Source organism: Micromonospora sp. NPDC050187 (assembly GCF_044459745.1).
GTDB lineage: Bacteria > Actinomycetota > Actinomycetes > Mycobacteriales > Micromonosporaceae > Micromonospora.
In genome coordinates, this window is record NZ_JBITJH010000007.1 from 172,332 (window position 1) to 230,002 (window position 57,671).

Annotated in this window: 39 protein-coding genes (2 of these 39 cut by a window edge); 28 read left to right on the top strand and 11 right to left on the bottom strand. The window is 71.7% G+C overall.

The window, feature by feature from the left end:
• Positions 1-831 carry the 3' portion of a chitinase gene (locus ACIBJE_RS14125; RefSeq protein WP_396748031.1) on the top strand. Its footprint begins 546 nt before the window's first position, so 831 of the gene's 1,377 nt are visible here — the last part of the coding sequence; its start codon lies beyond the left edge, outside the window; it ends in the stop codon at positions 829-831.
• 96 nt (positions 832-927) lie between these two features.
• Here ACIBJE_RS14125 and ACIBJE_RS14130 read toward each other — a convergent pair whose 3' ends face one another.
• Together ACIBJE_RS14130 and ACIBJE_RS14135 are read right to left on the bottom strand one after the other, a co-directional pair.
• Positions 928-1,599, bottom strand: coding sequence for a DedA family protein (locus tag ACIBJE_RS14130; protein ID WP_396748033.1), 672 nt, complete (start codon positions 1,597-1,599; stop codon positions 928-930).
• Between the two features lie 113 nt (positions 1,600-1,712).
• Positions 1,713-2,315 (bottom strand): DUF1349 domain-containing protein, encoded by a 603-nt coding sequence (locus tag ACIBJE_RS14135; protein ID WP_396748036.1) that lies wholly within the window; start codon positions 2,313-2,315, stop codon positions 1,713-1,715.
• 92 nt (positions 2,316-2,407) lie between these two features.
• Between ACIBJE_RS14135 and ACIBJE_RS14140 the strand changes: the two genes are divergently transcribed.
• Both ACIBJE_RS14140 and fabG read left to right on the top strand, forming a co-directional pair.
• The gene (locus tag ACIBJE_RS14140) at positions 2,408-4,060 is read left to right on the top strand and encodes an alpha-amylase family protein (RefSeq protein WP_396748039.1); all 1,653 of its coding nucleotides are present in this window, start codon (positions 2,408-2,410) and stop codon (positions 4,058-4,060) included.
• 92 nt (positions 4,061-4,152) lie between these two features.
• Entirely contained in the window at positions 4,153-4,911 is a 759-nt protein-coding gene (gene fabG, locus ACIBJE_RS14145) for a 3-oxoacyl-ACP reductase FabG (RefSeq protein ID WP_396748042.1), read from the top strand.
• A 103-nt stretch (positions 4,912-5,014) separates the two neighbouring features.
• Here the strand turns inward: fabG and ACIBJE_RS14150 are convergent, their stop codons facing one another.
• A complete protein-coding gene (locus tag ACIBJE_RS14150) occupies positions 5,015-5,431 on the bottom strand; it encodes a hypothetical protein (protein WP_396748186.1) in 417 nt (138 codons plus the stop codon).
• A gap of 148 nt (positions 5,432-5,579) precedes the next feature.
• Positions 5,580-5,975, bottom strand: a complete 396-nt coding sequence (locus tag ACIBJE_RS14155; RefSeq protein ID WP_396748045.1) for a hypothetical protein — start codon at positions 5,973-5,975, stop codon at positions 5,580-5,582.
• 163 nt (positions 5,976-6,138) lie between these two features.
• Here ACIBJE_RS14155 and ACIBJE_RS14160 point away from each other — a divergent pair, with 163 nt between their 5' ends.
• Entirely contained in the window at positions 6,139-7,038 is a 900-nt protein-coding gene (locus tag ACIBJE_RS14160; protein ID WP_396748188.1) for a Gfo/Idh/MocA family protein, read from the top strand.
• A gap of 48 nt (positions 7,039-7,086) precedes the next feature.
• Here ACIBJE_RS14160 and ACIBJE_RS14165 read toward each other — a convergent pair whose 3' ends face one another.
• The gene (locus ACIBJE_RS14165; protein ID WP_396748048.1) at positions 7,087-7,278 is read right to left on the bottom strand and encodes a DUF2795 domain-containing protein; all 192 of its coding nucleotides are present in this window, start codon (positions 7,276-7,278) and stop codon (positions 7,087-7,089) included.
• A 72-nt stretch (positions 7,279-7,350) separates the two neighbouring features.
• Between ACIBJE_RS14165 and ACIBJE_RS14170 the strand changes: the two genes are divergently transcribed.
• Positions 7,351-8,607 (top strand): erythromycin esterase family protein, encoded by a 1,257-nt coding sequence (locus tag ACIBJE_RS14170; protein WP_396748051.1) that lies wholly within the window; start codon positions 7,351-7,353, stop codon positions 8,605-8,607.
• A 171-nt stretch (positions 8,608-8,778) separates the two neighbouring features.
• Here ACIBJE_RS14170 and ACIBJE_RS14175 read toward each other — a convergent pair whose 3' ends face one another.
• Together ACIBJE_RS14175 and ACIBJE_RS14180 are read right to left on the bottom strand one after the other, a co-directional pair.
• The gene (locus ACIBJE_RS14175) at positions 8,779-10,956 is read right to left on the bottom strand and encodes an MMPL family transporter (protein WP_396748053.1); all 2,178 of its coding nucleotides are present in this window, start codon (positions 10,954-10,956) and stop codon (positions 8,779-8,781) included.
• A gap of 63 nt (positions 10,957-11,019) precedes the next feature.
• Positions 11,020-11,565: a TetR/AcrR family transcriptional regulator gene (locus ACIBJE_RS14180; RefSeq protein WP_396748055.1), complete on the bottom strand. Its 546-nt coding sequence runs from the start codon at positions 11,563-11,565 to the stop codon at positions 11,020-11,022.
• 220 nt (positions 11,566-11,785) lie between these two features.
• On the opposite strand from ACIBJE_RS14180, the gene ACIBJE_RS14185 reads away from it, so the two are divergent.
• Positions 11,786-12,796 (top strand): DNA polymerase domain-containing protein, encoded by a 1,011-nt coding sequence (locus ACIBJE_RS14185; RefSeq protein WP_396748057.1) that lies wholly within the window; start codon positions 11,786-11,788, stop codon positions 12,794-12,796.
• A complete protein-coding gene (locus tag ACIBJE_RS14190) occupies positions 12,793-13,209 on the top strand; it encodes a hypothetical protein (RefSeq protein ID WP_396748059.1) in 417 nt (138 codons plus the stop codon). Before ACIBJE_RS14185 ends, ACIBJE_RS14190 begins: the two co-directional genes overlap by 4 nt.
• 53 nt (positions 13,210-13,262) lie before the next feature.
• On the opposite strand, the gene ACIBJE_RS14195 is transcribed toward ACIBJE_RS14190, so the two are convergent.
• Both ACIBJE_RS14195 and ACIBJE_RS14200 read right to left on the bottom strand, forming a co-directional pair.
• Complete coding sequence (locus ACIBJE_RS14195; protein WP_396748061.1) at positions 13,263-14,984, bottom strand: FG-GAP-like repeat-containing protein; 1,722 nt, start codon at positions 14,982-14,984, stop codon at positions 13,263-13,265.
• Between the two features lie 181 nt (positions 14,985-15,165).
• Positions 15,166-15,573 carry a RidA family protein gene (locus ACIBJE_RS14200; protein WP_396748063.1) on the bottom strand — a complete coding sequence of 136 codons (408 nt, stop codon included), beginning with the start codon at positions 15,571-15,573 and terminating at the stop codon, positions 15,166-15,168.
• Positions 15,574-15,681: 108 nt separating this feature from the next.
• On the opposite strand from ACIBJE_RS14200, the gene ACIBJE_RS14205 reads away from it, so the two are divergent.
• From ACIBJE_RS14205 to ACIBJE_RS14220, 4 genes are all read left to right on the top strand, one after another.
• Positions 15,682-16,296, top strand: a complete 615-nt coding sequence (locus tag ACIBJE_RS14205) for a TetR/AcrR family transcriptional regulator (RefSeq protein WP_396748065.1) — start codon at positions 15,682-15,684, stop codon at positions 16,294-16,296.
• A 365-nt stretch (positions 16,297-16,661) separates the two neighbouring features.
• Positions 16,662-17,546, top strand: coding sequence for a hypothetical protein (locus ACIBJE_RS14210; protein WP_396748067.1), 885 nt, complete (start codon positions 16,662-16,664; stop codon positions 17,544-17,546).
• Between the two features lie 145 nt (positions 17,547-17,691).
• On the top strand, positions 17,692-18,357 hold the full coding sequence (locus ACIBJE_RS14215) for a response regulator transcription factor (protein ID WP_088982321.1): 666 nt from the start codon (positions 17,692-17,694) through the stop codon (positions 18,355-18,357).
• A gap of 4 nt (positions 18,358-18,361) precedes the next feature.
• Positions 18,362-20,707, top strand: a complete 2,346-nt coding sequence (locus tag ACIBJE_RS14220; protein ID WP_396748069.1) for a hypothetical protein — start codon at positions 18,362-18,364, stop codon at positions 20,705-20,707.
• 81 nt (positions 20,708-20,788) lie between these two features.
• On the opposite strand, the gene ACIBJE_RS14225 is transcribed toward ACIBJE_RS14220, so the two are convergent.
• Complete coding sequence (locus tag ACIBJE_RS14225; protein ID WP_396748071.1) at positions 20,789-21,886, bottom strand: sensor histidine kinase; 1,098 nt, start codon at positions 21,884-21,886, stop codon at positions 20,789-20,791.
• Positions 21,887-21,972: 86 nt separating this feature from the next.
• The gene (locus ACIBJE_RS14230) at positions 21,973-22,521 is read right to left on the bottom strand and encodes a sigma-70 family RNA polymerase sigma factor (RefSeq protein ID WP_197701761.1); all 549 of its coding nucleotides are present in this window, start codon (positions 22,519-22,521) and stop codon (positions 21,973-21,975) included.
• 316 nt (positions 22,522-22,837) lie between these two features.
• Between ACIBJE_RS14230 and ACIBJE_RS14235 the strand changes: the two genes are divergently transcribed.
• From ACIBJE_RS14235 to ACIBJE_RS14315, 17 genes are all read left to right on the top strand, one after another.
• Entirely contained in the window at positions 22,838-24,253 is a 1,416-nt protein-coding gene (locus tag ACIBJE_RS14235; protein ID WP_396748074.1) for a glycosyltransferase family 2 protein, read from the top strand.
• An 85-nt stretch (positions 24,254-24,338) separates the two neighbouring features.
• Entirely contained in the window at positions 24,339-25,622 is a 1,284-nt protein-coding gene (locus ACIBJE_RS14240; protein WP_396748076.1) for a hypothetical protein, read from the top strand.
• The gene (locus ACIBJE_RS14245; RefSeq protein WP_396748078.1) at positions 25,619-27,520 is read left to right on the top strand and encodes a hypothetical protein; all 1,902 of its coding nucleotides are present in this window, start codon (positions 25,619-25,621) and stop codon (positions 27,518-27,520) included. Before ACIBJE_RS14240 ends, ACIBJE_RS14245 begins: the two co-directional genes overlap by 4 nt.
• A 115-nt stretch (positions 27,521-27,635) precedes the next feature.
• Complete coding sequence (locus ACIBJE_RS14250) at positions 27,636-31,097, top strand: right-handed parallel beta-helix repeat-containing protein (RefSeq protein WP_396748080.1); 3,462 nt, start codon at positions 27,636-27,638, stop codon at positions 31,095-31,097.
• A gap of 36 nt (positions 31,098-31,133) precedes the next feature.
• Positions 31,134-31,643: a hypothetical protein gene (locus tag ACIBJE_RS14255; protein WP_396748082.1), complete on the top strand. Its 510-nt coding sequence runs from the start codon at positions 31,134-31,136 to the stop codon at positions 31,641-31,643.
• A gap of 118 nt (positions 31,644-31,761) precedes the next feature.
• Complete coding sequence (gene eccCa, locus ACIBJE_RS14260) at positions 31,762-35,733, top strand: type VII secretion protein EccCa (protein ID WP_396748084.1); 3,972 nt, start codon at positions 31,762-31,764, stop codon at positions 35,731-35,733.
• Positions 35,730-37,796, top strand: coding sequence for a hypothetical protein (locus ACIBJE_RS14265; RefSeq protein ID WP_396748086.1), 2,067 nt, complete (start codon positions 35,730-35,732; stop codon positions 37,794-37,796). Before eccCa ends, ACIBJE_RS14265 begins: the two co-directional genes overlap by 4 nt.
• Before the next feature lie 119 nt (positions 37,797-37,915).
• Positions 37,916-38,350, top strand: coding sequence for a WXG100 family type VII secretion target (locus tag ACIBJE_RS14270; RefSeq protein WP_396748088.1), 435 nt, complete (start codon positions 37,916-37,918; stop codon positions 38,348-38,350).
• 136 nt (positions 38,351-38,486) lie between these two features.
• Positions 38,487-39,866 carry a type VII secretion integral membrane protein EccD gene (gene eccD / locus ACIBJE_RS14275; protein WP_396748090.1) on the top strand — a complete coding sequence of 460 codons (1,380 nt, stop codon included), beginning with the start codon at positions 38,487-38,489 and terminating at the stop codon, positions 39,864-39,866.
• Between the two features lies 1 nt (position 39,867).
• Entirely contained in the window at positions 39,868-41,199 is a 1,332-nt protein-coding gene (gene eccB, locus ACIBJE_RS14280; RefSeq protein WP_396748092.1) for a type VII secretion protein EccB, read from the top strand.
• Positions 41,200-41,322: 123 nt separating this feature from the next.
• Positions 41,323-41,640, top strand: a complete 318-nt coding sequence (locus tag ACIBJE_RS14285; RefSeq protein WP_094977945.1) for a hypothetical protein — start codon at positions 41,323-41,325, stop codon at positions 41,638-41,640.
• Between the two features lie 69 nt (positions 41,641-41,709).
• Positions 41,710-41,997: a WXG100 family type VII secretion target gene (locus tag ACIBJE_RS14290; RefSeq protein WP_088982335.1), complete on the top strand. Its 288-nt coding sequence runs from the start codon at positions 41,710-41,712 to the stop codon at positions 41,995-41,997.
• Positions 41,998-42,201: 204 nt separating this feature from the next.
• Positions 42,202-42,573 (top strand): hypothetical protein, encoded by a 372-nt coding sequence (locus ACIBJE_RS14295; protein WP_358048190.1) that lies wholly within the window; start codon positions 42,202-42,204, stop codon positions 42,571-42,573.
• Between the two features lie 2 nt (positions 42,574-42,575).
• Positions 42,576-45,863: a hypothetical protein gene (locus ACIBJE_RS14300; RefSeq protein WP_396748095.1), complete on the top strand. Its 3,288-nt coding sequence runs from the start codon at positions 42,576-42,578 to the stop codon at positions 45,861-45,863.
• A 67-nt stretch (positions 45,864-45,930) separates the two neighbouring features.
• Positions 45,931-46,353 carry a YbaB/EbfC family nucleoid-associated protein gene (locus ACIBJE_RS14305; RefSeq protein ID WP_396748097.1) on the top strand — a complete coding sequence of 141 codons (423 nt, stop codon included), beginning with the start codon at positions 45,931-45,933 and terminating at the stop codon, positions 46,351-46,353.
• Entirely contained in the window at positions 46,350-46,691 is a 342-nt protein-coding gene (locus ACIBJE_RS14310) for a hypothetical protein (RefSeq protein ID WP_377654559.1), read from the top strand. Before ACIBJE_RS14305 ends, ACIBJE_RS14310 begins: the two co-directional genes overlap by 4 nt.
• 100 nt (positions 46,692-46,791) lie before the next feature.
• Positions 46,792-57,671, top strand: partial view of a toxin glutamine deamidase domain-containing protein gene (locus ACIBJE_RS14315; RefSeq protein ID WP_396748100.1) — the start only. 33,565 nt of this gene lie beyond the right edge of the window; the window shows 10,880 of its 44,445 coding nt (coding positions 1-10,880); the start codon lies at positions 46,792-46,794; its stop codon lies beyond the right edge, outside the window.

A 57,671-nucleotide genomic window follows, 5' to 3' on the forward strand; every position in this document is an offset into this window, starting at 1 on the left:
CGGGACGTGCCGAGCGAGTACGACGTGATCGCGGTCGCCTTCGCCGACGCCACCGCCACGCCCGGCGCGGTGTCCTTCGCCGTCGACCCGGGTCTGTCGGCGTCCCTCGGCGGCTACACCGACGCCGACTTCCGGGCGGACGTGCAGACCCTCCGCTCCCGGGGCAAGAAGGTGATCATCTCGGTCGGCGGCGAGACCGGACGGGTGGCGGTCAACGACGCGGCCAGCGCGGTCGCCTTCGCCGACAGCGTGCACGCGCTCATCGGGCGGTACGGCTTCGACGGGGTCGACATCGACCTGGAGAACGGCCTGAACCCGACGTACATGGGCCAGGCGCTGCGGTCGCTGCGGGCGAAGGTCGGGGCGAACCTGATCATCACGATGGCCCCGCAGACCATCGACATGCAGTCTCCCCAGGGCAGCTACTTCAAGCTCGCCCTGGACATCCGGGACATCCTCACCGTCGTACACACCCAGTTCTACAACTCCGGGGCGATGCTCGGCTGCGACCGTAACGCCGCGTACCCGCAGGGCACGGTGAACTTCATCGTGGCGCTCACCTGCATCCAGTTGGAGGCCGGGCTCCGCCCCGACCAGGTGGCGCTCGGTCTGCCCGCCGGTCCGGGCGCGGCCGGTGGCGGCATCGTCCCGCCCAGCGTGGTCAACGCCGCGCTGGACTGCCTGACGAAGGGCACCAACTGCGGCAGCTTCCGGCCGCCGCGCACCTACCCGGGCCTGCGTGGCGCGATGACCTGGTCGGTCAACTGGGACGTCAGCAACGGCAACGGCTTCGCCCGTACCGTGAAGCCGCACCTGGCGACGCTGCCCTGACCCGGTCGGCCCGGACGTCGTCCGTACCGGCCGGGGTCGGTCGGTGCGTCGGCGTCCGGGCCGTGACGGGCCCGATCCGGCTGTTCGCCGCCCGGCTCAGCGACCGGTGGTCACCGACTGCCGGTCGCGCCGGGCCCGGCGGCGGCGCACCTTCTTCACCGCCCAACTGGCGATCATGAGTACGAAGATGGCGAGGATGCCGTAGTCGAACCAGCTGCTGTACTTGTCGATCTCCTTCCAGCGCGACCCGAGGGCGTACCCGAGGCCGACGAAGATCGCGTTCCAGACGCCGCTGCCCAGCGTGGTCAGCAGGCTGAACTCCACCAACGGCATCCGGTTCGCCCCGGCCGGGATCGACACCAGGCTGCGCACCACCGGTGCCATCCGGCCGAACAGCACCGCCCAGCGGCCGTGCCGCTCGAACCAGCGGTCGGCGCGTTCCAGGTCGTCCCGGTCGACCAGGGGGAGCCGGTCCAGCCAGCGCTTGAGCCGGTCCTCGCCGAGCCCCGCGCCGACCCAGTAGAGGGCGAGGGCGCCGACCAGGGAACCGACGGTGGCGGCCAGCCAGACCACGACCACGTTGAACCGGTCCTCGCCGGCCAGGTAGCCGGCCATCGCCAGGACGATCTCGCTGGGGATCGGGGGGATGATGCTCTCCAGGGCGACCAGGAAGGCCACCCCGGGCGCACCCATCGCCTCGATGACCCCGGCCACCCAGCCGGTCAGCCCGCCGAGTTGTGCCGGGTCGACGTTGTCGGCGAGTGCCATGCGTGTCCTTCCGCCGGGAGCCCATCGATCAGATGGTGCTACCCGATTCCGCGGCGGTCACACCTTCCCGTGGCACCTGCCACCGGAGTGACACGGCTGGCCGGTCGCCCGGCTCAGTCGTGCAGGGCGGCGTCGGCCGGGCCGCGACGCCAGCCGGTGAAGCGTACGGTCAGCCCGCCGCGCGTCGGTGAACAGCAGAACGGGCCGGCGGTGGCGACCGCCGTCGGGGCCAGTGGGGCGAGGCGGATCAGTCGCCACGGCTCACCGTCGACCCGGGCGCGGACGGTCAGCGCGTCGCCGGCCCGGCTGGCCCGCACCGTCACCTCCCGGCCGACCCACTCCGGCACCGGCGCGACCGACCAGTCCGAGACGCCCCGGGTGACCACCGCGCCGACCTGCGGCTGGCCGTCGGAGACCTCGACGCCGGCCTTGATCCACTGCTCCTCGTCCACCCGGACCAGCACGCCGGCCTGGTCGAACTGCTCCGTGTAGTCGAGCCGGAAGCTCACCTCGACCGCGCTCCCGGCGGCGAACGGGGCGAGCAGGGCCGGGGCGTCGTCGTGCACGAACCCGTAGCTGGTGTGCCGCCAGAGGTCGCTGGTCGCGGCGGGTTCGACCAGGAGATCACCGGTCGGGGTCGCCTCGACGCGTACCGGCTGGCGCAGCCAGCTCCCCTCGGACCAGTCGACCGGCTGCGGGCCGTGCTCACGTTCCATGTCCGGCAGGCTACCGGCTCGGCGGGTCTCCGTCCCGCCGCCGAGGCGTGCTCGTGTTTGCCGAGATGATCGACGGGAGAAGGTATGGCGGCATGGGTGACAGGTGGTACTCCGAGGCCGTCGTCTACTGCCTCGACATCGACACGTACGCGGACTCCGACGGCGATGGGGTCGGTGACATCCGGGGCCTCCTCGGCCGGCTCGACTACCTGGCCCGACTCGGGGTCACCTGCCTCTGGCTGCACCCGATCCATCCGTCGCCGAACAAGGACGACGGCTACGACGTGACCGACTTCTACAACGTGGACCCGCGCTTCGGCACGCTCGGCGACTTCGCCGAACTGCTGCACCAGGCGGCGAACCGGGGCATCCGGGTGATCATCGACCTGGTGGTGAACCACACCTCGGACGAGCACCCCTGGTTCCAGTCGGCCCGGTCCTCGCCGGACTCGCCGTACCGCGACTGGTACGTCTGGTCCGAGCACGAGCCGGCGGACCGCTTCCAGGGCATGGTCTTCCCGGGGGAGCAGCACGAGACCTGGACCTACGACCGGACCGCGAAGTCCTGGTACTACCACCGGTTCTACAAGTACCAACCGGACCTGAACATGACCAACCCCGAGGTCCGGAACGAGATCAAGAAGATCATGTCGTTCTGGCTCCAGCTCGGCGTCTCCGGCTTCCGGATGGACGCCGTGCCGTTCATCATCGAGCTGACCGAGGCCGGCAACGCCAACTCGCCCAAGGACTTCGAGTTCCTCACCGAACTGCGTCAGCACGTGCAGTGGCGGCGGGGCGACGCGGTCCTGCTCGCCGAGGCCAACGTGGAGCCGGACGACCTGCCGCAGTTCTTCGGCGACGCCGCCGGCTCGGCCAACCGGCTGCACATGCTCTTCGACTTCATGCTCAACGGGCGGCTGATGCTCGCCCTGGCCCGGCAGGACCCGGAGCCGGTCATCGAGGCGCTGCGGGACACCCCGGCCCTGCCACACGGTGCCCAGTGGGCGACCTTCCTGCGCAACCACGACGAGATCGACCTGTCCCGGCTCACCGCCGAGCAGCGCGAGCAGGTGTACGCGCAGTTCGGCCCGGAGAAGGACATGCGCATCTACGACCGGGGCATCCGCCGCCGGTTCGCCCCGATGCTCGGCAACGACCGCCGCCGCATCGAGCTGGCGTACGCCCTCCAGTTCTCCCTGCGCGGCACGCCGGTGCTCCGCTACGGCGAGGAGATCGGGATGGGGGAGGACCTCTCCCTGCCCGGCCGGCACGCGATCCGTACCCCGATGCAGTGGTCGTACCAGCCGAACGCCGGCTTCTCCACGGCGGACCCGGAGAAGCTGGTCCGCCCGGTGATCGACAAGGGGGAGTTCGGGTACGAGAAGGTCAACGTCACCGACCAGCGTCGGGACCGCAACTCCCTGCTGGCCTGGTTCGAGCGCATGATCCGGACACTGCGCGAGGCCCCCGAGATCGGCTCCGGCTCCACCACCCACATCGACGTGCCGATGCCGCCGGGCGTGCTCGCCCACCGGGCCGACGGTGCCACCGGCACGATGCTCTTCCTGCACAACCTCGGTACGCGGGACGCGGTGGTGGACCTCAGCATGCTCCAGGAGGAGGCCGACCTGCCGATCGACGTCCTCACCGACCGGGACTACGGCGGTGTCGGCAAGCTCGACGAGCTAAGGATCGCCGGCTACGGCTACCGCTGGATCCGCCTGCGCCGCGCCTGGTCCTCCTGACCCGTACCGCCCGAACCGCGCTCCGCGCGGGTCCGCGTGGTGCGGACCCGAGGGGTAGGGTGCGGGGGTCGCCTTGTTACTGGGAGGTAGGTATGGCCGGAGGGCAGCGGGTCGCGATCGTCACGGGAGGCGCGCGGGGGATCGGCGCGGCCACCGCCCGCCGGTTGGCCGCCGACGGTCTGGCGGTCGCCGTGGTCGACATCGAGGAGTCGGCGACGGAGGAGGCCGTCGCGGAGATCGGCGCGGCCGGCGGCCGGGCGCTCGGCGTCGGCGCGGACGTGTCCGACCGGAGTCAGGTGGAGGCGGCGGTGGAGCGGGTCGCCGCCGAACTGGGCGCGCCGACCGTGCTGGTCAACAACGCCGGGGTGCTCCGCGACAACCTGCTGTTCAAGATGACCGACACCGACTGGGACACGGTCATGGGGGTGCACCTACGCGGGGCGTTCCTGTTCAGCCAGGCCGCCCAGAAGCACATGGTGGACCAGAAGTGGGGGCGGATCGTCAACCTCTCCAGCACCTCCGCGCTGGGTAACCGGGGGCAGGCGAACTACGCCGCCGCCAAGGCCGGTCTCCAGGGCTTCACCAAGACGCTGGCGATCGAGCTCGGCCCGTTCGGGGTGACCGTCAACGCGGTCGCGCCCGGATTCATCGTCACCGACATGACCGCGGCGACCGCCGCCCGGATGAAGGTCGACTTCGAGGACCTCCAGAAGCACGCCACCGCCGAGATCCCGGTCCGCCGGGTCGGTCGACCGGAGGACGTGGCGCACACCATCTCGTTCCTGGCCAGCGAGGGAGCCGGCTTCGTCTCCGGTCAGGTCGTCTACGTCGCCGGTGGCCCCCGCGACTGACCCCTGCCCGTCGACTCCTGGTCCATGGCCCGGTGGCTGGTCCGCCGGGCCACGGTGCCGGCGTACGCCGCGCGCACCCGGCCAGGTCCGCCCGTGTCGGGGGTCAGGCCCGCTCGTGCCGGGTCCGGTAGAGCCAGACCAGGCCGAGCACCGGGAGCACCAGCGGGACGTAGCCGTAACCGCTGCCGAACCCGGACCAGACCGTGTCGTCCGGGAAGAGCGCCGGGTCGACCAGGCTGAGCGCACCCACCCCGAGCACCCCGACCAGCTCGATCGTGCAACAGGTCAGGGCGATGCGACGACCGGAGCGTCCGCCCCGGGCCAGTCCGACGGTCGCCACGATGTAGATCACTGCGGCCAGCCCGGAGAGCAGGTACGCCAGCGGGGCCTCGTCGAACCTGGTGACGATCTGGAGTCCGGCCCGCGAGGTCGCCGCGATGGCGAACAGCAGGTAGACGGCGATCAGCAGCCGTCCCGGTCCCTGGCCGGTGGCGCGTCCAGACGTCCCGGGCGGGCTCACCGCCGCCGAGGCCCCGGGCCGGTCGGCCGACGACGCCCGCTCCGGCTGCCCGGTCGCCGAGGTCCCCGGTCGGTCGGTCGCCGAGATCCCCGGCTGTCCGGTCGCCGAGGCCCTCGGTCGGTCGGGAGCCGACGGCGTCTCCGGTCGGTCAGCCACCGACGACCTCCCAGGTCTGCTGGAGTCGGACCACGACCACCGGGAGGACCAGGCACACCACGCCGATGATCGCCGCGCCCCAGCGGGTGGGCTCCATCCTCGCCAGCACCGCCGCCAGCGGCGGCAGGAAGACCAGCGTCACCAGGTAGCCGGCGAACGCGCCCGGCTCGCCCGGCCGGTCGCCTCCGCCGAGCGCCAGAAGGGCGACCACGGTGAGCGCCAGCAGCGCGACCTCCAACACGGCGAGGCCCAGCAGATGGGTGCGGTCCGGGGGCCGGTTGCGCGCCGCCGTCACCAGGCTCCACGCCGCGAGTACGAGCGACAGCACGATCGTGACGGTCGCGAGGATCCCGTCCACCGGTGAGCCGGCTGCGGCGGCACTGGTCATCGGGGCCACCCCGTCCCTACCTCGGTCACCCGGACAGCGTACTCAGCGTCCCGGCAGCCTCCGGGACGGCCTGCTGCCGGCTGCGTCCGTGCCTCCGGCGCACTAGCGTGGAGCGCGGACCGGGCAGCTGGCCGGGGCCGATGGACGATGGGGGTGCGGGTTGCTGAGGTTCGGACTGTTCGGCACCGGTCACTGGGCGGCGGAGACACACGCGGCGGCGCTGTCCGCGCATCCGCGCGCCGAACTGGCCGGGGTCTGGGGACGCAACCCGGAGAAGGCCGCCGCGCTGGCGCGGCGACACGGCGTGCCCACGTACGACGAGGCGGACGCGCTGATCGAGGCGGTGGACGCGATCGCCGTGGCGCTGCCGCCGGACGTGCAGGCGGAGATCGCGGTACGAGCCGCCACCGCCGGCCGGCACCTGCTGCTGGACAAGCCGTTGGCGCTGGACCTGGCCGACGCCGACCGGGTGGTCGCCGCCGCCGAACAGTCCGGCGTCGCCTCGATCGTCTTCTTCACCCAACGCTTCCACCCGAACGTGGTGGGTTTCCTCGGGGCGGCCGCCGCGGCGGGCGGCTGGCACCACGCCCGGGTCACCCTGTTCTCCTCGATCTTCCAGCCGGCGATGCCGTACGCGGACTCGACCTGGCGGCGGGAGCACGGCGCGCTCTGGGACATCGGTCCGCACGCGCTCTCGATGGTCCTGCCGGTGCTCGGTCCGGTGAGCCGGGTGTCCGCCACCGACGGACCGCGCGGACTGGTGCACCTGCTGCTCACCCACGAGGGAGGGGCCACCAGCTCGCTGTCGCTCACCCTCGACACGCCGCCCGAGGCGGTGACCCGCGACGTCGTCTTCTTCGGCGAGAACGGCCTCGCGACCGTGCCGCCAGGCGACGGCAGCCCGGTCACCGCCTTCACCCTCGCCGTCGACCAGCTGCTGGAGGAGATCGACGCGGGTACCCGGGACCACCACTGTGACGTCCGCTTCGGCCGGGAGGTGGTCGCCGTCCTCGCCGCCGCCGAGCAGTCCCGCACCGACTCCCGCTCCCACTCCGTCCCCTGACCCGCCGTCCCACTCCGTCCCCCGGCTCTCTTCCCCGCCTTCGGGTGGTCAGGCGAGGGTGGCCAGGGCGTCGGTCAACTCGTCGGCGGAGGCGAACTCCTCGACCGGCAGCGACCGGAGGGCCTGGAGCACCTCGGTGCCCGCGCCGATCTCCTGGGCCCGGCGCACCAGGTCCTCCCGGGACACCGGGTAGTCCAGTCCGGCCAGGTACTCCCACCACTGTCCGTCGGTGACCGTCATGGACGCCGGCTACCCGCTGGCGGTCGACGCACACCTGTGGTTTGCCCCGACCCGCCCCGGGTAGCCGCGGACATGCTGGTCCAGCGGCTCGGCGCACCGAGCGACTTCGACCCGTTGCTGGCCCGTGTCGCCGATGCCCGGATCGTCATGCTCGGCGAGGCGACGCACGGCACCTACGACTACTACCGGCTACGGGAACAGCTCACCCGCCGGCTGATCGCCGAGTGCGGTTTCTCCTTCGTGGCGGTGGAGGGGGACTGGCCGGACTGCGACCGGGTGAACCGATCCGTCACCGCTGTCCCGCGCGGTGCCCCCGACCCGCTGGCCGCGCTCGAACGTTTCGAGCGCTGGCCGACCTGGATGTGGGCGAACGCCGAGGTGGCCCGCTTCTGCCGCTGGCTGCGCGCGTGGAACCTGGACCGGCCGCAGGCGGCGCGTGCCGGCTTCCACGGTCTGGACGTCTACAGCCTCTGGGAGTCGATGCAGGCCATCTTCGACTACCTGGGCGAGGAGGACCCGGGGTCGCTGGAGGCCGCGCAGGAGGCGTACCGCTGCTTCGAGCCGTACGGCAAACGACCCGAGGAGTACGGCCTGGCCAGCCGGTTCGTCTCGGCACGGTGCGAGGAGGAGGTGGTGCGCCTGTTGGCACGTACCCGGGAACAGGCCGCCGCCGACGGCGCGGACCGCTTCTCGGCCTGGCAGAACGCGGAGGTGGTGGCCGGCGCGGAGCGGTACTACCGGACCATGGTCAACGGCGGGGACGACTCCTGGAACGTGCGGGACACCCACATGGCCGACACCCTGGACCGCCTTCTGGACCGGTACGGCCCGGACGCCCGGGGGGTGGTGTGGGCGCACAACACCCATGTCGGTGACGCCCGGGCCACCGACATGGCCGGGGCCGGCCTGGTCAACGTCGGCCAGCTCGCCCGGGAACGGCACGGCGACCCGGCGGTGGTGCTGGTGGGGTTCGGCAGCTACCGGGGCGGTGTGGTGGCCGCGCCGCGCTGGGGGTCGGCGGCCGAGGCGATGACCACCCCGCCGGCCCGTCCGGGCTCGCTGGAGCACCGGCTGCACGAACTGCTGCCGGAACGGGCGGTGCTGGTCTTCGACGGCGCGGACCAGCCGGACTGGGTCACCGGCACGGTCGACCACCGGGCGATCGGCGTGGTCTACGACCCGTCCCGGGAGGCGCGGTCCAACTACGTGCCGACCCGACTGGGTGAGCGCTACGACGCCTTCGTCTGGTGCGACGAGACCACCGCCCTGCACCCGCTGCCCGCCCTGACCACCCCGGGCGAGCTGGAGACGTACCCGGCCGGCATGTGAGCCGCAGGTGGCCGGGGTGTGTGCGGTATCCGGCGCGGGTGTGCCGTGTCCGGCCGGGGTGTTTGCAGGGTCCCCCTGCTACCGCTTTTTGCGGTGCAGGGGGCCCCTGCTACCACCCCACCCCGGGCGCGCAGTCCGGCGAGGACCGGCGTCGGGGCGGGGTGGGGCAGGTCAGCGGACGCCGGCTGCGGCCTTCTCGTCGAGGTGGGCGCGCAGCCCCTCGCCCTCGATGTCGACGTTCGGCAGGGTCCGCTGCAACCAGCGGGGCAGCCACCACGCCTTGTCGCCGAGGAGCGACATCACCGCCGGGACGATGGTCATCCGCACCACGAAGGCGTCGATGGCGACGCCGATCGCGAGCGCGAAGCCCATCGACTTGATGATCGGGTCGTCGAGGAAGACGAAGCCGCCGAAGACCGACATCATGATCAGCGCGGCGGCGGTGACCACCCGGGCGCCGTGGCCCATGCCGTTGATGGTGGCCTGGGCGGCGGTGTCCCCGTGCACGAAGTCCTCCCGCATTCGGGAGACCAGGAAGACCTCGTAGTCCATGGCCAGCCCGAACAGGATGCCGATGAGCAGGATCGGCAGGAAGCTGACCAACGGGCCGGGGGTGTCCAGCCCGACCAGGTCGGCCAGCGTGCCCTGTTGGAAGATCGCGACGGTGATGCCGAAGGTCGCCGCGACGGTCAGCAGGAAGCCCAGGGCCGCCTTGACCGGCACCAGGATCGACCGGAACACCAGCATCAGCAGCAGGACGGAGAGTCCGACGACGAGCAGCAGGTAGATCGGGAGCGCGTCGGCGAGCTTCTCCGACACGTCGATGCCGATCGCGGTTACGCCGGTCAGTAGCACGTCGGCCCCGTCGATCCCGCCGACCGCGCCCCGGATGTCGTGGACCATCGTCTCGGTCGCCTGGTCGGTCGGCCCGGTCTCCGGAATGACCGCCAGGAGGGCGGTCCGACCGTCCGGGGAGAGCTGCGGCGGAGCGACCGCGAGCACGCCCTCGGTGCCCTGGATCTCCTGGCTGACCCGGGGCAGCGCGGCGGTGGTCTGCTCGGCGGAGTCACCGGAGACCACCACCACCAGCCGGCCGGTGAAGCCCGGCCCGAAGCCCTCGGTGATCAGGTCGTTGGAGGTCCGGGCCGGCGAACCGACCGGGGCGGTGCCGGCGTCCGGCAGGGCCAGCCGCATGTCGGTGGCGGGGACGGCGAGCAGCCCCAGCCCGAGCAGCCCGGCCAGGATGACCGGGATCCGCAGCCGGGTGACCCAGCGGGCCCAGCGGAAACCGAAGCCGGAGCGGTCCTCGGCGACGTCCACGTCGGCCGGGGCGGTGCCGCGCAGCTTGCGGGGCAGCACCCGTTGACCGGCGAAGCCGAGCAGCGCCGGCTGGAGCGTGATCGCCACCAGGACCGCCACGGTCACCGTGCCGGCGGCGGCGAGACCCATCACGGTGAGGAACGGAATGTTGACCACGGCGAGCCCGGCGAGCGCGATGACCACGGTCGCCCCGGCGAAGACCACTGCCGATCCGGCGGTCCCCACCGCGCGCCCCACCGCCTCCTCCGGAGTGAGCCCGGAGAGCAGGTTCTGCCGGTACCGGGAGGTGATGAAGAGCGAGTAGTCGATGCCGACCGCCAGGCCGAGCATCAGCGCCAGGATCGGGGCGGTGCTGGTCAGGTCGATGACGGCGCTGAGCGCGAAGAGCCCGGCCATGCCCGCGCCGACGCCGATCAGCGCGTTGAGCATGGTCATTCCCGCCGCGACCAGCGAACCGAAGGTCACCACCAGGACGATCAGGGCCACCAGTACGCCGATCGCCTCGGTCGAGCCGACCTCCGGCTCGGCGTTGAGCACCTCACCGCCGGGGGCGACCTGGTAACCCTGGCTCTCGGCCCGCGCGCCGATGTCCTCGTACGCCTCGCGCTGCTCGTCGGTGATTTCGTCCGCGCCACCGGAGAACTGCACCTGGATCAGGGCGTACCGGGCGGTCGGCGAGACCGCGCCGGCCTGGAACGGGTCGACCGCGCCGACCGCGCCGGGCAGGCTGCTGGCCTCCTGCACCAGTTCCCGGATGACGGCCTGCCCCTGCGGGGTGCCGAGCTGCCCGTCGGCGGGTGCCTTGACCGCGATGGTGCCGGTGGCGCCGCTGGCCGCCGGGAACTCCTTCGCCAGCAGGTCGAGAGCCTCCTGCGACTCGGTGCCCCGCATGGTGAAGTCGCTCGACGTCGGGCCGCGGAACAGCGCCGCGGCCCCGCCGAGCCCGATGAGTGCGACGAGCCAGAGGGTGACGACGAGTCGCCGCCGTCGTAGCGCGCCCCGGCCGAGCCGGTACAAGAGGGTCGCCATGATGGTTTTCTAGTCCTGTCCTCAGGGTCGTGGATGGAAAACGGACGCAGCGGTAGAGGTCAGTCAGTCCATTGGCCCGAGCGCCCGGCGGGCGACGGCCAGCAGCGCGGCACGCAGCTCGTCGTCGTCCAGGTCGGGGAACTGCGCGCAGGCGGCGGCGATCCCGGCGAGCACCATCAGCGCGCCCACCCGTGCCTCGGCCCCGGTGGATCCGCCGGCCAGGGCGTCGCGGAGCCGGTCGGAGCAGCGCTGGATGTGTGCGAAGGCGGGGTGCTGGAGCAGTTCGGGAAACTCGCCTTGCAACAGGGCGATCTCCCGGCGGAAGCGCAGCGACAGCCCGACGATGCCCTCGAGGGCGTCGCGTTGCGCGGCCTGCCCGGTCGCGCCGAGCAGCCGCTCGTCGAGAGCGAGCAGCATGCCGATCGCCGGGGCCATCAGCTCGGTGAAAATGGTCTCCTTGTTGGCGAAGTGGTAGAGCACCGCCGCCTTGGAGCACCCCACGTCACGGGCGATGTCCTGCAACGACGTGCCCTTGAAACCGGTCACCGCGAACCGCTTCGCGGCTGCGGCGAGAATCTCGTCCCGAGTCTCCGGTACCGACCGTGCCAACCTGGCCACCTCCCACCATTGAGCATGCCTGACCGATCGGTCAGGAGCTGACCGATCGGTCAGAAGAAGATCGTGGCGTTCGTCACAATCCGCCCGGATCGGAGAAGGCGGGGTGAAGGCGTCACGCCCACCCGGTCACCGGCCGGATCACCCCGGCCCGGCATGCGGCAGGTCGGCGGTTCCGGTTGCGCGCCGGCCGGGCGACCGGAAGGGTGGGCTGATGGCGGCTGCGGACGAGATGCGGGACGGCGTCCCCCTGACCAACCTGGACCAGCCGCTCGTCGCCGGCTCCGACCTCACCAAGCGGGACCTGGTCGACTACCTCGACGCCGTCCGGGACCGACTCCTTCCGGCACTGCGGAACCGGCCGCTCTCGGTGGTCCGGGCACTCCGTGGCCAGGCCCCCTTCATGCAGAAGAACCTGCCCCGCTACACCCCGGACTGGGTACGCCGGGTGGCGCTGTGGGCAGAGGCGTCCCACCGCGAGGTGTCGTACGCGCTCTGCGACGACCGCCGCACCCTGCTCTGGTTCGCCAACCAGCGCTCGGTGGAGTACCACCCGACCCTCGCGACCGCCGACGACCCGCAGCGCCCCACCCACCTCGTGCTCGACCTCGACCCGCCCGATCCGGACGCCTTCGGGCTGGCCGTGGCCGCCGCCGGGCTGGTCCGGCAGGCACTCGCCGACGCCGGTCTCGCCGGTGCCGTCAAGACCAGCGGGGCCAAGGGGGTGCACGTCTTCGTACCGGTGGAGCCGGGAACCGATCCGGCGGACACCGCCGCCGCCACCCGGGCCCTCGCCGCCCGCGCCGCCCGGATCGACCCGGCGCTGGCGACCACCGCGTTCATCCGCGAGGACCGGGGTGGCCGCGTCTTCGTCGACTCCACCCGGGCCGGCGGGGCGACGGTGGTCGCCGCGTACAGCCCCCGGCTCCGTCCCGGCGTGCCGGTCTCCTTCCCGGTGGACTGGGCCGACCTCGCCGACGTCACGCCGGCCGACTTCACCCTCCGGACCGTGCCGGCGCTGGTCGCCGCGCACGACCCGTGGTCGGCGCGGATGCCCGCGCCGCAGCGGCTCCCGGCGGACCTGGTGGCCGAGGGGCACACCATCCCGGTGGCCCGGGTCCAGGCCATGCACGAGGGGAAGCGGCGGGCCCGGGCCCGCCGGGCCGCCGGAGCGGACGCCGACGGGCCGGGCCGGTCCCGGACGGCGGACGACGCCGCCCGATGAGAACGCCGTCAGACGACGCCGGACGCGCGGCTCGCGACGAGGCCGCCCGAGCCGAACACCGACGGCTCCGGGACCGCGGGGAGGCGTGGCGCCTGCTCCGCGCCGTCGACGGGGAACTGACCCTGTACCGGCCGGAGGAGGTCGGCTTCGTCCCGGGCGGATCAGGCGTCATGGTGCGTACCGTGGGCGGGCTGCGGGTCCTCGCCGGCGTGTTCACCGCGTTCACCATCGCCCTGGCGCTGGCGTTGTCCGTCTCGTGGGCGCAGGGCCGGCCCTTCTGGGGAGCCATCCCGCTGGCGCTGATGTCCGTTGCGTTCACCTGGTACACCGTGGCCATCATCCGGAAGGAGAAGCGGGCGGTCGAGCTGCGGCGCCAGCGCGGCGTGGCGGCCCCGGCCCGCTATCCGTACTGAGGCGGTCGACCACGGGCCGAACTCAGCACGTGATCACGAGCGTCCCTGCTGTCCTAGTTGCCGCCACGGTTCAGCCAGGCGCGGACCGCGCCGCCCTGGTAGACCACCAGGTAGTCGGCCTTGCCGTCGCCGCTGATGTCGGCGAACTGGATGTACGGGCGGGGATAGCCCGATTCGTGGGCCCAGTCGTAGCGGGCCTGGAAGCCGCCGTTGCCCCCGCCACCACGGTTGAGGAAGGCGTGTACCGCGCCCTCGACGCTGACCTGGAGGTAGTCGGCCCGCCCGTCACCGTCGGCGTCGGCGAACCGGACCGCTTCCAGCGACGAGCCCCGGGTGCCGCCGGCCCAGTCGAGCCACAGCCGCCAGGCCGGCGGCTGGGGTTCACCGGCTCGGCGTTCGGTGGCGGGGTCCCACATGTTCCGGTACACGTGCACCGCGCCCTCCGCGCCGACCCGCAGCAGGTCGTCACGCCCGTCTCCGGTGACGTCCGCGAAGCGCAGGTTGTTCCGGTTGAACGAGTCGACGCGGAAGACGATCCCCCAGGGGACGAACGCGAGCGTGTCACCCGAACCCCTGACGTTGAGGTACGCCCGCACCTCGCTGGTGGAACCGACCACGAGGTAGTCGTCGCGCCCGTCCCCGTTGAGGTCGGCGAACCGCACCTCGTCGCCGTGGACCGCCGTCTGTGCCGCAGGGGCGTACCTGCCGACGTCCACCCAGTCGGGCTGCCCGGGCGTGCCGACCGTGTTCGCCGAGGCGCGGAAACTGCCGTCCGGATAGACCTGGAGGTAGTCGGCCCGCTTGTCGCCGTTCAGCTCGGCGATGATCGTACGGCCGGGGGTGCCGCCGTATCCGGGGGCGATCACGCCCAGGTTGCGCCACCCCGTACCGAGTGCCGTGTCGTCGGAGTCCCCCGGGGTGCAGCCGGTGGGGGCGTTCTCCGGCAGCGGCGCCTGGATCCAGCCCCTGGCGGTCGCCTCGAGCACGCTTTCGTACCAGGCGGCGGCCATCTTGGCGTAGCCCTCGTCGTTCGGGTGGGCGTCGTTCTGCAGACCGTCGGTGACCAGCACCCTGCTCATGTCCACCAGCAGCACGCGCTTGCCCTCGTTCTGCAGGTCCCGCACCACGGCGGGCAGCGCCGCGTTGTACGCGTCGACGCGCGACTGCAACCCGGCTCTGCCGATGGGGATGAGCTGGGCGACCAGCACCGTGGCCCGTGGCGAGTCGGCCAGCGTCTGGTCGACCAGGTTCCTGAGCCGGGTGGGCGCGGACGACAGCGCGAAGTTCTGGCCGATGTCGTTGGTGCCGACGTGCAGCGTGATGACGTTGGGCTGATAGCGCGGCACGCTGCAGTCGGCGGTTGCCGCGATCTCGTCGATCCGGTCGCCGGGATGGCCCTCGTGGTCGTTGTCGCTCATCGACCCGGTCTTCACCGATCCGACGAAGTTGACGTGCCGCGCGTTGCCCTTGAGGTGGTCGTACAACTCGTCGCGGTAGCCGTTCCGGTCGGAACTCTCCACGCCGTAGGTGATCGAGTCGCCGAGCGGCATCAGGCGGATGTCCAGGTCGCTCAGCGCAAGGTCGCGCTCGGTGCCCACCGCTGCGGTGAGCGGCTTCTCCATGGCAGAGCAGTCCGGCCCCCCGTCGACGTCGGGTTGGCACGGAGCCGGCACGGCGACCGCGTCCGGGATCGCCGCGACACCGACCGCGGCCAGCGACAGCGCCGCGACGACCGGGGTCAGCCATGCGACGAGCGTTCTGCGCCGAGGGGACATGGACACCTCTTTCGTAGCGAGGTTCGACGACGTGTCCGAAAGATGGTAGAGCGCTAATACGCATTAGCGATAGCAGTGCGGGACGAGAACGAATCCGCGCTCGCCGATAGGGCCCGCGAGGACCGGGGCGGACGCGTTCTCGTCGACTCCACCCGCTCCGAGGTGACGCGGGCGGGACCGGCTAGTCCAGGACGGCGACGGCCTCGACCTCGACGAGGAGGTCGGGCTCGCCGAGGCTGACGACGCCGATCAGGGTGATCGGCTTGACCAGGTCGACGCCGAGCTGTGCGGCGGCACGCTGGACGCCGGCGCCGAGGTCGGCCAGCTTCCCGCCGTCCCACTCCACGACGTACACGGTCAGCTTGGCCACGTCGTCGAAGCTGCCGCCCACCGCCGCCAACGCCGTGGCGACGTTGAGGTACGCCTGCTCGACCTGGGCGGCGAGATCCCCGGCGCCGATCGGTCGGCCCTCGGCGTCGCGGGCCACCTGACCGGCCAGGAAGACCATCCGTGCTCCGGACGCGACCGCCACCTGCCGGTACATGTCGGGCTTCGGCAGGCCATCGGGGTTCAACAGTTGCACGGGCATGGGGTCCTCCTCCGCCGGAACGCGGCCCCGGATGGGCCGTGCCGTGGAGCCGAAGCATAACGCCGTTATGCTTCGAGTGCCATAGCAGTGCTATGTATCATTCTTCGCGTGCCGAGAACTGCCTCAGCGGCTGTCCGCCTGGTCCTCGTGGAGCGCGCGGCGCAGATGCTCGCCCGCCGTGAGCCGGTCACGCTACGCGCGCTCGTCGAAGGGACCGGCGCCTCGACGATGGCGGTGTACACGCACTTCGGAGGCATGCCCGGGCTGTGGCGGGCGGTGCGCCAGGAGGGGTTCACCCGCCTGGCCGCGCGTCTGGACCAGGTGCGGCCCACCTCCGACCCGGTACGCGATCTGGCGGCGCTCGGTGCCGCCTACGTCGACAACGCGCTGTCCAACCCGGCCCTGTACCGGACGATGTACGACGCGGTGGCCGATCTCGACGATCCGCAGGCCGTGGCGGGGGCCTTCGGTGTCCTCGTCTCCGGTGTCGCTCGGGCTCGCGAGCGGGGTCGCTTCGTCGACGCCGGTGACCCGGAGGCCGTCGCCACGCAGATGTGGGCCGCCGGTCACGGCCTGACCATGCTGGTGATCACCGGGGTCCTGCCCCGTGAGGCGCTCATGGTGCACGCGCCCGTCATCCTGACCGCGCTGTTCGTGAGCGCCGGCGACGACGAGGAGCGCTGCCGCCGATCCGTGCGGGCCGGGTGGTCGGCCCTCGGGTGACCACCCTCGGATCGACCGTCCCGCACCGTCCGCCCCCGGCACCTCCGGACCGCCCGGGTGGACGACCGCACCAGGACCCGCTCGCCGGAGGCCGCCGCGCGGGCCAGCAGGACGGGCGCACCGAGCCTTGCGGCTCGCACAGCCGGCTGCGTAGGGCGGTGATGCTCTGACTTCTGAACCCGGTGCGCGCGCCGTGAACCGGGGCCCGCTTATGGCACGTGCAGGGAGCGTGACCCACGACGACGACACGGGCATGTGCTCGTGAGGCGGGAGCTGACGTGATGTTCGCGCTTTTCGGCCGTACCCTCTGGTCTCCCATCCGACAGCAGGCCTCGCGGCGCGGCGTCGCGAGGGTGGCAGCGGTCGTGGTGCTGGTCGTGGCCGCTGCCGTCACGTTCTCGGCGAGCAACGCCGGTGGAATCCGGACGGCGGAGCCGCTCGACGCGCCCCCCGTCCTGGTGCTGGCGAACGCGAGCTCGTCCCGCACGGCGTCCCCCGAGCGGACCAGAGCCGCGCCGACGCCACCACGGGCGGTCGACCGGACACGGCCACCGACGGTTCAGGCACCGATGAGCAAGGTCGCGCCCGTGTTCGCGTTCCAGGGTTTCCGCGACACCACCGACCTGCGGCTCAACGGGTCGGCGACCGTCGCGGACGGGCGGCTGGTGCTGGCGTCCGGGCGGGACAGGGCGGGCAGTGCGTGGTCGACCACCACGATCGACCCGTCCCGCTCCTTCAGCACGGGGTTCTCCTTCGAGATCACGAAGATCAGCGACGGGATCGCGTTCGTGGTCCAGGGCCGGTCCGGCACCGCGCGCGGGAGCAGTGGCGAGGGGCTCGGGTACGGGGCCCGGCCGGGCACCGGCCGGCCGCGGATCCGGCCGAGCCTGGCGGTCGAGTTCGACGCCTGGCCCAACGCCTTCGACCCCGTCGACCGCCAGCACGTCGCGGTGACCAGGAACGGCGACGTCACCCGGCATCTCGTGTGGACCGAACCGGGCTTCAGCCTGTACGGCAGGGGCGTCGTCAACGTGTGGATCGACTACGACGCCCGGATGCACCGACTGCGGGTCTACGCGAGCGGGAAGTCCGGCTTCCGCCCGGCCGAGCCGCTGGTGACGACCTCGGTCGACCTGCGCCGGATCGTCGGCACCGGCCAGGCCCACGTCGGGCTCACCGGCGGCACCGGCATCACGACGGTGGCCGACCCGGTGGCGGCGGTGACGGCCTGGAATCTGAAGCTGCGGTAGCCGGGTCCGTGGACCGGCTGCGGGCGTCGCCGAGCCCGGCCGTCGCCGCCACGCGACGTCGTGGTCGACCGTGACAACGCCGTGCCGATACGCCACTGTATTGGGGGATCACAAGATCGTCGGTGTCGAGGTCGGGAGGCGGGCCATGGACGTTGCGGTGGCTGACGACGGCGCGCTGTTCCGGGAGGGCCTGCAACTGCTGCTGTCCGCTGCCGGGCACACGGTGGTCGGCTGCGTGGAGGACGGCGACCGGTTGCTGGAGTTGATGGCCCGTACCCCGGTCGACGTGGCCATCATGGACATCCGGATGCCGCCGGGCGCGGACGGCGGACTGGACACCGCCCAGCGCGTACGGGCGAGGTTCCCCGACGTCGGGTTGCTGCTGCTGTCCCAGCACGCCGAGGCGCACTACCTGTTCCGGCTGCTGGAGATCGGCACCGAACGGATCGGGTACCGGCTCAAGGACCAGGTGGCCGGGGTGGCCGTGCTCGCCGACACGCTGGTGCGCATCGCGGCCGGTGAGATCGTGATCGAGCCGGTGCTGGCCGCCAACCTGGTGGACCGGCCGAGCCCTCCGGTGCGGAGCCTGCTGGCCGACCTCACCGAGCAGGAACGCGCCGTGCTGCGGCTGATGGCGGAGGGACGGTCGAACTCCGGGATCGCGGCCGAGCTGTTCCTGTCCGTCAAGACGGTCGAGAAGCGGATCGCCAGCATCTTCACCAAGCTGAACCTGCCGGCCGAGTCCGCAGCGCACCACCGGCGGGTCCTGGCGGTGCTCGCGTACATGCGCTCGAACCAGATGGCGGACTAGGGCCGTGCTCCGGGCCACCGGCGGCGAGCGGACGCATCCGTCCCGTCCAGGCGGGTCGTTCACCGCCCTGGTCCAGCTGGCGTCCGCAGACGCGCTGCCCGCGCCGGGCGGGCCTGGGGACCCGCTGGGCGGGTACCGACCGATCCTGCGCACGCTGCTGCGGGATCTCGCCCAGGCGCACACGGTGCGCTACGCGGCACTGTGGCTGCCGGGGGAGACGGCACCCGGCACCAGCGCCCCACCCTGGGCACCCGCCGTCGCATGGCAGTCCCGGCGCTGGGGGCGGGGCGCGCTGCCGAACCCGGTAGCCGACCCGGACCTGCTGCTGCACGCGGCCGGGGTGGTCGCGACCGCGGACGTCACCGACGGCGGGACCCGGTCCGGGGTGCTGGTGCTGGCCCGCCCGGAGGATCCCCGGTATTCGCTGGCCGGGACGGCGTCGCTGGGCGAGGCGGCGGTCTGCGTCGGCCTGCTGCTGCGCCAGGCCCGCCACCGCGCGGCGTGCACCGCCGTGCGGGCCCGGGTCGACCAGGCGGCACAGCGGGTCGGCGCGACCCGGCTGGAGCTGCTCACGGTGCAGGCGGTGGAGCGCGACCGGCTCGCCACCGCGGTCACCGCGACACCCGGCCGGCAGCTACAGGCGATCCTGGACCGCACCACGGACCTGGAGCGGGCGCTGCGCGCCGGCTCCCCGGAGGCCACGGCGATCGTCGGTGGCATCCGGGCCGGGCTGGGCGAGATGATCGAGCAGTTCCGGTCCGTCGTCCGCGGGGTGTACCCGCAGGTGCTGCGCAGTACCGGCGTGCGCGCGGCGCTGGAGGAGGTCACCGCGACGCTGCCGGTGCCGGTGGTGTTCAGCGGGGAACTGGGCCGGCGGCAGGGCTGGGAGGTCGAGTCCGGGCTGTACCAGGCGGGCGCGTCCGCGGCGGCGGCGCTGGGCGCCAGCGGCGGCGATCAGCCGGTGACCCTGGAACTGGGCCGGTCCGGCGGGGTGCTGAAGATCCGCGCGCAGCGGGCCGGCATTGAGCCGGCGGAGGTCGCCGCGGCGCTGCGGGACGACTCCCAGCGGCTGGCCGCGCTGGGCGGCCGGCTGCGGGTGGAGCGGGCCGGTCGGGACGAGCCGACCGTGGTGGACATCCTGCTGCCGGAGCGGCTCGGCGGCGACTGGCCGGAGCCCGCGCGGGTCGCCGAGCCGACGCCGGCCGAGGCCGACGCCGCCGCACCCGAGCTGCTGGCCGGTGTTCCCGTGCGTCGCCTGCTGACCCTGCTCGTGACCAGCCGGGCGGCGTCCGCGGACAGCCCACCGTTACGGGTCGCGGTCGACCGGCAGGACGGTCGGGCCCGGGTGGTGGTGGTCGGTGCCTCGGCGTCCGAGCTGGTGTCGGCGTTGTTCGAGCCGGCCGGCACGCCACGAGGGGAGCCACCGGCCGGGTTGTCCCCGCCGACCGGCTACCAGCACCAGCCGTACCCACGGATCACGCTGGACCCGGCTCGCGGGGCACCGCCGTGGCGGCCGGTCCGGCTGCCCGACTGGTCCGGCGCCGCGTGGCCGGGCGCGGCGGCCGGGGTGGACCGGATCCTGGTCGAGGGACCCGTGGACGCGCTGCGCGGGCTGCGGCTGCTGCACCACCGCGACCACGTCGACGCCGACCTCGCGGCCCGGCTGCGCCGCTGGACGGGAACTGCCGACGGGCCCCCCGACGCGGTCGTGCTGGTGCTGTCCGGGCCGGCCAGCGCGGCGGAGTCGGAGTTCCTGACCGCCCTGCGGTCGCCGTACGGGGAAGGGTTCTCCCCGGTGGTGGTCTGCGCGCTGCCCGAGGGCACCGCCGCGACGGCCGGAACGCCCCAGCAACTGGGGTCGATGTGCGACGCGGTCGTGAACTGGCGTGCGGCCCCGGACGGCGGTGCCGAGATCGAGGCGGCGCTGCGCACCCGGCTACGCGCTCGGGTGGGGTTACTGGCCGCCCGGTGGGCGTTGCGCGCGCTGGTGGCCTGCCTGGCCGCCGGGCAGCTGGACGAGCAGTTCGCCCGTGCGGTGGAGGCGGCCGTCGCGGGCGCGCACGAGATACCCGAGCTGGACCTGTTGCAGGCGTTGCAGGGCGGGCGGATCCGGCTGCCGCGCGGACACGACGAGGCGGTGCGCCTGCTCGGCGCGCACGGCCCGGACGTACGGTCCCGGCTCGGCCTGGCCGACGACGCCGACCCGGGGGAGGTGACCCGGGCCGTGACCCGGGCGCTGGCGTTCTGGCGGGCCCAGACCATGGTGCCGGACTCGGGACCGGCCGGACGCAGTGCGTGCGCGCTGCTGGTCCGGACGTGCGAGCGGCTGCTCACCGACGGCGTCGACTGACCGGCGACTTCCCCGAGCAGGTCTTCTGCACGTGGGCCGGCACGGCCCGGACGGGCGGCCCGGTGGCACCGGCGGGACGGCTCAGAGCGCCACGAACCCGCTGACCCGGGTGCCGGTGGTCGGGCTCGACCGCACCGTCAGCGTGCCGTCGACCGAGGCCAGGCGGGCGGCAAGCTGGCGCAGCGGCATCCGCCCTCCGGTGTCGAAGCCCGGCCCGGTGTCGGCGACCTCGAAGCTCAGGCCCCGGCGGGAGGTGGCCAGCGTCAGCGTGACCGCAGCGCCCGGGGCGTGCTTGTGGGCGTTGCTGACCGCCTCCAGGCAAGCCAGGTAGACGGCAGCCTCCACCTCGGGCAGGTACCGGTAACCGACCAGTTCCGGGTCGATGTCCAGGGTGACCGTGTCGAGCGCCTCCAGCCGGGCCGTCAACGCGGCCACCAGACCGTGGTCGGTCAACGGCGCCAGCAGACCGGTCGCGGTGGTGTGCAGCACCTCCTCGGTGCTGGCCAGCAGCTCCCGCAGCCGGTCGAGGTGCTGGCCCGCCTCGGCGGCGTTGCCGGCGTCGAGCTGGTGCTCCACCATGGCCAGCGACATCTGCAACGCGACCATGTGGTGCTGGGCGCCGTCGTGCAGGTCGCGCTCCAGTTGGTACCGCTGGTGCTCCATCTCGCCCGCGGCCCGCAGGCGGGTGTCGGCCAGCAGGAGGACGCTCTGACCGATCAGCCGCTCGGCGGCGGCGGTGACCGACTGGGCCTGGATGTCGCTGACCAGCAGGCGGGTCACCGCGTGCAGCTCGGGCCACCGGTGCAGCCGTTCGGCCGCGGTCGGAGGCTCGATCATGAGGTCGGCCAGGACCTGCTCGCCGTCGCGCAGCCGCACCGGTGTCGCGCCGGTCACGGGTGCCGTCGCCTCGGTGTCGGTGGCGGGCCAGCGGTACTCCTCCACGATGTGGTCGACCGTGGCGTCGTCGGCCTCGTGGCCCGCCGGCAGGGGCAGCCACAGCGCGATGGTGACCGTGGTGGCCTCCAGGCACCCGCCCAGCGCCCGGGCCAGGGCCTCGGCCTGCACTCCCGGCAGCGGCCGACCCGGCAGTCCGTGCACCGCATCGACCACCCGGGCCACGTCGTCCGGCGGGCCCGGCACCGGGGACGGCCGGTCGGCGTCTTGCGTCGAGCGGCGCATGCCCCCCACTGTAGGCGGCTCCGGTCGGGTCGGCTGACCCGGCTCGGGGGCCCCGACGGCCTTCCGCCACGGTGGCGTCCAGCGGCTCACGCGGCGCAGAGCAGGTGGCCCGCCGTCGCCTTGCGGGCCGCCCGCAGCGCGTAGTGCAACCGGCTCTTGACCGTGCCGACCGGCACCCCGAGCGTCGCGCTGATCTCGGCTGCGGTCCGGCCGTTCAGGTACGTCTCCACCAGCGCGGCCCGGTGCTCCGGCCACAGCCCGCCGAGCACCTGCTCGACCAGCAGGGAGTCCACCACGCCGGCCATCGGGTCCGAGGTGGCCACCTCGGCGGCGTTCTCGATGTCCACCTCGGTCGGCCGGGCCTTCTTCATCCGGTACCCGTCCATCACCAGGTTGTGCACCACCCGGCGCAGCCAGCCGAGTACCGACCCACGGTCGGCGGTGAGCTGGTCCAGGTGCCGCCACGCCCGCAGGAACGCCTCCTGCACCACGTCCTCGGCGCGTCCGGTGTCGCCGTCGGTCAGCCGCTGCGCGTACCTCAACAGCGGCTGCTGGTAGGTGTCCATCAGTTCGCGGAGGCGGGAGTCGCTCTCCAGCGCGCTGCCGTGTCGCCTGCTCTGTGCCCGTTCGCCCATGCAGTTGACAGTGCCGCCGCAGGCCGGTCGCTCGACATGGTGCGACCCCTGCTCCTGCGGGGGCGAACCCGCGAGTTGGAGAGGGTTGTCCCTACGCCCCGCCCGGGACCTGCGGCCACGCCGCGCCGGGCGCTGGCTCGCGGAACGACCGGTGAACCCGACGGTGCCCCGGCGCCGTGACCCACGTGGACGCCCTCGCACCCGGCGGCGGTACGGGCCGCGGCGACGGTCGTCCGGCACCGCCCCGACGACCGGTACCCCGGCCGGGCGGCGGCCCGAGTGACGGCGCCGTGGCGCCCCGACCGAAGAGGTGGGCATGGAGACGGACTTCCCGACGGTGGGCATCGGGGTCACCACGCACAACCGGGGCACGGTGCTCCGTACCGCGCTGGAGGCGATCCGCAAGTACGCGCCGAGCGGCGCCGCGATCGTCGTGGTCGACGACGCCAGCGACGAGCCGGTGGAGGAGGCGACGTTCCGCTTCGACCGCAACGTCGGTATCGCCCGCGCCAAGAACAAGTGCCTGGAACTGCTGGTCGAGCAGGGCTGTACGCACCTTTTCCTGTTCGACGACGACTGCTGGCCGATCGTGGACGGCTGGGAGCGGCCGTACATCGAGAGTGCCGAGCCGCATCTGATGTACATGTTCACCGACACCCCGCAGGGCCGGCTGACCGACGCGGTGGAGCTCTACCGGGACGCGGAGCTGCGGGCGTACACCCATCCGCGCGGCTGCATGCTCTACCTGGAGCGGCGGGTGCTGGACCGGGTGGGCGGGTACGACACCCGGTACGGCCGGTGGGGGTACGAGCACCTGGATTTCTCCAACCGGATCTACAACGCCGGCCTGACCTCGTTCCGGTTCGCCGACGTGGTCGGCAGCGGGGACCTCATCTTCAGCTGCGACGAACGCACCAGGGTCGGCTCCAGCGTGTCCGACATCGAGCGCTTCACCCTGGTGCGCAATCTCAAGACCCGGTCGGAGGCCAGCTACACCTCGACCGAGTACCGCGAGTTCCGCACCGTCCCGGTCGGTGCGGCGGCGACGCGGAACGTGGTGCTGACCACGTACCTCACCGCGCAGGCCGACCCGCAGCGCGGCGTCACCTGGACACCGGACTACGCCGACCTGGCCGAGTTGCGCAGCTCCGTCGAGCGGCACGGGCAGCGGTTGGTGGTGCTGCACGACTGTTTCGACGACGAGCCGGACACCGACCTGGTTACGCACGTGCGGATGACACCGGGCGGGGACGGCGGCTCGCCGTACTTCCACCGCTGGCTGTGCTGCTGGCGGTACCTGCGTGAGCACCCCGAGATCGAGCAGGTGTGGTGCGTCGACGGCACCGACGTGGAGATGCTGCGCGATCCGTTCCCGGAGATGGACGACCGGCTGTACGTGGGCGACGAGCCGGCGCCGCTGTGCATCCCGTGGATGGTGTACCAGCACGGTGGCAGCGCCAAGCTGTTGCAGTTCCTGTCCGACAACCGGGGCGCCCACCTGCTCAACGCCGGGATCGTCGGCGGCCGGCGGGAGACGGTGCTGGAGTTCTGCCGGGACCTGTTCGAGTTCTGCGTCACCAACGCCCGGGAGGCCGGCCCACTCGACATGGGGCCGTTCAACTACGTGGCCCGCACCTGGTACGCGGGAATGATCGTGCACGGCCGCCAGGTCAGCACGGAGTTCCGCAAGGAGGACCGGGCCAGCACCGAGTCGTGGTGGCGGCACAAGTAGGCGAATCCGGGCCGGGGCAGGCGTGAACCCTGCTGGCGCGTCGGGCGTGCCACAGATGAACCCTGGACGCGGTGAAGGAGGGCGCGTGGACGTGGACACGGACCTGGACGTGGCACCGGAGGTGACACGGGACGACGAACATGACGACGCACGTGACGGTGAACGTGACGAGTCGATGCACGCGTTGCTGCTCCGGTTGGCCGGCTCGCTGCCGGACCGGGTGCTGACCGACGCGCGGGACGCGCTGGCCGCCGGCCGGCGGCTGGACGTCGTACAGGCGGTCGCCTTCGAGGCGGTCTCCCAGCCGCTGCAACTGGACGCCGACGAGATCGCGGCGCTGCGCGAGGAACTGGTGCTCAGCGGCGGGGACCTGGACCTCGGGATGGCGCTGGAGGAGCTGCGCGGGGAACGTTCGCCGGCACCCTGGCAGTTCCTGTCCGACCTGCCGACCACGCAGGAGGAGCTGGCGTCGATGGTGCTCCCGCAGGACCGCACCGCCGACCCGCTCGACCTTCTCGACCCGATCGACCAGGCGTTGCTGGAGGCGGTGTCGGCGATCCCGGCGGTACGCGCGGTGTGGCGGGCGTGGCGGATGCCGTCCACCGCACGCCCCTGGCAGGACCCGGTTCGGGTGGCCGTGGTCAGTGTCGACGACACCATGGACTCCCTGCCCGCCGCCAGCGCCCGGCTACGACAGGCCATGGTCGAGGCCGGGGACGCCGACGCCCAGGTGGAGGTCTGCTGGGCCGGGGTGGACGCGCCGTTCTACCAGACTCTGGCCCGCGCGTCCGGCTCGCTGCTGTGGGCGGAGCGCCCGGCCGTGCCGGTGACCACCGCCCGGCTCTTCGACGGCGTCGACCCGGAACGCGGCCCGTGGTTCGCCACCAACCGGCCGGTGGTCTCCGACGCCATGGAACGCGACGACCTGCTCGCCGCACTACGCGGTGGGATGGTCATCGCGTGGAGCAGCGCCGCGATGCCCGACATCCTGGCCCCGGACCGGGGCGACGTGGTGCCGATGCACCTGCGTACCGACGGGACCTGGCTGTGGAGCGAGGCGGTCGGGTACTACCTGGAGCACTACGGCCTGGCGCCGGACCCGCAGTTGGTCACGCACCTGACCAGGGACGAGCCCGCCGAGCCACTGGACGAGATCTCCGTACACCGTGCCCTGGTCCACCTGTGCCGGCCCGACCCCGAGGCGGTCGTCTGGCAGGCACCCGGTCCCGACGACGAGCCGGTGGCACCGGCCGACGCCTCCCCGTCCGACATCCCGTCGCCCGACAGTGTGGCGCCGACGCACCCGGAGCTGCCGGACGTGACGCCCGGGGCACGGCCGGACGCCGTTACGCGGCCGGTGTCGCCGTGACCGAACTGCTCGCCCTGCGGCAGCGGGCACCCCTGCCGTCGTCCTGGAAGCTGCCGCAGCCGGCCCAGGGCGTACCGGTCGGGCAGCACGTGGCGCGGTACCTGCGGCAGGCGTCGCAGGCGGTGGGTGCCGCCGTGGCGCGCATCCGGCCGGACGCCGGTGCGCGGGTGCCGGTGCTCGATCCGGGGCCGTGGGAGGCACCGGGATCGGTCACCCCCGGCCCGGCGGGTTGGTTCGCGCTCGCGGTCGAGGCCGGCCGGTCCGGCTTCCGGCTGGGCGGCCGGCCGGTGGCCGCCGCCGACCTGGCCCAGGCGATCTGGCACTGCCCCCGCTGGCGGGGTCGGCCGGTGCTGCTGGTCACCCAGCGGTCCACGTCGACCGACCGGGTCGGGCCGGTGCTGCACCAACTCGCGGTCGACCTGGGGGCCCCGGTCTACGCCTCGGACGGCGGGATCCGCTTCACCTTCGGGCGCGCCTCGACGGACGGGCTGTTCTGGTGCTGGCGTCCGGGCGGCGGGGACGAACCGGAGCCGGCGGGTCACGTGCTGCCTCCGCTGGGGCGGGTACGCGTCCGCCCCGCCCCGACCGGTCGGGTGCCCGCCCGCGACCAGCAGCCGCCGTCTCCGGTGCCGTCGCCCGCGACCACCGCTCCGGGGACCGCCCCGTCGCCGGTCGACCCGGCGGTCCCGTCGCCCGTGGCGGCACCGGAAGCCGGGACCGATCTGCCCCTGGGGGCGGCGTTCGAGGTGCAGAGCCTGGCGCTTCCGGTGATCGAGCTGCCCCGGCCCGACCTCGGCGTCCAGCGCATGGTGTTGACGGAATTCGACGTGCCCCGGCTGGAGCTGGACACCTGTCGGCCGCTGGTCGCCGACCCGGAGGCCGCCGACCCGGATGCCGCCGACCCCGCGACGTCCGCCCTGGCTGCGGTCACCCTGACCGCGTCCGTACCTGCTGCGGCCACTCTGACCGCGTCCGCACCGGCTGCGGCCACCCTCACGGGCCCGGACACCACGGATGCTCCGGCGGCCGGCCCGGTGACCACGGAGGCTCCGACGACCGGCGCGGCAACCACCGACGCCCAGTCGAACGGCGTGGGCGTCGGTCTGCCGCCGGTGCCGCCTGCCAACCGGGGGGCGGCGTGGTTCGGGGTGCGGGCCCGCACCGACGAGGCGGACCGGGAGCGGCTGCGTACCGTGCTGGGCTGGAAGTTCCAGGCCCACTCCCGGACGGTGGCCCGGGCGCTGTCGCTGCACCCGGGGCTGCGCAGCGCGGTCGGCGCGCACGACGTGATGGCCGGGCTGGTCACCGTGCTGGCTCTGCTCGACGGAGTGGGCGAGCGGGTCAACGGCGCGCTGCGCGGTGGGGGCACGCCCGACGAGGACGTCCAGTTGCTGGCCCGGTGTGCCTGCGCCGGGCTGGAGCAACTGCCGGCCGTCGGGGGACCCGTCTTCGCCACGCCACCCACCGGACTGGACGTCACCCGGTACCGCCCCGGGGAGCTGCTGGTGGAGCCGGCGTTCACCACCGTGTCATGCCACGGCGGCAGCGAGGGCGACGCGGGCCGGTACGCGATCTGGTCGGCCACCGCGCGGCGGCTGGACCAACTGGGTATCGCGGACGGGCCGGGCGTCCGGGCCGGGCGGGCCATGTTCGCCGCCGGTTCCCGCTTCGCGGTGCTCGGCGTCGACGAGGGGCCGGACGGCGCGCCGTACGTACTGCTGCGGGAGGTCGTCTCCGGGCACCGCGACGGCGCGGTCGACGAGCGGGTGGCCGGCAAGCTGCGCGACGCGCTCGCCGCCCAGCCGCAACGCGCGGCGCCCGCACCGTTGCCCTGGCCGCTGGGCCTCGCGGCCGGCGACCGCCCGTTCGCCCTCGAACCCGGACCGGGCGGCGCGTGATGTACGAGGAGACCGTCCCCGGCTTCCTCCGGTCCGACCCCGGCGGCTCGGCTCGGCCCGGCCCGCCCCACGCCGGCGACACCCCCGGCGGCGACAGTCAGCAAGGAGCGAACTCGTGACCAGCAGCGTGCTGTCGGTGTCGGCCAGGGACACCGGATGCCTCACCGACATCTCCCGGGCACTGGAGTCGGCGGCGCCCGGCGACACCGTCGCGGTACGCCCCGGCGTGTACCGCGAGGCGCCGCTGTTCCGTCGGAACGTCGTCCTGGTCGCCGAGGACGGACCGGGCACCGTCACCATCGAGGTGCCCACGGGCGGGGCCATCCTGGCCGCCGGGGGCGAGATCCTGATCCAGGACATCGCCATCCGGGGCGGCGACGAGCGGATGCCGCTGCTCCAGGTGGCGGCCGGCCGGGTCCGCCTGGAGGCGTGCACCGTCGACGCCACGGGGGCCGCCGCGATCCACGTGCGCGGGGGCACCGTGGAGATGCGTGGCGGCGCGATCGGCAACTCCGGCGGGGCGGGTGTCGTCCACGAGGCCGGCGCGGGCGAGTACACCCGCGTGCGCGTACGCGGCATCGCCAAGTGCGCGATCATGACGGCCGGGTCGAGCGCCCCGGTGTTCCGGGACTGCACGTTCACCGGGATCGCGGAGGCGGCGCTCCTGGCCGTGGGCGCCAGCGCCCCACGCCTGGAGGACTGCCGCATCGACGAGGTCGGCCAGTACGCCGTCGTCGCGCAGCAGGCCGCCCGTCCGTACCTGGTCGGGACCACGGTGTCCGGTGGCGAGGTCGGGCTGCTCGCCAGCGACCGGGCGACCCCGGTGCTGGAGCGCTGCGAGATCCTGGACGCCCGGGTGCACGCCGTGGTGACCATGGGGCAGGCGGCGCCCGCGCTCTCCGACACGCGCGTCACCCGGGCCCGGGGCCACGGCCTCGACTGCCGGGACACCTCCGCGCCGACGCTGACCAACTGCGAGGTGCGCGACTGCGGCGCGGCCGGGGTGGTGGTCAACGGCACGGCGACGCCGCACCTCACCGGGGGCGCCGTGGCGGACTGCGCGGACGCGGGTGTGTTCCTGACCGGCCGGTCGAGGGCGCGGCTGGACGGGGTCGGAGTCCGCGACGTTCCCATCGGCGTGGCGATCGAGCAGGACGCCGACCCGCAACTGCACAACCTGACCATCGAGGGCGTCCGGTACGGCCTGCATGCGACCGGCGGAGCCGGCCGCTTCTCCAACGGCCAGGTCACCGGGGCGCGGACCGCCGGGGCGAAGCTCGCCGACAGCGCGACCACCGTGCTGTCCAACTCTCGGATCACCGGCTGCCGGGTCGGCGTGGAGGTGGCCGGAAACGCCCGGCCCACACTGTCCTCGATGGCCGTCGAGGAGTCGGGCGGGGCGGGCGTGCTGACCGGTGGCCCCAGCGCGGCCACTCTGTCCCGCAGCCGGATCAGCGGCAGTCGCGGCCCGGGGATCCGGGCCGGCGCCGGCAGCAGCGTCACCGCGACGGACTGCGAGATCGTGGGCAACCAGGGCCCGGGTGTCGTGGTGGAGACCGACGCGCCGGTGCGGCTCCACGGCGGGGTGGTGCGCGGCAACGGGGGTGTCGCCGTGGACGCGCCGAGCCCGACCGCCGCCGTCGAGCTGTCCGGAGTGGACACCGGCCACAACGGACGCCCGATCTCCCTCCCGCCGCCCGGGGCCGGGCGACCGACCCCACCGACCGTCGACGACGCCCCGACGTCCGCTCCCGACCCGACCGGGGGCGCCGGGTCGGGCGGCGCGCCGCCCGGGAAACCGTCCGGCGCCCGCCCGCCGGGCCCCACGCCGTCCGACGCCGGGTCACCCGCTCCGGCGGTACCCGCCGGCGGCGGCCCCGGTGCCGGCACGCCGGGCAGCGCGCCGGGCGGCGGCGGGGAACCGGACGGTCCGGTGGCCGCGCTGCTGCGGGAACTGGACGGGCTGGTCGGCCTGGCCGGCGTCAAGCACGAGGTGGCCACCCTGGTCGGGCTCAACCAGATCGCCAAGCGTCGCCGGGAGGCCGGGCTGCACGTACCGCCCATGTCCCGGCACCTGGTCTTCGCCGGGCCGCCCGGCACCGGCAAGACCACCGTGGCCCGCATCTTCGCCCGGATCCTGGCCACCCTCGGGGTGCTCGCCAGCGGGCAGCTGGTCGAGGTGTCCCGCAGCGACCTGGTCGCCGAGCACGTCGGCGGCACCGCGGTGAAGACCACGGCCCGGTTCGAGGAGGCCCTGGGCGGGGTGCTGTTCATCGACGAGGCGTACACGCTCTCGACCGGCGGGGGCGGCGGCCACGACTTCGGCCGGGAGGCCATCGACACCCTGGTCAAGCTGATGGAGGACCACCGCGACGAGGTGGTCGTGGTGGTCGCCGGCTACACCCCGAACATGCGGACCTTCCTGGCCGCCAACCCGGGCCTGGAGTCCCGCTTCGCCCGCACCATCCAGTTCGACAGCTACTCCGACGACGAACTGGCCGAGATCGTCGAGCGGCTCTGCCGCGCCCACCACTACGCGCTGGAGTACGAGACCCGGCAGGCCCTGGTGCGCCACTTCAGCGACATGCCCCGCAACGAGACCTTCGGCAACGCCCGGGTGGCGCGGCAGGTCTTCGAGGACATGCTGGGGCGGCAGGCGTACCGGCTGTCGAACAACCCGCAGGCCCCGGACCTCGAACTGGCCCGGCTGCTGCCGGAGGACCTGGGTGAACAGGCGGCCGCGCCGTCGGCGGCGGCCGGCGTGGCGCAGGTCGTCCAGGACCTGCTCGGCAAGCTGAACGCGATGGTCGGCCTGGACGCGGTCAAGCGTGAGGTGACCGACGTCATCGACCTGATCGCCTCCACCGAGGCCCGGACCCGGGCCGGCCTGCCCGCCCCGACGATCTCCCGGCACCTGGTCTTCGCCGGGGCGCCCGGCACCGGCAAGACCAGCGTGGCCCGACTGTACGGACAGCTGCTCGCCGCGATGGGCGTGCTGCGCACCGGGCAGCTCGTCGAGGTCTCCCGGGCCGACCTGGTCGGCGAGTACGTCGGGCACACCGCCGTCAAGACCACCGACGTGTTCAACCGGGCGCGCGGCGGGGTGCTCTTCATCGACGAGGCGTACGCGCTGGCCGGCCAGGGCAACGACTTCGGCCGGGAGGCCATCGACACGCTGGTGAAGCTGATGGAGGACCACCGGGACGACATCGTGGTGATCGCCGCCGGATACACCGGGGACATGCGCCGGTTCCTGGCCAACAACGTGGGCCTGGCCTCCCGGTTCAGCCGGCAGGTCCCGTTCGAGTCGTACACCGCCTCGGAACTGGTGTCCATCGTGCAGACGCTGGCCCGCGACAGCGGCTTCGACTTCAGCAACGACTGCCTCCCGGTGCTGTCGGAGCACTTCGACAGCCTGACCCGGGACGAGAGCTTCGGCAACGGCCGGTACGCCCGGCAGCTGCTCGAACGCACCATCACCAAGCAGGCCAACCGGTTGCGCGGCACCGCCGCGCCGACCGTCGACGACATGCGCCAGTTGTTCGCCGCCGACGTGCGGGCCGCCGTGGCGGCCTGACCCGCCGCCGTAGTCACGAGAGAAGGAGCCCGGAAGATGCCGGCAGTGAGTATGAACGGTACGTGGCAGATCACGGTGGTGGGCAAGGAGTCCGCCTTCGCGCAGCGGCTGGTGTTCTCCGGTGACGTCCAGAAGATGCTCGAACTGCAGGTCGGGACGTCGGCGTCCGCGAGTGGGCGGCGCTGGAGGCTGCGGTTCGAACACAACCGTGGGGACGGTGTCTGGCGGCCGAACGTCTCGGTGGAGGCGGGTGCCATCGTCCGGTGCGGCAACCAGTTCCAGCGGTTGATCGCGACCAAGGACGTGTACTGGACCGGTGACCGTGGACACGACGACCTGAAGCTGCTGCTCACCCGGCCGGCGTCGGCGGGTGACCCGGAGGAGCAAGCGGCCGGGGTGCCCTTCGCCGTCGACGTCAACCTGCACGGGCTGCCGGACATGCCGGTGCTCCCGGCGATGGACGGCGCGGATGCGGCGCCGGAGCGGCTGCGGTCGTACGGTCGGCCGGGGCCGGCGGGAACTCCCCTGCGGAGACGGTCCTTCTGATCGCCTGCGGGCCCCGGCCCGCCCCGCCCGGCCGACGGCGTCTCCGCAATCTCGCGGTGCGGACAGTATCGATCCCGGTCCCGGTCAACCCTTTCCGGCCCGCAGCCGTGTAACGGATGTGAGCACCAGACCTTTCCGGCGGCCGGCCCGCCGCAACGGACCCGAGCTGCCGCACGGCGAGATCACCCTGCAGGAGCCCCCGGTCGTCCCGGAGGTCCAGCCCGCCGGGTTCCGCTCGCTCGGGATGATCCTGCCGAGCCTGCTGATGACCGGCGGGTTCATGTTCATGATGATGAGCAACTCGCTCAGGGGCCCGATGGGCATGGTCATGCTGGTCATGATGGGCGGCGGCATGCTGGCCATGGCCGTGTTCCAGATGACGATGACCGGCGGCAACCGCAAGCAGCAGATCAACGGCGACCGGCGCGACTACTTCCGCTACCTGTCCCAGACCCGGGCGCAGGTCCGGCAGTACGCGGCGGAACAGCGGGACGCGCTGGCCTGGCGGCACCCCGACCCGGAGTCGCTGTGGTCGCTGGCGATGACCAGTCGGCTGTGGGAGCGCCGGCCGACGCATCCGGACTTCGGCGAGATCCGGGTCGGCACCGGCGCCCAGCGGCTCGCGGTGCGGATGACCCCGCTGGACACCAAGCCGGTGGAGGACCTGGAACCGGTGTGCGCCAAGGCGTTGCGCCGGTTCATCAAGGCCTACACGACCGTGCCCGACCAGCCCGTCGCGCTGTGCCTGCCCGGCTTCGCGCACGTGCGGATCAGTGGCGACCGGGACGTGGCGCGGGGCATGGTGCGCGCCATGCTCGCCCAGTTGGCCACCTTCCACGCCCCGGACGAGCTGCGGCTGGCCCTCTGCGTCGGCGCGGAGGAGGCCGGGCAGTGGGAGTGGGCCAAGTGGCTGCCGCACGCCAAGCACGCCACCGACGTCGACGTGGCCGGGCCGGTACGCCTCTTCGGCACCACGCTGGAAGAGGTGGAGCGGCTGCTGGGCGGGGAGTTCGCGGGCCGCTCCCGGTTCGACGACGACGCCCAGCCCTCCCGCGAGGAACCGTTCGTCGTGGTGGTCTGCGACGGCGGCGTCATCCCGCCGGGTGCCCGGCTGACCGTCGCCGGGTACCGCAACGCCGTCCTCGTCGACTTCGACGGCCGTGGCCTCGCCGACGGGGACAACGTGCTCAACCTGGAGGTGTCCGCCACCGACGTGGAAATGATCGAGAAGGATCACGTGGGCCGGGAGGTGCGCACCCGGCTCGCCGCACCCGACCACCTGGACCTGCCCCGGCTGCGGACGCTGGCCCGGATCATGGCCCGGCACGCCACCAAGGTCACCGGCGAGCAGCCGGCCAGCGGGCTCAGCGCCGTCCTCGACCTGCCGGACCTGCTGGACATCCCCGACCTGGACACCTTCGACCCGCGCGCCCGGTGGGAGTCCCGCTCGCCCGCCGACCGGCTGCGGGTGCCCATCGGGGTGGCCGCCGACGGCTCCCCCATCGAGCTGGACATCAAGGAGTCCGCTGAGGGCGGGATGGGGCCGCACGGCATGCTCATCGGCGCCACCGGGTCGGGCAAGAGCGAGCTGCTGCGCACCCTGGTCCTGGCCCTGGCGGCCACGCACTCCTCGGAGACCCTCAACTTCGTCCTGGTGGACTTCAAGGGCGGCGCCACCTTCGTCGGGCTGGACCGGCTGCCGCACGTCTCCGCGCTCATCACCAACCTGGCCGACGAGGCCGCGCTGGTCGACCGGATGCAGACCACTCTCCAGGGCGAACTGGTACGCCGGCAGGAACTGCTGCGCAGCGCCGGCAACTTCACCTCGGCGCGTGACTACGAGAAGGCCCGCGCCCAGGGTGCCGAACTCGACCCGCTGCCCACCCTCTTCGTGGTGGTGGACGAGTTCAGCGAGCTGATCGCGGCCAACCCCGAGTTCATCCAGCTCTTCGTGATGATCGGTCGGCTCGGCCGCTCGCTCGCGGTGCACCTGCTGCTGGCCTCGCAGCGCCTGGAGGACGGGCGCATCCACCAGTTGGAGGGCCACCTGTCGTACCGGATCGGGCTGCGGACCTTCTCGGCGATGGAGTCGCGGGCCGTCATCGGCGTACCCGACGCGTACGAGCTGCCGGGCGATCCGGGCAACGGATACCTGCGTTCCAGCGTCACCAGCATCACCCGGTTCCGGGCCGCGTACGTGTCCGGCCCGCACCGGGTGCGCAGCACCGGGCTGCACCGCGAGGTGATCGCCAGCCAGGTGGTCGCGTTCACCGCCGGGGCCGCCGCGCCCGCCGTCCCGGCGCCGCGCCCGCCCTCGGACCCGGCGCCGGAGGAGTCGACCGACACCGGCACCACCGTGCTGCACGCGTTGGTGGAACGGCTGGTCGACCAGGGGCCGCCGGCGCACCAGGTGTGGATGTCGCCGCTGGAGGACGCGCCGACCCTGGACGACGTGCTGCCGCCGCTGCTGCCCGACCCCGAGCACGGGCTGCGTCCGATCGACGCCGGCCGGCAGGGGTACCTGCGGGTGCCGGTCGGTCTCATCGACAAGCCGTTCGAGCAGGTGCGCGACCTGCTCGTGGTGGACCTGGCCGGGGTCGGCGGGCACGTGGGCGTGGCCGGCGGGCCGCAGAGCGGCAAGAGCACGCTGCTGCGGTCACTGGTGTGCGGGCTGGCCCTGACCCACTCGCCGCGACAGGTGCAGTTCTACTGCCTCGACTTCGGCGGCGGTTCGCTGGCCGGGCTGACCGGCCTGCCGCACATCGGCGGGGTCGCCGGCCGGCACGAACCGGAGCGGGTGGGCCGCACGGTGGCCGAGGTCCGCTCGATCCTCATCGAGCGGGAACGGCGCTGCGCGGATCTGGGCATCCACGGCCGGGACGCCTACCGGCAGGCGCAGGCCGACGGGCGCATCCCCGAGGACCGGTTCGGCGACGTGTTCCTGGTCGTGGACGGGTGGTTCGTGCTGCGCCAGGAGTTCGAGCCGGCCGAGGAGATGGCCCGGGACATCGCGGCCCGTGGCCTGAACTACGGGGTCCACGTGATGATCACCATGGGCCGCTGGTCGGAGCTGCACATGTCGATGCGTGACAAGATCGGGACCCGCCTCGAACTGCGCCTGGGTGACCCGGTGGAGTCCGGGATCGACCTGCGCGCGGCGGCCCAGGTGCCCCGCCGCCCGGGGCACGGGCTGACGGACGCGAAGCTGCACTTCCTCGGCGCGCTGCCGCGCATCGACGGCGTCCAGTCGGCCGACGGGCTCGTCGCGGCCACCGAGCACCTGGTGTCCGCGGTGGCGGACAACTGGGCCGGGGAACGTGCCCCCGCGGTACGCACCCTGCCGGCCTCGCTGCCGATGGCCGAGCTGCCGGCACCGCAGGACACCCGCATCGCGCTCGGCGTGGACGAGGACCAGCTCGCGCCGGTGTGGCACGACTTCCGGGCGATGCCGCACCTGACCGTGCTGGGGGACACCGAGAGCGGCAAGACGAACCTGCTGCGTCTCATCGCCCACGCGATCGTCGCCAGCCACACCCCGGCCCAGGCGCGCATCATGGCCGTCGACTACCGGCGGCAACTCTTCGACGACGTACCGGCCGCGTACCGGCTCGGCTACTCGGTTTCGCCGGACAGCACCCGGGACACCGCCGCCGAGGCGCTGGCCGGTCTCCGGCCGAGGGTTCCCGGCCCCGACATCACGCCGGAGCAGCTACGCGCCCGCGACTGGTGGTCCGGCCCCGCGCTCTACGTCCTGGTCGACGACTACGAACTGCTCGCCGGGCCGGACAACCCGTTGGCCCACCTGATCCCGTTGCTGCCCCAGGGCGGCGACATCGGCCTGCACGTGGTCGTCGCGCGGGCCGCGGCCGGGGCGATGCGGCTGTCGATGGACCCGCTGCTGCGGCGCATCCAGGAACTGAACACTCCGGACGTGGCGCTGTCCTGCCCGCCGACGGAAGGCCCGCTGCTGGGTAACACCAGGCCGCGTCCGCTGCCCCCGGGCCGGGCGCTGCTGTGCACCCGGCGCGGCAGCCGGCTGATCCAGACGGCACTGGTACCCGAGCCCGTGCCAACCGGGGCCGGCCGATGACCCGCACCGCTACCCGCCCGCGCCGTACGCCCACCCCGCCGGCCCGTACCGCCGAGCCGGTGGGGTCGTCCCGCGCCGCAGGCACCGCCGAGTCCACTGCGCCAGCCGGGCCAACTGCACCAGCCGAGTCCACTGCGCCAGCCGAGTCCGCTTCGGCGTATGCGGCGGCCGAGGAACTGGCCCGGCGGCTGCGGGCCCTGGCCTGCCTGCCCGGACCGTCCGCCGCGCCGACCGCCTGGCCCTGCGACACGGGGCTGCTGGACTGGCTTCGCCGGATGACCTACCCCGCCCTGTACACCTGGGCGGCCGAGGAGAACCTGGCGCGCCGCTGGATCGGCGGCGACATCTTCGGCTCCCGCCGGTTGTCGCGGGCACCGGAGTTCCTCGCCGGCACCGACGTACGCCGTCTCGCCCCGCACCTGGTCGCGCCGCTGTTGCGGCGGGTGACCATGACGCGTCCGGCCCCCAGCGCCGCCGACCTGGAGCCGGCGGCCCTCGCCGCCGACGCCGGCCGGGTCAGCACGTTCCGGCGGGACGGGGCCGCCCGGCTCTGGGGCCAGCCGGAGCACACGCCACCGCTTCCCGACACCACCGCCATCCCGCACGTCGTGCACGGCATCTGGCTCGGCCGGCCGCTGCCCGAGTCGAACGGCTTCTGGGCCAACTACGGCGCGGCGGCCGACAGCTACGCCGGCCAGGTCGACTTCGTGCTGTGGACGGACATCCCACGGGCCCGCTTCGACGCGGCCCGCGCCGCTCCGCCCGCCCCGGCCGGCCGACCTGATCCGCTGGCCCCGGTACGTGCCCTGCTGACCTGGGCCGACACCCACGGCATCCACCTGGTGAGCGTGGCCGAACTGTTCCACGCGAACGCGCCGATGACCCTGCACAGCCCGTACGCCCTGGAGCTGGGCCGGGGGCTGCCGCAGGGCTTCGCGGCGGCCAGCGACCACCTCCGGGTCGAGGTGGTGCACCGGTTCGGCGGCCTGTACGCCGACGGTGACCTGCACTTCCTCCCGGACGTCGCGCTCCCGCCGGACGAGCGGGCCGACAGCCCGGCGGGTCCGGGTGCCGAGGGCCCGCCGGGCGGTGGCTACCGGCTGTTCCGTGGCCGGTGGCACGGGCCGCCGGAGGCCGACGGACCGGCCCGGTTGCCGGAGCTGTTCGACCGGGTCGCCGCGTCGACGCACGGGTTCACGCTGCACGCGCTCACCGACGAGATCGTCCTCAACGACGTCATCCTGGCCCCGGCGGGGCATCCCGCGCTGGCGTTGTGGCTGGAGGGCGCGCGGTACAACTACCTGCGCGACCCGCGCGACCTGTACGCCGCCGACACCCCCCAACCGGCCGGGTCGGACCCGCCGACCGGTTCGGAACCGCCGCCCCCGTCGGACCCGGAGGCCGGGTCCGAGCCGCCGGTCGCGGGGGCGTCCGGGTGGCGGGGGGAGCCGGCCTCCTGGACCTGGGCGGTCACCGCCATGCGTACCGGGCGGGTGCATCACTGGCTGCTGGCCCGGCTGGGCATCGGCGCGGCCGATCTGGTCAAGCCGGCGCCGGCGGTACGCGGGCACAGCGAGCTGAGCTGGCTGCCGCCGGTCGACGGCCAGCCGCCGGTCGTCTGCCCCGACCCGGACCCGCTGCCGACCCTGGTCGCCTGCGTGGACCTGCTGCGCTGGCACCACCTGTCGCGCTCCGGGGACCTGTGCCTCACTGCGGTCGCCCCGTTGGTACGCGGGCTGCCCGAGCCGGACACCGCGTGGACCGCGTTGCTGCTCGCGTTCGGGCACCTCTCCACCGACCTCGGCCCGGTCACGTCGGTCACCGACCGGCGACGCAACCAGGACCAGACCCTCGACGTGGTGGTGCTGCCGCCCGAGGCGGAGGCGCTGCTGGACCGTGCCGCGACACCGGCCACCTGGTTCGGTTCCGGTGCCCACTCCGGCGACGCTGAGGGAGCCGGACCGCAGGCCGCCGGCCGGGAGTACTGGTTCCTCGGCGAGCGCACGGTCCCGGCCCGGCTGCTGCCCGCCGGGCCGGGACTGGTCCGGCCGGAAGGACGGTGAGGCCGCCGGGTGCCCAACCGATCCGCCGCCGTGGCCCGACCCACCAGGCGGACGCGGCACACGCGGCCACGTCACCCACCTTCCGCCGGCAGCGCGCCGGATGACGAACAGGGAGAGCCATGGCAGAGAAACAGTACGGGTACGTCACGCAAGGCATCACACTCCCGATCGTCGCCGACGAGGCGACGATCACCGGCATGGTCAAGGCGTTTGCTCAGGCCCAGACCGAGGCCAGGAACAGCCACTCGAACGTCGTGGCCGCGAACCAGGCGCTGGCCGGATCGTGGGCGAGCGACGCGGCCGCGCCGAAGTTCCAGCAGGCCGTCAACAACTGGCTAACCGGTTTCCAGAAGGTCCAGCAGGGCCTGAACATGCTCAACCTGAACATGCAGCAGTACGCGCGACTGACTACCACGACCGAAGACGACAGCGCCATGCAGGCCGGCAGTTGGGCCACGCCGGCCAGCGGCGAACAGCCTCTTCCCGGCCAGCTCAGGAGCGGCATGGTTGTCCAGAAGCCGTTCGCCCCACTCGGACGGGTCGAAGGTGAGTGACCGTCAATCGCCGCAACTGGGCGCTGCCGGGCTGTTGCAGGGTCCCGGTCCGGGTGCTGCCCGCCGCCCGCAGGTAGCACCCGGGGCGGAAAGAAAACTCTGTGAACTCCGGTGACCGTGCACACGTGTTCGGGATATGAGCGCCGAGCGCGGGGAACTCTGCCGACTGCTGGTCGTCGGACCGACCAGCCAGGTCGATGTGAGTCTGCCCACCCACATCCCGTTGGCCGACATGATGCCGGCCCTGTTGAGCGCGCTGGGACCGGACCTCGCCGATCGTGGGCTGGAGCACAGCGGCTGGATCGTGCAGCGGCTGGGTGGACCGGCCTTCGACGAGTCGCGCACCGTCGGCGATCTCGACCTGCTCGACGGCGAGGTCGTGCACGTACGCCCGCGTACCGACCAGATCCCGCCGCTGGCCTACGACGACCTGGTCGACGGCGTCTCGGCCGGCATCCGCAAGCGGTCCGGGCTGTGGCGTCCGCAGACCACGCGGGTCACCGCCCTGCTGCTGTTGGCCGCCTGGCTGGCCGCCTGGCTGGCCGCCGCGCGGATCTGGCCGGCCGAGTCCCGGAACCCGGCGCTGCTCGCCGCGATGGCGGGGATGTGCTTCGTCGCGGGCTTCGCGGTGGTACGCAAGCTGGCCGACCGGGCCACGGCCGGAGTCCTGGGGGCCGCCTGTGTGGTCGGTACGGTGGTCGCCGCGCTGGACGCGGTCGCCGGCGCTGCCGTACCCCGGCTGGTCCTCGTGGGTGTCACCGTCGGCACCGTCGCCGCGTTGCTGGTGGCCGCGTTCGTCTTCCCGCGCACCGGCTGGCGGCAGGTGACCGTCGGCCTGCTGGCGGCCTGGCTGATGGTCGTCGCCGCGCTCGCACTGCACACCAGGGCCACGCTGGACTGGACCACGATCGCCGCGATCACGGTCGTCGTCACCACGGCGCTGCGCCCGGCGGTACCGTCGGCCGCCTTCAAGCTCGCCGGGTTCGCCCTGCCGGAGATGCCCGTCGAACCGGCGGACCTGCAGAAGGACATCGACCCGGAACCGGCCGCCGGGGTGCTCACCCGGGCCGCCGCCGCCGACCAGTTCATGACCGCCCTGTACGCGGCGCTCGGACTGGTCGCCGGAGCCGCGATGGTGTGGCTGGCGACGGCGCCCGGCTGGGCCGCACCGCTGGCCGCCTGGCTGGCCGCCGTCGCCCAGATCCTGGTCACCCGCCCGATGACGAGCATCTGGCACCGGGTGGCGCTGGCTGGTCCGGCGTTGGTCGCCATCGCGGCCTGGTGCCTGACCGCGCCCACGGACCGGAGTCCGCTCGCCGCCCAACTGGCCATCGGCTGCTGCCTGCTCCTGGCGGTGGCGTGCGGGGTGGCCGCGCGAATTCCGGTCGGCCGGCGGTTCAACCCGATCTGGGGCCGGATGGGCGACCTGGCCCACACCGCGATGGTGGCCGCCCTCGGGCCGACCGTCGTGGTCATCACCGGCCTGATCGACGTGGTCCGGGCGCGGGTGGGTTGACATGTCGTCGCGTCGTGACCAGGTGGACGCCCAGCGGTACATGATGACCCGGGTGACCGGTGCGCTGGTGCGGGCCGAGCCGGAGACCGCCGAGTCACCGACCCGCCGGGACCGCACCGGCACGATCGCCGGTCTCGTGCTCGGGATCCTGGTGCTGGCCGGGGTCGCGATCTGGGCGCTGATGCCGGGATCGGGCTCGACCAGTTGGCAGCAGCCGCGGATGCTGGTGGTGGACGCCTCGACCGGCGCGCGGTACGTGCTGGTCGACGGCCAACTGCGCCTGGTCAACGATGTGGCGACGGCCACCCTGCTGGCCGGCGGTCGACTCACCCCGGTCACCGTCTCCTCGTCCAAACTCGCCAAGGTGCCGCAGGGCCCGCCGGTGGGTACCCCGACCGGGCCGCAGGTGCTGCCGGCGGCCAACCGGGTCAACCAGGGCGTGTGGCGGGCCTGTAGCCGGGACACCGGCCGGATCGTGCTGGACGTCGACGTGCCGGCGGCCCCCGGCCCGCTCGGTGACGGGCAGGCGCTGCCGGTCACCGCGGGCGGCAAGACCTACCTGCTGTGGGGCGGGCGACGACTGCTCCTTCCCCAGCCGTGGATGGCCGACGTGCTGGGGCTGGGGCTGCTCGCTCCGGTACCGGTGGCGACCGCCTGGCTGGAGTCGATCCCGCTGGGCGGCACGGTCGGCCCGCCGAAGGTGGCCCGGGCCGGCGGCTCCGGGCCGAGGGTGGCCGGCCGGCCGACGTCGATCGGCCAGATGTTCGCCGTGGACCTGGGCAACGGCACGGTCAACCACTACCTGATGACCGCCGACGGGCTGGCCCCGCTGACCGAGACCGAGTACCGGTTGCAGCGGGCCACGCCGGTCGGGGCCAGGGAGACCGCCATCACCGCGGCCGATCTGGTCGCCGCCGGTCAGCGCAGCCCGGTGCGCCCGCTGACCACGCTGCCGGCCACCCCACCAGTGCCACCGTCCATGCCCGAGGACGCCGTGGTCTGCGTGGAGTACGCGGGCCAGGCCGACGAGAAACCCACGGTCGTCCTGACCAGCGGAACCGGCATGCCGACCGGCGGCAGCGGCGGGAAGACCGCCGTGACGGTGCGGGTGCCGTCGGGCGGGGGAGCGCTGCTGATGCCCCCGGCCACCGCCGACACCGACCGGTGGCGGCAGCAGGGCCTGCTGGTCAACGAGCGGGGGATCGCCTACCCGATCCTGGGCGGCGACGTCACCACCCTGGGCTACTCCCTCAACCAGGCGGTGGTCATGCCCACCGCGCTGGTCGCCATGCTGCCCCCCGGGCCGGCGCTGGTCCGGCCGGAAGGGAGGTGAGGCCGCGGGGTACCCGAACGTCCCGCCGCCGTGGCCCGCCCCTCCGGACGGACCTGCGGCAGGCGCGAGCACATTTCCCACCCATTCACCAGCATCACGTTCCGATAGAAGACAAGGAGAGTCATGCCAGTCAACCAGCAGGGGATCGTCGCTGATGAGGCGACCATCAAGGGCATGGTCATGGCGTTCGGCCAGGCGCAGGCCGAGGCCAAGAACAGCCAGGCCAACGTCACGGCCGCCAGCAGCAATCTGTCCGCCCAGTGGCAGAGCGACTCGGCTGCGCCGCGGTTCCTCCAGGCCGTCCAGCAGTGGCTGAACGGCTTCCAGAAGGTCCAGGCGGGCCTGGACATGCTCAACCAGAACATGCAGCAGTACGCGCAGTTGACGACCACGACCGAAGACGACAGCGCGATGCGGGCCGGCGGCTGGGCCGCCGGCTGACCGCCGAACCCTCACCTGTGAAACCCGGGCCGACGAAACCCGGACCGACGAACGACAAGGAGGCCGAGAATGGCCAACTACAGCATTAATCCCGCTGCGGTTCAGGCCGTCGCCGAGGAGATGGCCAGGGAGACCCGCGAGCTCGACCAGTCGCTGGCGAACCTCCAGACCTCGGTGGCGAGGTTCACCGCGGCCAACAACGGTCAGGCGCCGGAGGCCTACAAGGCCGCCCAGGCGCTGTGGAACCAGGGCCAGCAGGAGATGCGGGCGGCCCTGGCCCTGGGGCAGCAGCGCCTTCAGGAAATCAACGTCAACTACCAGCACGGCGACAACCGGGGCGCGGCCATCTTCAGCTAGTACCCCGCCGAACCTGACCTCGCACGAGGTCGGGACGGCAGTTCCGCCGAGCCGATACCGGGTCAGGCGCGCTGGTCCGCCGCACCGCCGGGTGGACCAGCGCGTCTGACCCACCGCTGTCCACGGACTCGTCCGGACCTCGACCCCGGCCGGGTACGGACAGCCGAGTCCCGCTGGCCCGTCTCCATCCGAGAGGAACACACGATGAAGAACATCGTCATCAACGAGAGCTACCTGCGGAAGCTGCACGGCACCTACACCAAGCAGGTCGACGAGATCGATCTGATGTACGGCAAGGTCTACCCGTACGGCTCCCTGCCGGATTCCACCGTCGACATCACCAAGCAGTTCAAGCTGCGCCTCGGCGGGAAGGGCTTCACCGAGGCGGAGGACCTGACGGGGGCGATCGACGTCGTCCGGGCCGGCCTGGCCAACCGGCTCAAGGGCGCGCGAACCGAGCTCAACAACCTGGAGCACGGCATCAAGTTCCTGCTGGCCGACTCCGACGCCGTCGAGCAGACGAGCACGCTGAGCGCCGAGCAGTTCGAGTACTTCATGCCCAAAGCCGGGGGTTAGTCATGGCGAACACCGCGACGTTCGAGGATGCCCTGGCGAGCATTCTGGGGCTGGTGCTCGGCGGTGGAGAGGGCGGGGAAAAGGCTTCCATCAACGACAACTTCCGACCGCGGAGCATCAAGGGGCCCGGTTACTGGCTGATCACCCAGACGAGCACGCTCAAGAACTCCGAACCCGGCGGGTGGATGCCGGAGTACAACAAGGACGCGGTCACCTTCTACCGGTGGAAGCAGAGCGGGGTTACCAAGCACATCACCCGGGTGACGGTGTGGGTGGGCGTGACCAGCCGGGACGACACCCAGGGACAGAAGGGCAACTCCACCGACCCGGGGAACTCGACCAACGCCGACGGCAACCCGGTCGTCTCACTCGGCAACGCGTGGGAGCGGATGATCGCCGACCTGCCCAAGGTGGCCGGGCCGAACAAGGCGTTCGACCCGGACTCGATCGGGTCGGTCCGCGAGATCCTGGCCAACCTGGCCACCCATGCGCTGGGGATCTCGAGCGAGCTGACCGATCAGGTCAAGTCGGTGAACGCCAAGAGCCCCGACTTCAAGGGCTCCGCCGAATCGGCCTGGCGGCACCGGGTGCAGGAGGCGAACAAGTACCTCGCCGACATCATGCCCCAGGCCAAGCAGTGGGACACCACGCTGTCCCAGGTCGAGCAGGCCATGAGGGACTTCATCACGGCGGTGGCCGACACCTTCGAGAAGTGGTCCTCGATCCACCCGGCCGGCACCTGGCAGCACCCGTACCGGGTCATCGCCCAGATGTTCAACGAGAGCACGCTCCAGTACGGCGACCTGCACGACGGCCAGTCGAACGCCTGGGACCTGGGTCAGCAGTACGCCGACACCGGGGACAAAGAAGGAACGGAATACCGTGGCACCAAATTCGGTGGATCGGACGCGGGCACCGTCATGTGGACGCCGCCCGCGTGGGTGAAGTACCACTCGTTCGACGCCTTCAGCATCCCCGAGTGGAACAAGCTGGACCAGCATCTGCGCCAGATGTGGGCCGACAACGCCCTCAAGACCTTCGAGCCGGCGATACTCGCGGCGAAGAATCTGGTCTCGGCGTTCGCCGAGGCGCGCAACCCGATGAGCATCACCGACCCGAAGCCGGTGCCGCCCAATCCGATGCCCAACGACGTGGGGATGCCCAACGGCGGCTTCCCCAACAACCCGTTCGGTAACATGGGTAACCCCTTCGCCAACTGGGGCAACCCGTTCGCGAACATGGGCAACCCCTTCGCCAATGTGGGTAACCCCTTCGCGAACATGGGCAACCCGTTCGCGAACGTGGGCAATCCCTTCGCCAACGTGGGTAACCCGTTCGCGAACGTGGGAGCCAACTTCGGCAACCCGTTCCCCAACGGCGGCGGCCTGGGTAACCCGTTCGCCAACGGTACCGGTGGCGGTGCTTTCTTCCCCACCAGCCTGATGCCCAACTCGGGCGCCGGTGGTGGTGCGGGCAATCCGTTCGCCAATGGCTTGGGTGGTTCCTTTGCTGCCGGTGGCGTGGGGGATCCGTTCGGTGGTGGTGCCGGCGGCGGCCTTCCCACCAGCCTGATGCCCAATGCGGGTGCCGGTGGTGGTGCGGGCAACCCGTTCGCCAATGGCTTGGGTGGTTCCTTTGGTGGTGGCGCGGAGAATCCGTTCGGTGGTGGTGCCAGCGGCGGCCTTCCCGACGACCTGAAGGTCAAGTCGGGCATGCCGTCCGAGGGTGGTGGCGCGGGTAATCCGTTCGCCAATGGCTTGGGTGGTTCCTTTGGTGGTGGCGCGGAGAATCCGTTCGGTGGTGGTGCCGGCGGCGGCCTTCCCGACGACCTGAAGGTCAAGTCGGGCATGCCGTCCGAGGGTGGTGGCGCGGGTAATCCGTTCGCCAATGGCGGCTTGGATGCTGTGGTTGGCGGCGGTGGCGCGGGCGATCCGTTTGGCGGCGGTGGCGCGAACGGTCTTCCTCCCGTTCCGACCCCCAAACCGGTCGTACCGTCTGCCGGCGGTGGCCTGGAGAATCCGTTCACCGGCGGTGGTGGGGGCAGTTCCCTGCCGACCAACAACTTCGGGATCTCCCGCAAGCCGTCCGGGCCGCAGTCGTTGGGTGACCTGACGCCGTCCCAGTTGGAGCAGTTGGACAAGGCCGGGCTGCTGGACGATGTGCCGCTGACGGCTGAGCAGGCTGACTACCTGCGGAAGAACGGTCTGTCGCCGGGAGGTGCGACGAACCTCGGTCAGCTCAGTCCGGATCAGCTCGACGCGTTGGAGCGCGGCGGGCTGCTGGACGAGACCCCCCTCACCAACGACCAGCGGGCAAAGCTCGGCCTGAACGGGCCGCAGTCGTTGGGTGACCTGACGCCGTCCCAGTTGCGGCAACTGGACGGGGCGGGGCTGCTGGACGATGTGCCGCTGACGGCTGAGCAGGCTGACTACCTGCGGAAGAACGGTCTGTCGCCGGGGGGTGCGACGAACCTCGGTCAGCTCAGTCCGGATCAGCTCGACGCGCTGCAACGCGGCGGACTGCTCGACGAAACCCCACTTTCGCCGGAAGAGCGGGCGAAACTCGGGCTGCCGCCCAACCCGTCGGGGAGTTCTGGCGGTGCCGGATCGGTGCCGGGCCTGAATACGGGCAGGTTGCCGTGGCCCGACACCGGCGGGGGTGGATCCGTGCCGGGCCTGAACACGGGCAGGTTGCCGTGGCCCGACGCCGGGCCGACGGCGCCGGTGGACCGGAATCCGTTCCCGACCACGGTCGACGGCAAGGACGTGTCGCCGAAGCCGGGTATGACCGGAGGCATCACCGCTCCTCCGGTACTCGGCGACGTCACGAGACCCGGTTCGGCCAGCATCCCGCAGGTTCCCGGGGTGCAGGTCGGCACCGGGGGCCTGTCGGCGGTGCCGGGTGTATCCGGCTCGCCCGGAGCGCTGACCCCGGACAAGCTGGGAGTGCCCGTCGGAGGCCCGGTCGGGGCCAACCTGACCCCAGGGCCGGGTGCCGGCCCTGGTCTCCCGCAGCCCGGCGCGGGCGGTATGCCGGGCGGTGGGATGCCGTTCATGCCCCCGATGATGCCGGGCATGGGTGGCGCACCCCAGCAAGGACAGGACCGTGATCGCCAGCGCAGCACCTGGCTGAAGGAGGACGAAAAGGTCTGGGGCACCGACCCCGACTGCGCGCCCGCGGTGATCGGCCGGCGCGGTCGTGATACCCGGGTCGAGGAAGACGAGTTCGGCATGCCGGTCGACGAGCGCCCCGGCAGCCAGGACGAACGTCGCCGGTACCGGGGCCGTTGAACACTGTTGCGCCGACGTGAACCCGGTGCCGCAGATCAGCCGTGGGATAGAAGAGGAGGTAGTCGGGATGAGCTTGTTGGGCGACGAGGAACTGTTAACCGAGATGCGTGCGGCCCTGAAGGACGTCGACGAGGCGGCCGAACGGGTACGCCGGCGCGTGGCTCGGGCGCAGACCACCGTGGAGGACAAGAAGAAGCTGCTGTCGGTGACCGTCGGTGGGCACGGCGAGCTGAACCGGATCACTTTCAACGGGGACGCCTACCGGCGACTCGCGCCAGCCGAGCTGGCCGACCTGATCGTGACGACGGCCCGTACCGCCCGCGAGAAGGCCCAGCGCAAGACGATGGCCGGCACCGCCGAGCTGACGCGTCACCTCACCGGCCTCGACGACGCCGCGCAGTCGGCCGGGAGCATCGAGGAGCTTGTCGAGGGCATCGCCAGCATGGTTTCCGGCGGTGCCGACCGGCGGACCGGGCCGGCGGCGTCATGAGCGGGTCACGGATCGAGTTCAACGGGGACGTCCTGGCCCAGCAGGTGCCGTTGGTGGGCCAGTTCAAGGACCACCTGATCGGCACGGTGGACCCGGTGCGCCAGATCGCCGAGTGCCGGTGGGCGGCCGGCGTCCCCGCGGACGACGAACTGAGCCTGCAGGCCCGCGCGGCCGTGCAGCAAGTGCTCGCGGGCATCGTGCTCGCGGCGTACGTCAAGCTGGCTCACGCCGCCGGGTTCCAGGGCGAGAAGTTGGACCTGGTTCGCCGTGTCGGGGAGAACACCGAGGCCACCGGCACCGAGATGGTCCCGGACATGAACGGTGGCACGCGGGGCTGATCCGCGGAGACGAGACAGCCGAAGGCCGGGGCGGTGGTCTGCGCCGCTGATTGATTCGCACTGAGTGCCCCTGATCGGGGCGGGGAGGGGGCGTTACGCGATGGGTGAGGCCCCCGTTCCTTCCGTTGGGCTCAATGAGTCGGCGAAGCAGGCCCTGGAAAATTTCACCGGGATGCGGTTGCACCGGTCGAATCTGCCGATGTTGGCGTACGACATGAACGCGCTGGAGGTGCACGCGGATCGGGCGCGGACCCTGTTGGTTCCGGAGCTGATCCAGACGATCAAGGCGGTTCGGGCGGCGGGAGAGGGCGAGGTCTACGACCGGTTCGTGGCGCAAACCGCTCCGTTCGTGGAAATGCTGGACCGGGTCGCCGATCTGAAGGTCAACCTGGCCCAGGCGATGCGGGGCTTCCTCAACCAGATGGAGCTGACGGATCGCCAGGCGCTGGTCATGTTCATCTTCATGATGACCGAGCTGGCGGTCGCGTTCGCGATGGCGTTCTTCCTGCCGGCGCAGGCGGCGGCGCACATCGTGAAGACCCGGACGATCATCCAGACGATCCTGCGGTCGTCGATAATGCGGTCGGCGGCGAGCAGCACGGCGATCCAGATGTTGTTCATGCCGGGGTCGTCGCTGTTGGCGCAGATCAGCATGCTGGCTGATGGTCTGATGCCGGGGATCGACTGGGCGCAGGTCGGTAAGCAGGCGTTGTACGGGTTGGCGGTGGCGGGTGTCACCACGGCGGCCTCGCCGGCGTTGGCCCGGTTCGCCGGTGCCGTGGGTGGTGGTCTGGCGCACCTCGGGGTGTCGGGTTCCACGCGTGACCTGTTGACCAGCCTGATGATGGTGCCGGTGTCGGAAGTCGGCATGGAGGTGGTCGGCGGTATCGGTGCCAGCTACATCGTCGACGGGCATTACGACACGGGCAGTCTCGGGCCGGACGCGATCTCCGGGGCGTTGTCGGGGTCGGGTGAGTTGGCCGCGACCGGGGCCGGGATGGGTGCGCGTCGTGGCGCGGTGGGTTTGGGGTTCAACCCGACCCGGCCCCGGTGGCGGATGCCGGATGGTGTCGGCTTCACCGCCGACGGCAGGCCGGTCGCGCCGCTGCCGCCGCCCATCCCGGTCACCCCGGACCCGTCCGCGTATCAGCCGGAGGTCGGCGATCCGGCGGGTGCGGGCTCCGGCGGGCCGGCCCCGGTGCCCGTCCCGCCGGTGCCGGCACCGTCGCTGTCGGCACCGGCGCCAGTGGCGCCTGAGCCGGTGCCGCCGGTACCGGCGTGGTCGGCGCCGGCCCTGTCCGTGCCGTCGTGGTCGATGCCGGACCTGCCGGTGCCGTCGTGGTCCGTGCCGAACTTCTCGGTGCCGACGGTGCCGGTGGTGCCGGTGCCGGAGTGGGTCGCGGTCGCCGGCGCGCCGGCGGTGGAGCAGTGGCAGCGGTTCCAGCAGGAACTGGTGGACCGCTACGGTGGGCTGCTCGCCGGGACGGGGCAGGCGCGGCAGTTCCTGGCCGCGCTTCCCGTGCCGGTCGAGCAGGTCTTCACCGAGTGGGCCGACGCCCGGCAGAACGACCCGACCGTCCCCGCCTTCCTGTCCCAGATCGGCCTGCCCGCCACCGCGCTCACCGAGCAGTACCTGCTCGGTGTCCGGGACCAGGCCGTCGCCCGCATCACCGAAGCCCTCGCGGGGCAGATCCCGGCGGGCGGGCAGATCCCGGCGGCGATACGCCCGGAACTGGTCGTCGCCGCGCTGCCGGCGGAGTTCGACCGGCAGGCGTTGCGTTCGGCCGTGCACCTGGCCGCCCAGCACCACATCGATCAGTACCTCACCACCGGCACACCGACGCCCGTCACCCTGCAAGGCGGACTGGTCCTGCCAGGGGCCGTTCAGGTGCCGGGGACCGCTGGTGTGCCGGGCGGTGCCGCGCTGCCGACGGCCGTCGGTACGCCGGGAGCCCCGGGCCTGCCGGGCGGCGCTGGAGTTCCGGGCGGCGCTGGCGTGCCGGGGGCTCCCGGGGCGGCGGTGCCGTCGGACGCCGTGCGCGCCGCGGTCGCGCGTGACGTGCGGGCCCACGTGGACCGCAGCCTCGACGCGATCCTCGGCACCACCCCACCACTCACCGCACCACTCACCGTGCCGCCCGCCGTGCCGTCGGCTGCGGTGGCCAGTCCGGGCGCCGCGCAGGTCAACGCCGTGGCGGACGTGGTCCGGCAGGTCGTCACCGACCTACCCGCCCGCTTCACGGCCGCGGTCATCCCCGACACCACCGGACCGGACACCACCCCAGCCAGCACGGACACCCCGGCAAACCGGCGCACCGATGTGCCGACGGTGCCGGTGACCCCGGAGCAGCACACCGCAGCAGCGGCCAAACTGGCAGACGCCCAGTTCGCTGACCTGGCCAAGAAGTACGGCGTCGAGCCGGCCAACCACGACACCCTCGCCGGATCCTTCCGGCAGGACTGGGTCGACGGGTACCACCAGGTACTCGCCCAGGCCACCGCCACCCCCGGCACGCCGGATATGCCCGGCGCGGCAGGCACGTCCGGAGTGCCGGCCACGCCCAGCGTGCCGGCCACGCCGGGCGCGCCGGATGCGGCCGGCGTCCGCGGTACGGTGCCGGGTGGCGTTGCCCCTCGGACCGACGGCACGCCGAACCATGACGGCGCCAGCGACCGGATATCGGTCAGTGAACTCTCCGTCTCCAGCGACGATGTCTTCAGCCGCGACAGCAGCTTCAACGACACCATGACGGTCAGTGACCTCTCCTCGTCGGACGAGCTGACCAGCCGCGACGACGCCATGACGGTCAGCGACCTCTCCTCGCTGGACGAGCCGATCAGCCGCGACCCGGTCAAACGCGACGTCATCGACGGGGATTCGGTCAGCGGCGGCTCGTCGCTCGACGAGTCGGACAATGGTGAGGCGGCCAAGCGCGAATTCAGGGACACGGACCCGTTCAGGGACGCCTCCTCGCGGGACGGGTTGATCAGCGGCGACCCGGTCGGGCGCGATGTCGGCGGCAGGGATTCGTTCAGTAACGTGTCCTCGCTGGACGAGCCGGTCGGTGGTGACCCGGGCGGACGCCGCGAGCCGGCCAGCACGGCACCGGAGCCGGCGGTCGTGGCCACCGGGCAGCCCGTCGTGGCGGCCGGGCAGCCCATCTCGGCGGCCGAGTCCGCGCGGCGGGTCGCTGACTGGGTCGACCAGACGCCGGTGGGCCCCGACAGCAGCCGCGACCCGTGGTGGTGGTGCGTGCAGGCCACCCTCGACGCCTTCACCACCGCCTACGGACGGCCCGGCAACCGGGCGGTCCTCGACGACCGGATCCTCGGGCCCGACGGCCGACTCGCACCCACCACCGGCTGGCCGCAGCTCCTGGACATCCTCGACGCGACACCCGAGCGCGTCGCTCACCCCGACGGAGTCACCCCGGAGGACGTGCTCGCCGCGCTGCGGGCGGTACCGGGATCGATGGTCGTGGTCAGGGCCGCATCACCCAACGAGCCGCAACACGTCTTCGCCCTCCACAGCCAGCCACAACCATCCGGACCGCCGACGATCAAGGTGCGCGACGGCCTGGTGCCCGGTGCCGAGGACCGACCCGAACCGACCGACCCGCTACGCGACCCGTGGCTCCGGCACCTGTTCGCATCGAGCACCCGACTCGCCGCGTTCGACAGCACCGGGCGAGCCACCACGATCGCCGACCTCCTTCCCGACCCCACCACCGCGCACCCGCAGCCGACCACCACGACCAGCATCGACCCCAGCGCCATCCTGCTCGCCTCCACCACCCCGCCACGCGGCCCGTCCCAGGCGATGCAGGCGGACGCCACCTCCCCCGGGCAGCCGTCCGACCCGGCGGAGATGGACGATGCGCCTGGCACCGGCCCGGAGTTTGTTGGTCTGGGATTCCACGACGCGCATCCGGATCTGAGCGGGCTGGATCTGCGCACACCACCGCCAAAGGTCGAACCGGACTGGGAGCCGGCGTGGGGTGTCGATCCGGTCGAGTCGGACCTGCTGGCAGGAGGGGAATCACCGGCGTCCGACATGGACGGGGAAACGCCGAGGGGCGCCGAGCTGCTCGACCCCTCGGATCCGCTGGCGGAGATGGACGATGCGCCTGGCACCGGCCCGGAGTTTGTTGATCTGGGATTCCAAGACGCGCACCCGGATCTGAGCGGGCTGAATCTGAACACGCCGGCGGAGCTCCCCGAGGGCTGGGAGCCGCCGGGGGCTGTCGATCCGGTCGAGTCGGACCTGCTGGCAGGAGGGGAATCACCGGCGTCCGACATGGACGGGGAAACGCCGAGGGGCGCCGAGCCGGTCGACCCCTCGGATCCGCTGGCATCGGAGTTCGGCACCGATTGGCTGGCGGAAGCCGACCTGAACAACCCCTGGGAGCCGCTGGAAGAGTTTTCCGGCGTCGATTGGCGGGCGGAGTCCGGCCAGGTCGACTATTGGGATTCGCCGGCGTTGGTCGATTCGCCGGCACCGGTGTCCGACGTCGATCGGCTGGCTGAACCCGAACAGGTCGAGTCGGACGTGCCGGCAGGGGTCGATTCACCGACGTCCGAGGACGGGGAGCCGCCGGCGGGTACCGGCCCGGTCGACTCCGGGAGTCCGTGGGCGGAGATTCGTATGCCAGCATCGGTGGGTGGCACCTCTTGGCTGGCGGATGCCGACCCGCGCCGAGCCGTGCAGCTGCTGGCAACGTGGGACCAGCAGGATTTGGCGGGTGATTTCGGGACCCTGCCGGAGAACGCCGCACCAATCGGGCCGGACCCGGGGTCGAGTGGGGCACCGGGGGTCGGTGGGGCCGGGGGGGTCCCGGAGGGCTGGAAGCGGACCGTGGCTTCGGCGATCGAGCAGTTGTCGGCCGTGGGAACCCGTGGTGAGGCGGATGGAGTCCGCGATGTCGCGACGGAGTTCGCGCAGTGGACGCGCGACGTGCTCGGGGTCGATCTCTTGGCTGACCCTCCGAAGCCGGACGACTTCTACGACGCGGTGTTGCTTCGCTTCGACGAGAAGTTGGAGGCTGCGGGGGTCGATCGCAGCGTTTCTGGGCTGCGCGCGTGGGTGGCCCGCGAGTTGGCCGCTGATCTTCGCCGGGGTGGCGAGTCGGAGTTCAGCAAGTTGCTTCCGTATCCGGAGGTCATGTCCGAGCGGCGACGGGAGGATCTGCACCGGCAATGGCTCAACAAGATCGCGCTCCACAGGTCCGGCGATTTCGACGTTGCGCATGTGGTTCCGCATGTCATCGCTTCGCGGTTGTCACTGTCGATGCGGATCCACCATTTGTTCGGTGCTCCGTATGACATCGGCCCGGAGTCCCGTGCTGGCATCCGGTATCCGGTCGTGTTCCACAAGGGCGCTTACCACCTCGGCCAGCTGCCTGACCCGGCAGATGTCGAACGCGCTCGCCGCATCGCTGAGGGTTTCCCTCGGGCAGAGGTATCCGAAGACGAGCAGCGGCGACTGGATCGACTGTTCGTCGATGCACGTGATCTGCTGTTGGCGAGGATCGCGGAGGCGGAGAACAGCCCCCATCCGACCAACTCCGACCGGTGGCCCGTCCTGCGGGAGACCTTTCACCGTCAACTTGCGGTCATCCGTCACCATCCCGACTCTCCCTACAACAAAAAGGCTCGGGAACTCGCTGACCACGTCCATCACCTTCGGAGGCTCCTCACTGCCGGCGCATGGGAGTCCGGGAACCGGCAGAACCTGGAAAACCAGTTCACCATCCACCTGCCCGTCTCCGTCGACGCAGGCATCGGGAGGTACCGGGATTCGCGCCTCGGGGGGTACCGGCATTTGCGCATATGGTTGGGCCCCGGGCAGTCGATTGCCGTTGATGTCGATCGGATGGCTGTCCCGGGCGATTTGATCGCTGTTCATTTCGGCAAGGTCGGCGGAGTGGGCACCGGATTTGCTGAAGTCTCGTACACCCCGGCTGACGGCACCGAAGTCCACTCTCGTCGAGGAATCGGCCGCAGTCTGGACGACTCGGAGCTGGCCAGGCTGAGGAGCAGGGCGGTCGACAAGGTGTGGGAGGTTGACCGTCCGCCACTGGTGCGCGATTTCTACACGACGACGCCCGTGCAACCCAACGGGGAATTGGGCGTGGGGCTCGGCCAAGTTGACCGCGGCCAGCGTCTCGTGAAGCCGACGATCCCGTCGGCCCCGGTGGTCGGCGGACTCCCGCCCGTTCTCTTCAGGGAGCTGAAGGAGACCCGGCTTCTGATCGGGTATTCCCGGGACGGCGGCCGACCCACTGCCAGCGTGGAAGCACCGGCCGGGAAGAACGTCAAAGGTCAGCCCCTGTACCTGGAATTGTCCAAACCTGCCGTCACTCGATCCGACGTCGAGCGGCTGCGGAAGAAAGCACGGTGGGAACCGGAGAATCGGTGGGCTCTTTCCGAGCAGATGTCCTTCGATGTCGTGTTGCAGCGGAAATCGAGTCGCCCTGGGGTATCGTCGATTGTTGCCGCGTTGGGTCCATTGTCCATCGAGGTCAGGGGTAAGGGTCGGGCCAGGACTTTGGACGGGGCGGAGGTGGATCTCTCCCCGGGGACGTCGGTCACCGTGTCCGTGGGGAAGTGGCCGGGGCAGGGGGAGGACGAAACGGGTGTCGCCGGCACCATTCCTGTCGTGGTCCGCGCGCCGTTGGTCGACGGGACCGGACACGTCTACCGGCTCTTCGACACCGGTATGGACAACGAGCGCTTTTACGACCTGACAAGCGAGATCAACGCGGCCCCGCCGGAAGTGCGGGAGGTTCCGAGGCGGACTCAGGTGCCGGCGGTAGGTAGGTCCGGTGTTCCGAGGGGCTGGACGCGGACCGTGGCTTCGGCGATCGAGCAGTTGTCGGCCGTGGGAACCCGTGGTGAGGCGGGTGGAGTCCGCGATGTCGAGGCGGAGTTCGCGCAGTGGACGCGCGACGTGCTCGGGATCAGTCTCTCGGCTGGCCTTCCGAAGCCGAACGACTTCTACGACGCGGTGTTGGCTCGCTTCGACGAGAAGTTGAAGACTGCGGGGGTCGATCGCAGCGTTTCTGGGCTGCGCGCGTGGGTGGCCCGCGAGTTGGCCGCTGATCTTCGCCGGGATGGCGAGTCGGAGTTCAGCAGGTTGCTTCCGTATCCGGAGGTCATGTCCGAGCGGCGACGGGAGGATCTGCACCGGCAATGGCTCAACAAGATCGCGAACCACAAGTCCGGCCATGACGACGTTGCGCACGTGGTTCCGCGCGTCATCGCTTCGCGGTTGTCACTGTCGATGCGGATCCACCATTTGTTCGGTGCTCCGTATGACATCGGCCCGGAGTCCCGTGCTGGCATCCGGTATCCGGTCGTGTTCCACAAGGGCGCTTACTACCTCGGCCAGCTGCCTGACCCGGCAGATGTCGAACACGCTCGCCGCATCGCTGAGGGTTTCCCTCGGACCGAGGTATCCGAAGACGAGCAGCGGCGACTTGATCGACTGTTCGTCGATGCCCGCGATCTGCTGTGGGCGAGGATCGCGGAGGCGGAGAACAACCCCCATCCAACCAACTCCAAGCACTGGCCCCTCCTGCGGGAAACACTTCAGCGTGAGCTCGCGGTCATCCATCGTGAACGCCCCGACTATCCGCACAACAGGAAAGCCCAGGAACTCGAACTTCTCGCATACCGCCATTACATCGAGCACCTTCGTGCGGATCCTCGATGGAAGGAAGAAACGACGGACTTCCGTCACCAATTCACGCTCGACATCGGTGCCAAGCGACCAAAGGATGATAAGCAGCTGGAGCTGAGCGTGCTGCTGGACGGCAGAACCGTATCTATGGGTATCGGCCGAGTGGCCGAGCGGGGCGACCGGATTCCTGTTCATTTCGGGGCGAGAGGCGAAGAAAACATCGCTTTTGCGGAATTCCGGTATACCGACGCGAACAACGGCACCGACAGGATCCTCTACCGGGAACTCGGACGCAAATTCAGCAACGATGACCTGCGCGAGTTGAGGGTGAAGGCAGCCGGCCGCGTGTGGGACCTTCACCACCGGCCGCTGTCGAACGACCACTATCAGGTGACATTGCCTCTATTGGGACGCGGGATTTTTGGCGGTAGCTACGGCGACCCGGCGGCCCCGAGGAACGACAGACAGATCACGGTCCCACACGTCCCGGTGGTCGGCGGGCTTCCGCCTGTCCTCTACGCCGAGCTGAACGGCCGTCTCATCCTCACGTATGCCGAGGACGGTCGACCCACTGCGGTCGTGGTAGCGCCGGCCGAGAAGAACGTCACAGGACTGCCCCTCTACCTGGAATTGGGTAAGCCCGCCCTCGTCGTCGACGACATCAAGCGCCTGCGCAAGGACGCGCTGTGGGAACCGGAGGATCGGTGGGCTCTCTCCGAGCGGATGTCTTTCGAAGTCCTATTGGAGCAGGGGAAATGGACGCCCGGTCCGCTGCCCATCGCGGTCGGCGGTCCTGACTCGGCCAGGACGTTGGCCGGGGCGGAGGTGGATCTCTCTCCGGGGACATCGGTCACCCTGTCGGTGGGGCAGTGGCAGGGGCGGGTCGGGGCGGATGTCGCCGGCACCATTCCTGTCGTGGTCCGTGCGCCGTTGGTCGACGGGTCCGGACACGTCTACCGGCTCCTTGACACGGGTGTGGACAACGAGCGCTTCGACGACCTGAAACGCGACATCACCGAGGCGCTGACAAACCCGGGGTCGGTTGCGGCGATGCTGGCGGGAAGATCCGACGATGCGGCGCGGGGCTTGGCGGAGGCGAACCTTGTAACGTTGGGCTCCCTGCCGGCGGTGGTTGCCACGACGATCGAACAGTTGTCAGCCGTGGGCAACCTCGACCACGACAACTTCGTGCGGTGGGCGGGCGAGGCGTTCGGACTCGATCTCACGCGAGCGAGACCGGGCAACTTCTACGAATCGGTTTTCCGCACCTTCAGTGAGCAGTTTGCGGACTTGGGGATCAACCGTCAAAGACTGCGCGAATGGACGGCCAGCAGCTTGGCCGCCGATCTCCGTCTGGGTGACGCGTCGGAGTTTCGGCGTTTGCTTCCGTATCCGGAGGGCGTGTCCGAGCAGCGACGAGAGGACCTGCACCGACAGTGGGTCGGCAAAATCGCGTACAGCGGCGGCGGCGATCACGACGTCGCGCATGTGGCTGTCCATGTCCTGGCCCGGCTCATACCCCAGTCGGTGCGCATTTACCAACCGTTCGACGCCCCGTACGACATTGGCCCGGGGTCCGATTCCACCAAGCTGCCAGTTGTCTTCTACAATGGCGCCTACCACCTCGTCCGGCCTGCTGATCCAGACGATGCTGACCTCGCCGCCAGAATCGCCAGGGGTCCCGAGCGGACGCCAATACCGGAAGGTGAGAAGCGGCGACTGGATGGATTGTTCGACCAGACGCTCGGTATGCTGCTGACGCGAATCGACGCGGTGGAAGAAAAACTCCGAACGGCCGGCAAGCACTGGCCCGTCCAGCGGGAAATACTAGAACGTAAGCTTGCGGTCATCCGTCAAGGGGTCCGCGGGGTAGATCTCGCCGAGCGGCAACGCCCCGAATCGCCCCGGCAGCAGGCCGACACCCTGGCGGAATACCACCGGTACCTCAACAGGATTATCCGGGCCAGCACGGCCGGCCTCTGGAGAGGAGAGGACCCAAGGCCGCAGCGAGGTCGGGTCACCCTCCACGTCCACGCCACCCACGACGGTGAATCGCAGGCAACGGCGTTGGTTTATGTGGGAGACCAAACCCTGCGTATCCCCACTCTGAATACTGTCGCCATGCCGGGCGACCGGATCTCCCTCGATTTCGGGATGGACGGTGAAGAGGTCTTCGCTGTTGCCAGAATTCCCTACCGGGCGACCGACGGAACCGAGGAATTTATCTACCGGGACTTTTCTACGGACTTTACTCCGGCAGACCTGGATACTCTGAATGCGCGGGCAGTGGATGCCCGTTGGCGGAAAGTGGACTCGGCCCTCAGCCAGTTGACGAACACGAGAACCCAAAAAGAGTCGGCATTCAAGCGTTGGGCGTACGAGGTTTTCCGCATCGGTCGCGCGGAGAGCGGCGCGGAGCCGCTCGACGCTTTCTACGGGACGGTGTTGGACACCCATCGGGAACGGTTGGCGCAGTCGGGCGTCACCACCGTGGCGGGACTGGGCGTGCTGGTGGCCCGCCACCTGGACGCCGACCTCCGCCGGGGTGAGCAGTCGATGTTCAGAGCACTTCTCCCCTATCCGGAGGACATGTCCGAGCAGCGACGGGAGACGCTGCACCAGGACCTGCTCAACAAACTCCTACACCGCCAGCCGGGCTATCCCGACGTCGTGCACGTGGTTCCCCACATCGTGGCCTGGGGCTTGGGTCTGCCGATGGCGATCCACCACCCGTACGGTGTCCCGTACGTCATCGGTCCACCGTCCGATGACGGTGAGGTCCCGCAACCGGTCGTCTGGTTCGACGGCGCCTACTATCTCGCCCAGCCTCGTGACCCACACGATGCCCGCATCGCCGAGGGTTTCCCGTCACCCGCAGCCCTCACCGAACTGCGCCGACTGGACGTGGTGTTCGACCAGGCGCTCGAGGTGCTGGAAACCGAAGTCGACACGGCGGAACAGAACACGGCGGTCGACCACTGGCCGCTCCTGCGGGACACCTTCCACCGGAACGTCGCGGCTATCAGCCAACGCCCCCGCTCCCCCCAGGGGCTCGCCGACGTACTCGAAGAACACCTCCGATACCGCGACGCCCTCCGCGAGGAGAGCACCTGGGAAGACGAGAACCGTTGGAACCTGCAAGACCCGTTCACCATCCCCGTCCTCGTCGAGGACATCGCGGGTCGTCCAACTCTTCGGCTCCGGCTTGACGGGGGCGACACGATCCTCGGATATGCCGATCGAGTCGCCGTCCCGGGCGACAGGGTCGCTGTCGATTTCGCAAAGGTTGACGGCGAGGG

Excerpts from the sequence above, each read along its gene's own strand:
- ACIBJE_RS14130 (WP_396748033.1), bottom strand. The coding sequence starts at position 1,599 with ATGGCACTCGCCGACAACGTCGACCCGGCACAACTCGGCGGGCTGACC.
- ACIBJE_RS14135 (WP_396748036.1), bottom strand. The coding sequence starts at position 2,315 with ATGGAACGTGAGCACGGCCCGCAGCCGGTCGACTGGTCCGAGGGGAGC.
- ACIBJE_RS14140 (WP_396748039.1), top strand. The coding sequence starts at position 2,408 with ATGGGTGACAGGTGGTACTCCGAGGCCGTCGTCTACTGCCTCGACATC.
- fabG (WP_396748042.1), top strand. The coding sequence starts at position 4,153 with ATGGCCGGAGGGCAGCGGGTCGCGATCGTCACGGGAGGCGCGCGGGGG.
- ACIBJE_RS14155 (WP_396748045.1), bottom strand. The coding sequence starts at position 5,975 with ATGACCAGTGCCGCCGCAGCCGGCTCACCGGTGGACGGGATCCTCGCG.
- ACIBJE_RS14165 (WP_396748048.1), bottom strand. The coding sequence starts at position 7,278 with ATGACGGTCACCGACGGACAGTGGTGGGAGTACCTGGCCGGACTGGAC.
- ACIBJE_RS14170 (WP_396748051.1), top strand. The coding sequence starts at position 7,351 with ATGCTGGTCCAGCGGCTCGGCGCACCGAGCGACTTCGACCCGTTGCTG.
- ACIBJE_RS14175 (WP_396748053.1), bottom strand. The coding sequence starts at position 10,956 with ATGGCGACCCTCTTGTACCGGCTCGGCCGGGGCGCGCTACGACGGCGG.
- ACIBJE_RS14185 (WP_396748057.1), top strand. The coding sequence starts at position 11,786 with ATGGCGGCTGCGGACGAGATGCGGGACGGCGTCCCCCTGACCAACCTG.
- ACIBJE_RS14190 (WP_396748059.1), top strand. The coding sequence starts at position 12,793 with ATGAGAACGCCGTCAGACGACGCCGGACGCGCGGCTCGCGACGAGGCC.
- ACIBJE_RS14195 (WP_396748061.1), bottom strand. The coding sequence starts at position 14,984 with ATGTCCCCTCGGCGCAGAACGCTCGTCGCATGGCTGACCCCGGTCGTC.
- ACIBJE_RS14200 (WP_396748063.1), bottom strand. The coding sequence starts at position 15,573 with ATGCCCGTGCAACTGTTGAACCCCGATGGCCTGCCGAAGCCCGACATG.
- ACIBJE_RS14215 (WP_088982321.1), top strand. The coding sequence starts at position 17,692 with ATGGACGTTGCGGTGGCTGACGACGGCGCGCTGTTCCGGGAGGGCCTG.
- ACIBJE_RS14225 (WP_396748071.1), bottom strand. The coding sequence starts at position 21,886 with ATGCGCCGCTCGACGCAAGACGCCGACCGGCCGTCCCCGGTGCCGGGC.
- ACIBJE_RS14230 (WP_197701761.1), bottom strand. The coding sequence starts at position 22,521 with ATGGGCGAACGGGCACAGAGCAGGCGACACGGCAGCGCGCTGGAGAGC.
- ACIBJE_RS14235 (WP_396748074.1), top strand. The coding sequence starts at position 22,838 with ATGGAGACGGACTTCCCGACGGTGGGCATCGGGGTCACCACGCACAAC.
- ACIBJE_RS14255 (WP_396748082.1), top strand. The coding sequence starts at position 31,134 with ATGCCGGCAGTGAGTATGAACGGTACGTGGCAGATCACGGTGGTGGGC.
- ACIBJE_RS14265 (WP_396748086.1), top strand. The coding sequence starts at position 35,730 with ATGACCCGCACCGCTACCCGCCCGCGCCGTACGCCCACCCCGCCGGCC.
- ACIBJE_RS14270 (WP_396748088.1), top strand. The coding sequence starts at position 37,916 with ATGGCAGAGAAACAGTACGGGTACGTCACGCAAGGCATCACACTCCCG.
- eccD (WP_396748090.1), top strand. The coding sequence starts at position 38,487 with ATGAGCGCCGAGCGCGGGGAACTCTGCCGACTGCTGGTCGTCGGACCG.
- eccB (WP_396748092.1), top strand. The coding sequence starts at position 39,868 with ATGTCGTCGCGTCGTGACCAGGTGGACGCCCAGCGGTACATGATGACC.
- ACIBJE_RS14285 (WP_094977945.1), top strand. The coding sequence starts at position 41,323 with ATGCCAGTCAACCAGCAGGGGATCGTCGCTGATGAGGCGACCATCAAG.
- ACIBJE_RS14290 (WP_088982335.1), top strand. The coding sequence starts at position 41,710 with ATGGCCAACTACAGCATTAATCCCGCTGCGGTTCAGGCCGTCGCCGAG.
- ACIBJE_RS14295 (WP_358048190.1), top strand. The coding sequence starts at position 42,202 with ATGAAGAACATCGTCATCAACGAGAGCTACCTGCGGAAGCTGCACGGC.
- ACIBJE_RS14300 (WP_396748095.1), top strand. The coding sequence starts at position 42,576 with ATGGCGAACACCGCGACGTTCGAGGATGCCCTGGCGAGCATTCTGGGG.
- ACIBJE_RS14305 (WP_396748097.1), top strand. The coding sequence starts at position 45,931 with ATGAGCTTGTTGGGCGACGAGGAACTGTTAACCGAGATGCGTGCGGCC.
- ACIBJE_RS14310 (WP_377654559.1), top strand. The coding sequence starts at position 46,350 with ATGAGCGGGTCACGGATCGAGTTCAACGGGGACGTCCTGGCCCAGCAG.